This is a genomic window from Streptococcus pseudopneumoniae (assembly GCF_001073085.1).
GTDB lineage: Bacteria > Bacillota > Bacilli > Lactobacillales > Streptococcaceae > Streptococcus > Streptococcus pseudopneumoniae_M.
The window spans coordinates 1-57,671 of the sequence record NZ_JVFV01000008.1 but is presented as its reverse complement, the minus strand read 5'-3'; the positions used below and the strand labels follow the sequence as shown (position 1 = coordinate 57,671).

The 57,671-nt window shown below is 39.1% G+C and carries 50 protein-coding genes, 2 pseudogenes and 1 riboswitch (1 of these 53 running past the window's edge); of the genes and pseudogenes, 1 reads left to right on the top strand and 51 read right to left on the bottom strand.

What is annotated here, in order from left to right:
• The 24 genes and pseudogenes from ADH90_RS00880 to eno form a co-directional block, all read right to left on the bottom strand.
• Positions 1 to 1,024: the start of a pneumococcal-type histidine triad protein gene (locus ADH90_RS00880; RefSeq protein ID WP_049529560.1), read on the bottom strand. The gene continues 2,057 nt to the left of window position 1, outside the view; only the first 1,024 of its 3,081 coding nucleotides appear in the window; its start codon is at positions 1,022 to 1,024; its stop codon lies off the left edge, out of view.
• Between the two features lie 347 nt (positions 1,025 to 1,371).
• A complete protein-coding gene (gene lacG, locus ADH90_RS00875) occupies positions 1,372 to 2,778 on the bottom strand; it encodes a 6-phospho-beta-galactosidase (RefSeq protein WP_049529622.1) in 1,407 nt (468 codons plus the stop codon).
• Between the two features lie 281 nt (positions 2,779 to 3,059).
• The gene (locus tag ADH90_RS00870) at positions 3,060 to 4,751 is read right to left on the bottom strand and encodes a lactose-specific PTS transporter subunit EIIC (RefSeq protein WP_049529559.1); all 1,692 of its coding nucleotides are present in this window, start codon (positions 4,749 to 4,751) and stop codon (positions 3,060 to 3,062) included.
• Entirely contained in the window at positions 4,751 to 5,068 is a 318-nt protein-coding gene (locus tag ADH90_RS00865) for a PTS lactose/cellobiose transporter subunit IIA (RefSeq protein ID WP_049529558.1), read from the bottom strand. Before ADH90_RS00865 ends, ADH90_RS00870 begins: the two co-directional genes overlap by 1 nt.
• 35 nt (positions 5,069 to 5,103) lie before the next feature.
• Positions 5,104 to 5,940 (bottom strand): PRD domain-containing protein, encoded by an 837-nt coding sequence (locus tag ADH90_RS00860; RefSeq protein WP_006147554.1) that lies wholly within the window; start codon positions 5,938 to 5,940, stop codon positions 5,104 to 5,106.
• 233 nt (positions 5,941 to 6,173) lie between these two features.
• Positions 6,174 to 7,154, bottom strand: a complete 981-nt coding sequence (lacD, locus tag ADH90_RS00855) for a tagatose-bisphosphate aldolase (protein WP_049529557.1) — start codon at positions 7,152 to 7,154, stop codon at positions 6,174 to 6,176.
• A 1-nt stretch (position 7,155) separates the two neighbouring features.
• Complete coding sequence (locus tag ADH90_RS00850) at positions 7,156 to 8,085, bottom strand: tagatose-6-phosphate kinase (RefSeq protein ID WP_049529556.1); 930 nt, start codon at positions 8,083 to 8,085, stop codon at positions 7,156 to 7,158.
• Positions 8,086 to 8,095: 10 nt separating this feature from the next.
• A complete protein-coding gene (gene lacB, locus ADH90_RS00845; protein ID WP_001216925.1) occupies positions 8,096 to 8,611 on the bottom strand; it encodes a galactose-6-phosphate isomerase subunit LacB in 516 nt (171 codons plus the stop codon).
• A 148-nt stretch (positions 8,612 to 8,759) separates the two neighbouring features.
• Complete coding sequence (lacA, locus tag ADH90_RS00840; protein ID WP_000029280.1) at positions 8,760 to 9,185, bottom strand: galactose-6-phosphate isomerase subunit LacA; 426 nt, start codon at positions 9,183 to 9,185, stop codon at positions 8,760 to 8,762.
• 256 nt (positions 9,186 to 9,441) lie between these two features.
• Positions 9,442 to 10,335, bottom strand: a complete 894-nt coding sequence (locus ADH90_RS10675; protein WP_080982596.1) for an aldose 1-epimerase family protein — start codon at positions 10,333 to 10,335, stop codon at positions 9,442 to 9,444.
• 103 nt (positions 10,336 to 10,438) lie between these two features.
• The gene (locus tag ADH90_RS00830) at positions 10,439 to 11,914 is read right to left on the bottom strand and encodes a PTS galactitol transporter subunit IIC (RefSeq protein WP_049529555.1); all 1,476 of its coding nucleotides are present in this window, start codon (positions 11,912 to 11,914) and stop codon (positions 10,439 to 10,441) included.
• A 45-nt stretch (positions 11,915 to 11,959) separates the two neighbouring features.
• Complete coding sequence (locus ADH90_RS00825; protein WP_000590576.1) at positions 11,960 to 12,265, bottom strand: PTS sugar transporter subunit IIB; 306 nt, start codon at positions 12,263 to 12,265, stop codon at positions 11,960 to 11,962.
• Positions 12,266 to 12,304: 39 nt separating this feature from the next.
• Positions 12,305 to 12,781 carry a PTS sugar transporter subunit IIA gene (locus ADH90_RS00820; RefSeq protein ID WP_049529554.1) on the bottom strand — a complete coding sequence of 159 codons (477 nt, stop codon included), beginning with the start codon at positions 12,779 to 12,781 and terminating at the stop codon, positions 12,305 to 12,307.
• 198 nt (positions 12,782 to 12,979) lie between these two features.
• Positions 12,980 to 13,435 (bottom strand): annotated as a pseudogene (locus ADH90_RS00815) (hypothetical protein); the annotation flags it as partial.
• Positions 13,436 to 14,029: 594 nt separating this feature from the next.
• Positions 14,030 to 14,247, bottom strand: a pseudogene (locus ADH90_RS11500) (hypothetical protein); the annotation flags it as partial.
• Positions 14,248 to 14,545: 298 nt separating this feature from the next.
• Positions 14,546 to 16,369 (bottom strand): translation elongation factor 4, encoded by a 1,824-nt coding sequence (lepA, locus tag ADH90_RS00805; protein ID WP_049529552.1) that lies wholly within the window; start codon positions 16,367 to 16,369, stop codon positions 14,546 to 14,548.
• 78 nt (positions 16,370 to 16,447) lie between these two features.
• Positions 16,448 to 17,176, bottom strand: coding sequence for a metallophosphoesterase family protein (locus ADH90_RS00800; RefSeq protein ID WP_049529551.1), 729 nt, complete (start codon positions 17,174 to 17,176; stop codon positions 16,448 to 16,450).
• Positions 17,177 to 18,844 (bottom strand): DNA repair protein RecN, encoded by a 1,668-nt coding sequence (gene recN / locus ADH90_RS00795; RefSeq protein WP_049529550.1) that lies wholly within the window; start codon positions 18,842 to 18,844, stop codon positions 17,177 to 17,179.
• Between the two features lie 6 nt (positions 18,845 to 18,850).
• On the bottom strand, positions 18,851 to 19,282 hold the full coding sequence (locus ADH90_RS00790) for an arginine repressor (RefSeq protein WP_049529549.1): 432 nt from the start codon (positions 19,280 to 19,282) through the stop codon (positions 18,851 to 18,853).
• Positions 19,275 to 20,090, bottom strand: a complete 816-nt coding sequence (locus ADH90_RS00785; protein ID WP_049529548.1) for a TlyA family RNA methyltransferase — start codon at positions 20,088 to 20,090, stop codon at positions 19,275 to 19,277. The genes ADH90_RS00790 and ADH90_RS00785 overlap by 8 nt, the downstream gene beginning before the upstream one ends.
• Positions 20,083 to 20,958, bottom strand: coding sequence for a polyprenyl synthetase family protein (locus tag ADH90_RS00780; protein WP_049529547.1), 876 nt, complete (start codon positions 20,956 to 20,958; stop codon positions 20,083 to 20,085). The genes ADH90_RS00785 and ADH90_RS00780 overlap by 8 nt, the downstream gene beginning before the upstream one ends.
• The gene (locus tag ADH90_RS00775) at positions 20,955 to 21,167 is read right to left on the bottom strand and encodes an exodeoxyribonuclease VII small subunit (protein WP_000043228.1); all 213 of its coding nucleotides are present in this window, start codon (positions 21,165 to 21,167) and stop codon (positions 20,955 to 20,957) included. The genes ADH90_RS00780 and ADH90_RS00775 overlap by 4 nt, the downstream gene beginning before the upstream one ends.
• Positions 21,145 to 22,485, bottom strand: coding sequence for an exodeoxyribonuclease VII large subunit (gene xseA / locus ADH90_RS00770; RefSeq protein WP_049529546.1), 1,341 nt, complete (start codon positions 22,483 to 22,485; stop codon positions 21,145 to 21,147). Before xseA ends, ADH90_RS00775 begins: the two co-directional genes overlap by 23 nt.
• A gap of 245 nt (positions 22,486 to 22,730) precedes the next feature.
• Complete coding sequence (gene eno / locus ADH90_RS00765; protein WP_049529545.1) at positions 22,731 to 24,035, bottom strand: surface-displayed alpha-enolase; 1,305 nt, start codon at positions 24,033 to 24,035, stop codon at positions 22,731 to 22,733.
• A 164-nt stretch (positions 24,036 to 24,199) separates the two neighbouring features.
• On the opposite strand from eno, the gene ADH90_RS00760 reads away from it, so the two are divergent.
• Positions 24,200 to 24,643, top strand: a complete 444-nt coding sequence (locus ADH90_RS00760; RefSeq protein WP_049529544.1) for a DUF1694 domain-containing protein — start codon at positions 24,200 to 24,202, stop codon at positions 24,641 to 24,643.
• On the opposite strand, the gene ADH90_RS00755 is transcribed toward ADH90_RS00760, so the two are convergent.
• The 27 genes from ADH90_RS00755 to ADH90_RS00625 form a co-directional block, all read right to left on the bottom strand.
• Positions 24,640 to 25,755, bottom strand: coding sequence for a glycerate kinase (locus tag ADH90_RS00755; RefSeq protein WP_049529543.1), 1,116 nt, complete (start codon positions 25,753 to 25,755; stop codon positions 24,640 to 24,642). The genes ADH90_RS00760 and ADH90_RS00755 overlap by 4 nt on opposite strands.
• Before the next feature lie 16 nt (positions 25,756 to 25,771).
• Positions 25,772 to 26,413, bottom strand: coding sequence for a phosphoserine phosphatase SerB (gene serB / locus ADH90_RS00750; protein ID WP_049529542.1), 642 nt, complete (start codon positions 26,411 to 26,413; stop codon positions 25,772 to 25,774).
• A 62-nt stretch (positions 26,414 to 26,475) separates the two neighbouring features.
• On the bottom strand, positions 26,476 to 27,909 hold the full coding sequence (glgA, locus tag ADH90_RS00745; RefSeq protein WP_049529541.1) for a glycogen synthase GlgA: 1,434 nt from the start codon (positions 27,907 to 27,909) through the stop codon (positions 26,476 to 26,478).
• Positions 27,906 to 29,045, bottom strand: coding sequence for a glucose-1-phosphate adenylyltransferase subunit GlgD (gene glgD / locus ADH90_RS00740; protein WP_049529540.1), 1,140 nt, complete (start codon positions 29,043 to 29,045; stop codon positions 27,906 to 27,908). Before glgD ends, glgA begins: the two co-directional genes overlap by 4 nt.
• The gene (locus ADH90_RS00735) at positions 29,035 to 30,177 is read right to left on the bottom strand and encodes a glucose-1-phosphate adenylyltransferase (RefSeq protein WP_049529539.1); all 1,143 of its coding nucleotides are present in this window, start codon (positions 30,175 to 30,177) and stop codon (positions 29,035 to 29,037) included. The genes glgD and ADH90_RS00735 overlap by 11 nt, the downstream gene beginning before the upstream one ends.
• On the bottom strand, positions 30,167 to 32,095 hold the full coding sequence (gene glgB / locus ADH90_RS00730; protein WP_049529538.1) for a 1,4-alpha-glucan branching protein GlgB: 1,929 nt from the start codon (positions 32,093 to 32,095) through the stop codon (positions 30,167 to 30,169). Before glgB ends, ADH90_RS00735 begins: the two co-directional genes overlap by 11 nt.
• Before the next feature lie 397 nt (positions 32,096 to 32,492).
• Positions 32,493 to 34,775, bottom strand: a complete 2,283-nt coding sequence (gene pulA / locus ADH90_RS00725) for a type I pullulanase (RefSeq protein WP_049529537.1) — start codon at positions 34,773 to 34,775, stop codon at positions 32,493 to 32,495.
• A 50-nt stretch (positions 34,776 to 34,825) separates the two neighbouring features.
• Complete coding sequence (locus tag ADH90_RS00720; RefSeq protein ID WP_049529536.1) at positions 34,826 to 35,758, bottom strand: diacylglycerol kinase family lipid kinase; 933 nt, start codon at positions 35,756 to 35,758, stop codon at positions 34,826 to 34,828.
• Positions 35,759 to 35,761: 3 nt separating this feature from the next.
• Positions 35,762 to 37,720: an NAD-dependent DNA ligase LigA gene (gene ligA / locus ADH90_RS00715; protein WP_049529535.1), complete on the bottom strand. Its 1,959-nt coding sequence runs from the start codon at positions 37,718 to 37,720 to the stop codon at positions 35,762 to 35,764.
• 94 nt (positions 37,721 to 37,814) lie between these two features.
• Positions 37,815 to 39,074 (bottom strand): nucleobase:cation symporter-2 family protein, encoded by a 1,260-nt coding sequence (locus ADH90_RS00710; RefSeq protein WP_000813114.1) that lies wholly within the window; start codon positions 39,072 to 39,074, stop codon positions 37,815 to 37,817.
• Entirely contained in the window at positions 39,074 to 39,655 is a 582-nt protein-coding gene (locus tag ADH90_RS00705) for a xanthine phosphoribosyltransferase (protein WP_049529534.1), read from the bottom strand. The genes ADH90_RS00710 and ADH90_RS00705 overlap by 1 nt, the downstream gene beginning before the upstream one ends.
• A 76-nt stretch (positions 39,656 to 39,731) precedes the next feature.
• A riboswitch (purine riboswitch) is annotated at positions 39,732 to 39,828 on the bottom strand.
• Positions 39,821 to 40,804, bottom strand: coding sequence for a GMP reductase (gene guaC, locus ADH90_RS00700; RefSeq protein WP_049529533.1), 984 nt, complete (start codon positions 40,802 to 40,804; stop codon positions 39,821 to 39,823). (Overlaps the previous riboswitch by 8 nt.)
• A gap of 170 nt (positions 40,805 to 40,974) precedes the next feature.
• Positions 40,975 to 42,303 carry an McrC family protein gene (locus ADH90_RS00695; RefSeq protein ID WP_049529532.1) on the bottom strand — a complete coding sequence of 443 codons (1,329 nt, stop codon included), beginning with the start codon at positions 42,301 to 42,303 and terminating at the stop codon, positions 40,975 to 40,977.
• On the bottom strand, positions 42,290 to 44,230 hold the full coding sequence (locus ADH90_RS00690) for an McrB family protein (protein WP_049529531.1): 1,941 nt from the start codon (positions 44,228 to 44,230) through the stop codon (positions 42,290 to 42,292). The genes ADH90_RS00695 and ADH90_RS00690 overlap by 14 nt, the downstream gene beginning before the upstream one ends.
• A gap of 152 nt (positions 44,231 to 44,382) precedes the next feature.
• Positions 44,383 to 45,162: an L-threonylcarbamoyladenylate synthase gene (locus ADH90_RS00685; protein ID WP_000160512.1), complete on the bottom strand. Its 780-nt coding sequence runs from the start codon at positions 45,160 to 45,162 to the stop codon at positions 44,383 to 44,385.
• Between the two features lie 28 nt (positions 45,163 to 45,190).
• Positions 45,191 to 45,784 (bottom strand): 3-isopropylmalate dehydratase small subunit, encoded by a 594-nt coding sequence (gene leuD, locus ADH90_RS00680; protein WP_049529530.1) that lies wholly within the window; start codon positions 45,782 to 45,784, stop codon positions 45,191 to 45,193.
• 9 nt (positions 45,785 to 45,793) lie between these two features.
• The gene (leuC, locus tag ADH90_RS00675) at positions 45,794 to 47,176 is read right to left on the bottom strand and encodes a 3-isopropylmalate dehydratase large subunit (protein ID WP_049529529.1); all 1,383 of its coding nucleotides are present in this window, start codon (positions 47,174 to 47,176) and stop codon (positions 45,794 to 45,796) included.
• A gap of 3 nt (positions 47,177 to 47,179) precedes the next feature.
• Positions 47,180 to 47,449 carry a DUF1294 domain-containing protein gene (locus ADH90_RS00670; RefSeq protein WP_049529528.1) on the bottom strand — a complete coding sequence of 90 codons (270 nt, stop codon included), beginning with the start codon at positions 47,447 to 47,449 and terminating at the stop codon, positions 47,180 to 47,182.
• Entirely contained in the window at positions 47,446 to 48,483 is a 1,038-nt protein-coding gene (leuB, locus tag ADH90_RS00665) for a 3-isopropylmalate dehydrogenase (protein ID WP_049529527.1), read from the bottom strand. Before leuB ends, ADH90_RS00670 begins: the two co-directional genes overlap by 4 nt.
• 11 nt (positions 48,484 to 48,494) lie before the next feature.
• Positions 48,495 to 50,057, bottom strand: coding sequence for a 2-isopropylmalate synthase (locus ADH90_RS00660; RefSeq protein WP_049529526.1), 1,563 nt, complete (start codon positions 50,055 to 50,057; stop codon positions 48,495 to 48,497).
• A 313-nt stretch (positions 50,058 to 50,370) separates the two neighbouring features.
• Complete coding sequence (locus tag ADH90_RS00655) at positions 50,371 to 51,027, bottom strand: MmcQ/YjbR family DNA-binding protein (protein ID WP_049529525.1); 657 nt, start codon at positions 51,025 to 51,027, stop codon at positions 50,371 to 50,373.
• A gap of 43 nt (positions 51,028 to 51,070) precedes the next feature.
• Positions 51,071 to 51,703: a copper homeostasis protein CutC gene (locus ADH90_RS00650; RefSeq protein WP_049529524.1), complete on the bottom strand. Its 633-nt coding sequence runs from the start codon at positions 51,701 to 51,703 to the stop codon at positions 51,071 to 51,073.
• A gap of 93 nt (positions 51,704 to 51,796) precedes the next feature.
• On the bottom strand, positions 51,797 to 52,156 hold the full coding sequence (locus ADH90_RS00645; RefSeq protein WP_049529523.1) for a YbaN family protein: 360 nt from the start codon (positions 52,154 to 52,156) through the stop codon (positions 51,797 to 51,799).
• 107 nt (positions 52,157 to 52,263) lie between these two features.
• A complete protein-coding gene (gene topA / locus ADH90_RS00640) occupies positions 52,264 to 54,351 on the bottom strand; it encodes a type I DNA topoisomerase (protein WP_049529522.1) in 2,088 nt (695 codons plus the stop codon).
• 118 nt (positions 54,352 to 54,469) lie between these two features.
• Positions 54,470 to 55,327: a DNA-processing protein DprA gene (gene dprA / locus ADH90_RS00635; protein WP_349675269.1), complete on the bottom strand. Its 858-nt coding sequence runs from the start codon at positions 55,325 to 55,327 to the stop codon at positions 54,470 to 54,472.
• A 113-nt stretch (positions 55,328 to 55,440) separates the two neighbouring features.
• The gene (gene dapA / locus ADH90_RS00630) at positions 55,441 to 56,376 is read right to left on the bottom strand and encodes a 4-hydroxy-tetrahydrodipicolinate synthase (RefSeq protein ID WP_000121596.1); all 936 of its coding nucleotides are present in this window, start codon (positions 56,374 to 56,376) and stop codon (positions 55,441 to 55,443) included.
• Between the two features lie 50 nt (positions 56,377 to 56,426).
• A complete protein-coding gene (locus ADH90_RS00625; protein ID WP_049529520.1) occupies positions 56,427 to 57,503 on the bottom strand; it encodes an aspartate-semialdehyde dehydrogenase in 1,077 nt (358 codons plus the stop codon).
• Positions 57,504 to 57,671: the final 168 nt, after the last annotated feature.

The window sequence follows — 57,671 nt, the reverse complement described above, 5'->3', positions numbered from 1 at the left end:
TTGGCAGATTTCGAGCCAATTTTTCTTCCAAAGCAGACATTTGCGAATACGGAATGAAATGGAAATGATCCCCGTGAGGAACTGCCACACCATTTGCAGTACGTTTTGTAATCTGTGCTGGGTCAAATACTAATCCATCAGACTCCACATGACGTTGGCTAAGTGGCAAAGCGTACAATTCTTGAAGGAGACTAGCTAAATCCTCATTTTGGCTCTCCGGAGCTGTTGCAGGATTTTGAGGAGTTTCAGATGGACTAGTTCTCACACTAGATCTTGTTTCTCCTCTGCTTGAACGATATTCAACGGTACTTAATTGGCCACCTTTTCCAGATAAGAAGGCTTGGGCAGCAGCTAATTCACTGGCAGACAAATCACTCTTAGGAATATAGTGGAAGTGATTGCCATGTGGAACGATATAAGCATCACCTGTATCTTCTATGATATCAGAGGCATTAAAGATATACCCATCATCCGTTGTATAGCGTCCTTGAGCTCTGGCTGCAACTACTGCTTGATCGTTAGAACCACCCCCGTGATTACTACTATGTTCCTGCTTCTGACGTTTAATCTCTTCTTTTGTACGAATATTGTCCGCATGAGCCGCATCCTTAAGGTAAACATAGTATTTCCCGTCTACCTTAATCACATAACCACCCTTAACTTCGCTGACAATATCCTCATTACGAAGTTGATAATTCGGATCCTTCATCAAAAGTTCTTCGCTGAAAATAGCATCATAAGGAACCTTGCCATTAAAGTAATGATAATGGTCCCCATGTGAAGTCACGTAACCTTGATCGGTAATTTTAACAACAATTTGTTCAGCATTAATACCTTCTCGCTGACTAACTTCATCAGGCGTCAGATTTTCAGTCTTAGTACTAGCCTGATTCCCTTCTATATAAGCCACACGATTAGGCTCTTTGCTAGTCTGTACCGCTTGGAAACGCCCCAGTTCATAACTTGAAAGGCTTAATGCTAAAAGAGCTACCGAACCAAGAACATATTTTTTATTGATTTTCATCTAAACACACTTCCTATTTCATTTATTCGTTAAATAAAGGACTACACCTTTTTCTAAAGAATTTTCTTAACTGGTTAAGTATATAACTGAAAAACGAAATCACTTTTAAAACTCCTCCTTCTATTTTCTATTTATCAAACAAGATTTGAGCGAGTGAGTTAGTTCTCCATATAATTAACCGGTTATTTAACTAGTTAAGATTTTACTCCTATCACATAAATCTGTCAAGAATTTTTTTAACTTTCAGGTAAAATCTAGATAAAAAGGGTTTAGCTCTGCCATATGCAAAACTAACCCCCATATTGTTTATATCAGTAATAGTAAGCTATTTTTATTCTTCGATTAGCTTATTCAATAATCTGTGTCTCAGCTAGTTTTTTATACCAGTGAGCTGATTTCTTTGGATAGCGTTCTTGTGTTTCAAAGTCCACATAGAAGAGGCCATAGCGTTTTTCATAACCATTTGACCAAGAGAAGACGTCCATGAGTGACCAGATGAAGTAGCCTTTGACTACTGCACCATCTGCAATCGCATCAGACAATACTTCCAAGTGTTGTTTCACATAATCAATACGACCGTCATCGTAAACTGTGTTATCAACGAATTCATCTTTGTAACCAAGACCATTTTCTGTGATGTAGATCTTCTTGTAGTTTGGATAATCCTTTTTCACGCGCATGATTTGGTCATATAATCCTTGAGGATAGATAATCCAGTCCCAGTCAGTGCGAGGTACATAGTCAGGAGCTACACGACGTCCAACACCTTTGATTTGGTATTTAGAGCTTCCTTTCTCTCCTTTACCATTGTGGATGATCTCAGTTTCACCATCAAAGGCTTCCATCCAGTCACTCATATAGTAATTGATTCCAAGGAAATCATTCAGATCTTTAGCTGCTTCAAGTGCTGCAAAGTCTTCGTCACGAAGATCCAAGCTACCACCATTTACTGATAAGATGTGGTTTACACCTTCCATGGTTACATCTGAATAGTGTCCAAGGTATGTAGCATCCAAGATAAATTTGTTGTGGATGATATCTTCCAACTCAGCAGCACGAACGTCTGCAGGGTTTTTAGGATCTAATGGATACTTAGTTGGAAGGGCGTGAACAACACCGATTTCACCTTTATAGCCTTTGTCCTTGTACAATTTCACAGCGCGGGCATGAGAAACCATCATATTGTGGTGCGATTGGAATACTTTTGCTAAATCGTATTGAATTCCTGGTGGGAATTTACCGACCAAGTATTGACCGTCACCGATTGGACCAATTTCATTAAAGGTTGTCCAGTAGTTGACTTCTGGGAATTCTTCGAAACAGAATGCGGCATAGTCCACAAAGTGTTCGATGTTTTCACGATTTAAGAAGTCTCCATTTGAGTGAAGAGCTTCAGGTGTATCAAAATGGTGAAGAGTTACGAACGGTTCTACATGACGTTTATGACATTCTTCAAATAACTTATGATAAAACTCGACACCTTTAGGATTTACCTCACCGTATCCTGTCGGAAAAATCCGTGACCAGGCGATTGAAATACGGATACCGTTTACCCCATATTCTTCAGCCAACTTTAAGTCTACTGGATATTTATGGTAGAAATCACTCGCTGGTTCAGCAGTATACCAATAGTTATCTGCTAAATATTTATCCCACGCAACTGGTCCTTTACCATCTGTATGTGTAGCTCCTTCTGCTTGATAAGCAGCTGTTGCGCCACCGAAAATAAAATCTTTAGGAAGTGTTTTTGTCATTTTTTCACCTATTTCTTGATTGGATAAAATGAAAAGCGAGCGGAGAGGAGCTAGTGAGCTATCCATCTCCGTCTCACTTCTTGTACAAAGTCACCAAATAGTGACATAAAGAGGGAAAATAAATATATAATCGGAGACTCTTTTACAGTCCCCAAGGTAAGTCGAATTGTGACATGAGGAGGTAAAAACGATATTTTTTTACCGACGAATTAACAAGGCGATTAGGAAATTCGCCATAGCGATTTCCGTGATGATAGGAGACTGTTTTACAGTCCCTATCATCAATCGAATTGTGCCTGAACAAAAGCAAGGGCACCTTTCCCATCACGAGTCAATTTAATGTATTGAGCACCTTCTGTTTTTGCCAATTTGATTCCAAGTTTATCTGTTTCAGCCTTCATGTCCTCATAGTTTGATGCTACTTGAGGAGCAAGGATAACAAGGTCAAATTCTGGCAACATTTCACGGTGAGCACCGTAACCACCTGCAGCGGCCTTCACAGGAACATTGTATTCTGCAGCAGCTTTATTCAAAGCATTTGCAAGAAGTCCACTAGTTCCACCACCTGCACAAAGTACAAGTACGTTGGTTTCTTCTGTAATTGTATTTTTTGCTGATTCTACTCCAGCTTTTTCAAGGATGGCATCAGCTTTTGCTGTGTTAAAGTTTGCTGCTACTTTTTCTTTCAATTCATCGTTTGATTTACCAGAACGTTCTTCGTCAAGAATTTGTTCATCATAAACTTTAAGGAATGGATAGTAGATTGCAATATCCACTACAATTAACAATGCTGCAAGAGCAAATGACAAGAACTGGAAGTTTGTACCAAGAACAATACCTAGAGGCCCAGGCGTAGTCCATGGTAGGTTAGCAGTAAATGAGTTCATTCCAAGTGTTTCGATAAAGAATTTGAAAATCCAAACGTTTGCAATAGGTGCGAAGATAAATGGAATGAAGAAGATTGGATTCAAAACAAGTGGTGCACCAAACAAGATTGGTTCGTTAACACCGAAGAATGTTGGAACTACAGATGCACGTCCGATTGCACGGTTACGTTTAGATTTTGTTAACCACATGAACATAAATGGAACAACAAGAGTCGCACCAGTACCACCCATCGTAACGATAAACATTTGGGTACCTGAAGTAAGAATCTTATCAGCATGCATTCCTTGTTGAATCAAGTTCAAGTTTACTTCAGCATTTGCATAAGTAATAGCTGCGATAGCTGGTTCAACGATTGAAGGACCGTGGATCCCTACGAACCAGAAGAAGGCGAAGGCACCAAAGATGATTGTGATTCCAAGGTAACCATCAGCAGCAGAGAAGAGTGGTGCAAAGAATTTACCAATTGATTCTGCAACACTTGCACCAACAAAATGGCGTGCAAGTAAGTCTAGAGCATAAAGAGAAACAACTGAAAGTGTGAAAGGAATAACGTCTTTAAAGACTTGTGAAATATTCGGTGGAACTTCGTCAGGCATGCGAATTGTCACATTGTTTTTCACACAGACTTTATAGATGCTTACTGTTACAAATGCAGCAAGAAAGGCTGAGAGCAAACCTTTAGTTCCTAAGAATCCAGTAGCAAAACCGTTCTCAATAGGGTCAGCTGCTAACATCAACAAACCAACAATAGCTGCCAATAGTGTTGACATGTAGTTGATTTGATTTGTTTTTTCCATGCTACGGTTAACAGAGTCTGTTAACGATTTTGCAGTTGTACCAGCAACCAAGACAGCTAGAATCCCCATTGAATAGCTGTAAGGTTTCATAAGAAAGGCAACAGTTTCGTCAGACCATTTGAAACCCCATGAGTTTGGTACAAAAGCAATCAAGATAAAGATACTTGAGAAAAGGATAACTGGCATTCCAGCGATGAAACCATCACGAATAGCACGCAAATAGATGTTACGTGACAGTTTCTCAAAGAAAGGCTTCCCTTTCTCGATAAAAGCGATTAATTTATTCATTATTTAACTCCCCGTTTGTAAAGTTCGATTAAGTGATGCATTAAATCTTTTAGCAAGATTGTTGTCATCAAGTGATCTTGCCCATGTATCATAGTGATACTATAGGCAATATCCTCACCCGCAGCCTCTTTAGTCAATAGGCTTGTTTGAGCATGGTGAGCATCTGCAATGCAAGCATTAGCTTCTTCAACTAAAGCGTCTGCTTTATCAAAATCACCAGCTTCAGCAGCCTTCAAAGCTTCCAATAATTTTGAACGAGCATCACCTGCATAGGCAACGATTTCAAAACCTAACAATGTTACTTCTTCTCTATTCATGATAGAATTCTCCTTATATATTTTTTAGTAAAGCGTTATGACAATAAACGTTGGATGTGTAGAACAAGATAAACTCGTTCACTCTTGTAGAGGTCAAGACTAGTTTCCTGAGCAATGACCTCATAAATTTTACTACCAATCTCGAATGCTTCTGGATAGGTATTCTTTATATGTTCTTCCATATCAAGCAAGGATTGATTATCATCGCGACTACGATCCAGATAATCCAAAAAATAATTTAGATGAATCATAAAGCGGTCGTAGAAATTATTATTTTCAGGTGTTCGCTGGATTTTATAACTCTTCAAAACGCTTTCGACCCTCTTTAAAATTTCTTTTCTCTTATCAATCGACTCAACAACTTCGACTTCATTCTCACCTTCAGCGTTGATGAAATGATAAGCGATACGAATGATTTCGTCTTCAGGAAAATTTTCTGTCAGTTTTTGACGATAAATTTCAAAAGCTTCTTGTGCAATTTGAAAAGCGATAGGATATTTAGCTGAAATGTCAGGCAAGTTACTATCCTTATAGCGTCCTTGGCTAATAGCCTGATAAGAACAATAGATATGGTCTGTCAGAGTGACGTATAGATACTCTTGGACAGGATATTGATATTTTTTAGAAAGATTATCAATAATCTCATAAGTGACCGTAATAAAATCAAGCGGTACATCCTTGAGAAGAGCCATAAAATTTTCTCGCGACTCTTCTGTTTTCATCCGAAAAACTTTTTCAACCTGATCCTCAGAAATCAAATCTCCCTTCTTCTTACCGAACGAAATACCCTTACCAATTACGATCAACTCCTCTCCCTTGCTATTCCGCACGAGAGAAACATTGTTGTTCATTGGATTTAATATCCGATACATGGCAACCTCCTTGCCCTATTATTTAAGTTTTGTGAGCATAAAAAATGACCACAAATGAACTCAGAAAATATAGCTCTGAGTCATCTGTGATCATGCCTAATATTACTTAGTAACACTCACTTTGTATTAACTTGTGACTTAAGTATAGCACAAGATTTTTATTTTGTAAACCTTTACATACAACTTTTTTAAAAGTTTTTTAGCTAGGTTTTAGGACATAAAAGGGGGAAAATTTAGACACGTTCAGTCCATGAAGTAGCTGTTGTTTGAAGAACCTTGTTAAGTTCATCGATATTTTCAAAACCAGTTGTACGAAGCCATTCGCGAGCTGCTGCTTCACCTTCTTTGATGTAAGGCTCTACTGAACCAGCCCAAGTAGCACGTCCACAAAGTACGCCATTGAAACGAGCACCTGAATCATGAGCAAAGACAAGTGTTTCTTGGAAGAGTTTAGCGGATACACCTGCACTCAAGTAGATGTATGGAAGGTTAGTTGCTTCGTCTTGCGCTTTGAAGAAAGCAGCTGCTTCTTCACGACTGTAAACAACTTCGCCGTCACCAAATCCTTCAACGTATTTCACATTTACTGGAACTTCAACTTTCAATACATCGATGTTGAAACGTGGATCAGAGAATACTTTCATAGCTTCAATAACTTTACGAGGTTTTACTTTAGCGTATTCTACAGAACCTGCGTCCGCAATTTTTTCATCGTAAGCCAAGATTTCCAAGAAGAATGGGATATCTTCAGCAACACATTCAGAACCTACGCGTTCGATGTAAGCTTGTTTTTGTTGGTTCAATTCATCTGAACTATCTACATCATAGTAAAGCAAGAATTTAACTGCATCAGCACCTTGTTCTTTGATACGTTTTGCAGACCAAACATCCAAGCAGTCAGGCAAACGTTTTGTGCTTGAAGTATCATATCCTGTTTTTTCATAAGCAAGGAGAAGACCAGCTTCTTTATCCAAAGCTTTAGTTGCAGGTAGTCCGTATTCAGGGTCAAGAAGCATAGATGAAGCATATTTCGTCAATTCATCAGCTACCAAAACTTTCAATTCTTCCATTTGTGCAACTGTTGGTGCTTCATCTTGATATTGAGCCATCAAACGTTTCAAAGCTCCACGTTGGTCAAAAGCAAGAGCTGAAATAATACCGTTTTTGTCAGAAAGTTTTTCTAAATACGCACGTTTTTGTGTTGATAAAACCATTTTATACCTCTTTTACTGTTAATTGATTAAATAGTGTTTGATAATTGGACATATTTACATGACCAGTCATTTTTTCTTGAGCATTTAACATACCAAGAACATTGGCTTTTTTAAGCAAGTCTTGATCAGATTCTTTATGGGACAATCCTGAAGCAATACCTGCAACTGTTGAATCACCAGATCCAACTGGGTTTACAACCTGGATTCTTGGAATATTTACTTTATAGAAAGTGTCCCCGTGTTTTGCAAAGGCCCCATTGGCACCTAGGGAAACGATGATCCACTCGATTCCTTCAAATAGGGGCTCTTCAAGAACCTCTTTTAATTCATCCAAGTCTTTAGAAATTTCTCTTCCTAAAAGTTGAGACAATTCTTCATTATTTGGTTTGATGACTGTTGGTTTATGTGGAGATTCAAGAACCGCCTGAAGTGCAGCTCCTGAACAGTCCAAGACAACAGGTTTACCAGCTTGGTTAGCAAGTTCAACTAGACTAGCATAATAGTCAACAGGAAGTCCTGCTGGTAGACTACCTGAAATGGCTACTACCTCTACAGTTTCTAAAAGTTCCTTGAAATGAGCCAAGAAATCTTGTCCTTCTTTTTCTTGAACTTCAGGACCTTTTTCTAGGATTTCTGTTTGATTTTCTCCATGTAGAATTGCGATACAATTACGAGTTTCCCCTTGGATAGAAAAGAAACGTTTGCTTACTTTATCATCAATATTTTCTACTAAAAAATCACCTAGTTTACCACCGACAAGTCCTGTTGCGACTACAGAATCACCAAATTCTGATAGAACTCGTGTAACATTGAGACCTTTACCACCCGCTGTTTTCGTAACATCGACAACACGGTTGACAGTGTCAATTTTCAATTCATCCAAAGGATAGGAAATATCAATGGATGGGTTCATTGTGACTGTTAAAATCATAAGTCACCTCTTAGTCGTGGTATTCACCGCGATCCCATTTTTCAAGGAATTCTGTAAAGAAATTGGCATCAGTTTGATGGTCGTTATGAGTTTCAACGTGTTGGATTTTAGCGATCAATTTTTTGTTTTCTTCAGATGGTTTGTATTCAGCATTGATGAAAGCTTCAATGATATCACACATGAGCAACTCACCAGTGATTTTACCACCAAATCCGATAACGTTGGCATTCAATTGTTCTTTTGCATAAAGTGCTGTTGTCATATCACGAACCAAAGCAGAACGAACACCTGGAACCTTGTTAACAGCATTATTGATACCTACACCAGTACCACAGATACATACACCAAGATCAGCTTGGCCACTAACTACTGCTTCACCAACTTTTTTACCAAAAATTGGGTAGTGTGTACGAGCGTGATCATAAGTACCAAAGTCGATGACTTCATGTCCTTTTGATTTCAAAAATTCTGAAACCGCCATTTTTTCATTTGTTACGATGTGGTCACATCCAATTGCAATTCTCATTAGTTATTCCCTCCGATTAATTATATAAATCTAATATCATTTATCCTTACTCAAGAAAAATCAAGATTAGCTTAGGAAGCGAGCTGCGAGCATAACTGAGGTTAGCTAAAGTGAGCTGACGACAGATTATCTTGATTTTTGAAGAGTATTAGCACATTTTGTTCAACATGTCGACCCTGATTTGGTGACGACCGCCATCATACTTACCATTTACAAAGCCTTTAGCGATGTTCTTAGCCAATTCGTCACCAACAAGTTGAGCACCCATAGTAATCATACGTGAGTTGTTGTGACCACGAGTCATATAAGCTGAACGTTCGTCAGATACTTCTGCAGCAACCATTCCTTTGATTTTAGTTGCAACCATAAATGGACCTGCACCATAAGCATCAATGACAATACCAAGGTTTTGTTCTTCTTTTTTAACTTCTTCAGCAACTGCAAGAGTTACATCAACGAAGTCTTGACCTTCAGCTGTAACATCCACAACGTGGAAGTTTTCTTTTTCCAAGAAATCTTTAACGACTTCTTTCAATCTCAAACCTGCAGCATCTGCACCAATAACAATAGACATATTGTATACTCCTTTTTTATAATAGACCAGTAAATATTTTTGGTTCTGGAAAGAAAATGACCATCACCAAATAGTTACTAGTAGTTTTGTTGACTATTTTAGATTAAGAATGAATCATCTATTCACTCTTAGTAACTTCTCCTTGGAGAAATTGGAAGAATAACTTGTCAAAACAAACACAAATTGTTCTTTCTAAACATAATATACTACTATTGTTTAAAAAAGTCAACAGTTTATGTTTGTTTTTGTTTATTTTTTAGAAAACTTCTATATCAAAACCAATTTGATCACTTTGACCTGGATTTAAGATTCGAACATTTTTCTTATCTTCTAGATGATCTCCCTCTTCGAGTGAAGTTGACAAACCTGACCAAGGTTCCAGAGCAAGGAAAGGACCTTTATTAAGCGTTGACCAAACGATGAGGTTTGGAAACTCTTCAAAGTCCAGTTTTAATCCCTTATCATGCTTACGTGACCGTAAGGAAACAGAGCGAGAGGTTAATTCATCTAAAGTCACAGCATCATAGCTAAAGAAATCATAGTTTAGATCCAATTCTTTTTGGTCTTTTAACCAGCTACTTCTATTTTGAAAATCTAACATCCCTGTTTCTGGGAATGGTTTAGGAACTGTACAAGTTTCTGGCATTTCAAATTCAAGATAGTAGTCTTCATAAGCTTCATCATCAAATAAAGGACAGTTAAAGCCTGGATGTCCACCAATAAAATATGGCATTTTCTTATCTGTTTCCTTATTGGTAACTTGATACTGTGTTCGAATAGTCTTTCCAGTAACTGTATAAGTTATTTCTAGTCGAAAATGATAGGGATAATTCTCATACATGTCTTGGTCATCTTCGATAGCAAAGGTGACAGAATTCTCTGTTTGTTCTACTAATTCAAATTCTTTTTTTCGAACCAAGCCATGACGAGGAATTTTTCCTGCAACTTGACTACCATCTTCTTGCTCATACAAGACAGTATCATTTCTAACAGATCCACAAATTGGAAATAGAACCGGTGCTTGTCCACTCCAGTAAGTTGGATCTCCTTGCCACAAATACTCAATTCCATCTTTGTCTTTTATTGAAGAAAGTGCACCACCAAAAGTTTGAAACTGTACACTTAACTGTTCTGTTTTTAATTCAATCATTAGAATTACCTCCATTTATTTAAGGCCTAAAAAAACTAGACTGTCGACTCCAGATTTGGAAACTGACAACCTAGTTTTTACAATTTACATTTTTAGGAGCGAATTATTTTGCATTTGCTGCGTATTCTTCATTACGTTTGATCATTTGTTTTCTGTACCATGCAAAGATACCAACGTAGAATACTAGGAATACTAATGCGCCAAGGATAGCTTTGATATCACCAGTTGTAGCGTTACCAATTGCCCAACCAAATAGTTTTTCGATTGGTCCTTCAAGAGTTGAGTGAGTAATCAATTGAGTTTGGCTTACACCTTCTGGGAAGGCACCTACACCTTTAGCAAGTTCTGTTGCAAATGGTGCGATAAGTGTACCTGAAAGAAGGAAGAGTGGCAACAAGAGTGTTCCGAAGATAATCATACGGAGCAATTTACCACGAGTAACTACCAAGAGAGCTGGAGTTACACCCATTGCGATGATACCAGCAAGTGGCAAGATACCATTTCCGACATTTGAAAGAAGCACAGCTTCAACCAACATGATTGGTGCAAGTACGTTGGCACAAGCCCAGATTTCAGCACGACCAGCGATAAATGGCCAGTCAAGACCGATGTTGAATTTACGTCCTTGAAGACGTTTAGTAGCAACGTTTGTAATACCTTGTGAAAGTGGTTCTACGGCTGCGATGAACCATGAACCGATCAATGAGAAGAGCTCCAAGCAGACACCGGCAGTCAAACCAAGTGACAACCAACCTTTAATAACAAGTTCCCATGAAGATGCATCTTCTACTCCAGCAACTGGATGTGGAGTTCCCATCAAACCGATAACGATACCAAGGATGAATCCGATGAAGAATTTAGATCCCCAGAAACCGATTCTCTTGTTCAATTTAGCAGCGTCAAAGTCAAATTTATCAAGACCTGGGAAGAGTTTATCAAAAATCTTATCCAAAACCATGATAACTGGGTTCATCATGTAGTTCATGTGAGTTGAAGTCATTGGTGATGAACTTGGTGCGTTAAGAAGGTCATCAAATGTTGGTTTCATCAAGTCAGAGTTGATGATTTTAAGAACCCCAACAAGAACAACTGCTGCAGTCGCGATGAAGAGTGAAACTCCTTGGCTAACTCCATTGTTGTCAGCGTACCATTTAATCAAAAGACCAGTGATAGACAAGTGCCAGATATCAAAGATATCGACGTCAAGTGTATCAGTTTTCTTCATTGCAAGCATTACAATGTTGACAATCAACATCACAAGCAAGAAGTAAAGTGTCCAGGCAGAACCCCAAGTGATTGTAGCAAGTGGTGCCCAACCAACGTCGGTGATGTTCAATTGAATACCAGTATTTTCAACGAATTTTGCAAGAGAAGCTGAGAAAGCTCCATTAAGCATTCCGATGATCGCACCGATACCTGTAAGAGCGATGGCAAGTTTAATACCACCTTCAAGTGCTTTGGAGAATTTCACTCCGAAAAGCAAGGCCAATACTGTCAAAATGATCAGCATGATGATTGGGCCACCCATAGCCAAGATAGGTTTAAAGAAATCGTTGGCCAGATTGATAATGAAATCCATAATGTTCCTCCCTTTATTTTTTATGGAATATTTACAAATTAATAATTAACTTAGACCATGTTCTTTGATAGCTGCTTCAATATTGTCATAGACTGGAGCGCTCATAGCAGGAATACGGAACAAGATTGGTCCTGCTTCAACAACTGGAATACCTGGTTCAAAACCTAAATCTGTAGCAGCGATTGGTGTGAAGATATCATAACCTTTAATCAAGTCTTCATTGACATCTTTTACCATAACGGCATCACATTGAACATCGTACCCACGGTTAGAAAGTTCTTCTTCAAGAGCACTTTTAATTTGGTGGCTTGAGTTAACACCTGCACCACAAGCAGCAAGAATTTTAATCATTTGGATTTCCTCCGTTTTTATATAAAAATTATTAACAAATTAAGCAGTCGCTTCTGAGATATATTGGAACAAGGCTTCAGGTTCCGTAATCTTAGACAGCGCTTCAAGATGACCATTGCCTGTAAAGAAGTCCATCAACTGCGCAAGAATATTTGTTTGACTTGAACTTGAATTGTTGATGATAAAGAACAACAATGAAACTTCTACTTCCTTATCAGGAGCGATCATATTGTGGAATGTTACTGGTTTTTCTAGACGAACCACGACAACATTTTCAGTTAGATTATGAATTATATCAGTATGAGGGATAGCTACATTAGGCAAATCCTTCCCTAAAAACTCCATATCCAAACCAGTTGGGAACGATTTTTCACGTTCAATCAAGGCCGATCGATAGGTCTCTGTAACAACTTTCTTTTCTTCCAGTAGGGTTGCAACTTGATCGAAAAGTTGCTCTTGATTATCTGCTTCTAAGCAAAAGACTAAGTCTTTGTCAAAGAAATGATCTAATCCCATGACCTTCTCCCTTCATATTCAACTTTTATGGTACAAGTATAACACTATATGAAACCGTTGTCAATCTTTTTTGTTGTATTTTGTTTGATTTTTATTTTTTTTGTTTACGTTTTAAACATTTGCTAATTTCAAACATATTTTTTATAAATTTCTTGATAAGTAAAACAAAAAACAGGAATGAATCCTGTTTTCACAATTTTAACTCTTTTTATTGATCCAACTTTCTTCCACCATTGGAAGGAGATTTTTTAATACCTCTGGAACACCTTCAAGAGAAACATATCTAAACTTACCATCATCGGATTTAAAAACCCAGATAATTAAATATTTACCATTTTTAGCAATACAGTTTACTACGTAAGCCTCATAGCCACCGATAGTTGATTTTGACCCCCATACCTTGGAGAAATCTTGACTTTTCTGTTTAGATTCATAAATGCTAGTTGAAATTTGAACAGTTTCTAGCGCTGCGTATTCGCTTTCACTAATACCAAACTGCTCAGGTTTAAAGGTATTGAGAGTTACAATGTTGACATCCGTTCCATCACAGTACTGAATGTCATCTCCACCTTCAATTTCTTTGAAATGAACCCATGATTGAGGAATTTTCATATATCCATAATCATCAGATCCAGCTATTTGAGTTTCTTCCGTCTGGCTAGATAAGAAAGGCGATGATTAAGTGCCATTGGCCCGGACGTGATTCGCAACCACGTAAAAAAAGCCTCAGCATTCGCACTGCTTGGGCTTTTCCATTACTCCTGGCTTAGAAAACTATCACTTTTTCGCAAAATTCGTATAACACATTTACGGAGCAGGTGCAAGAAAATGCGTTTTTTGAGAGGTTCTGACTAATAATAAGCCTATTTATTTTTTATTTTTTTTATTGTAGAGCAGACCCAAGCGAATGAACATAGGTTGTAAAAAGCAAATGAAAAAACTGCGAGGATAATAGCTTCTGTGTCTAAATAACCCATTTCGAGACCTCTTTTCAACAACAACAAGCCTGTAGTTTCGATAACGATCAAACATAAAAATATATAAAAAATTTTCGCCTTAAACATAGTGTCACCGCTTTCCTTTTATATAATTTCATTGTAGAATAAAAATTGAAAAAAATCAAAAAATCTTAACCACCTGTCTAACGGGTGGTTTTTACTAGGGCTATAAGCCCAAATTACCAGCCAGCGCCTAAAGACGCTGGCTTCGTTCTTGACTCGTCACTTGCCTCTTAAAGACGCTTGAGTATTACTTACCACTTTCTCTAAAGAGATCCTCATATTCTTTTACACTTAATTTATCTAGTGCTATATCATCTTTACTCGTTCTCAAATTTTCATACTCGTGATGAAATCATCCACTGGATAATTTCTTTAATCTTGAATATATTTCTTAATTGTGGCTTCATTAAGTACATAATATCCTTCCGCCCAGAAATGTCGATTCCCAAACTTGTATAGTTGATTGAAATAAGATATGAACAAAGAGATTAGGAAAGTCAAATCAATTTCTAAAAATGTTTTAGAATCTGTAGTGTGCTATTCCAAGTTCAATCTGCTATACTTGAGGTTGGCGCGTTTGTCAAACATTAAGAAAAGAGGCTGGGCAAAAAATCTTTAAAATCAGAAAAAACCATAATATCAGGTGTTGAAAACCTTGATACTATGCGTTATATTTTTTCATTTTCGAAGAAAATTGACTTTTTACCCAGCCTCTTAAAAAATCATTATTTTATATTTATCTTATTTTTTCTTGAGATCTCAACTATTCTTCATCCATGCTCAATACGCTAAGGAAGGCTTCTTGTGGAACTTCTACTGATCCGATAGCTTTCATACGTTTCTTACCAGCTTTTTGTTTTTCAAGAAGTTTACGTTTACGTGAAACGTCACCACCATAACACTTGGCAAGAACGTTCTTACGAAGGGCTTTAATATCTGTACGCGCGACAATCTTGTGTCCAATAGCTGCCTGAATTGGAACCTCAAATTGTTGACGAGGAATGATTTTCTTAAGCTTATCAACAATGAGTTTCCCACGTTCGTAGGCAAAGTCTTTGTGAACGATAAAGCTGAGAGCATCCACCTTATCACCATTAAGAAGGATATCCATTTTAACCAACTTAGATGGACGATACTCTGACAATTCATAGTCAAAGCTTGCATAACCGCGTGTTGAAGATTTGAGCTTATCAAAGAAGTCAAAGACAATCTCAGCTAGTGGGATTTGATAGATAACATTGACACGACTGTCATCAATATAATCCATGGTCACAAAGTCACCACGTTTGCGCTGAGCTAGCTCCATAACTGCTCCAACGAATTCCTGCGGTACCATGATTTGCGCCTTGACATAAGGTTCTTCAATGGTCGCAATCTTTGTAGGATCTGGGAACTCGGATGGGTTAGACACATCCATAGACTCCCCATCAGTCTGATTAACCTTGTAGATAACAGACGGTGCAGTCATAATAAGGTCGATGTTGAACTCACGTTCCAAACGTTCCTGAATAACATCCATATGAAGAAGTCCAAGGAAACCACAACGGAAACCAAATCCAAGAGCCTGGGATGTTTCTGGTTCGAACTGCAAGCTAGCATCATTTAGTTGCAATTTTTCAAGAGCTTCACGAAGATCGTTGTATTTATTTGACTCGATTGGATAGAGACCTGCGAAAACCATCGGATTCATCTGCTTGTATCCTGAAAGAGGTTCAGTCGCTGGGTTTGCCGCCAAGGTAACGGTATCACCGACACGTGTGTCCTGAACTGTCTTGATAGATGCCGCGATATAACCAACATCACCTGTCGCAAGAAAATCACGTCCTACAGCTTTAGGTGTGAAGATTCCGACTTCAGTAACATCGAAGGTCTTACCATTGCTCATGAGCTGAATCTTGTCACCCGGTTTGACCACCCCATCCATGACACGAACTTGGAGGATAACCCCACGATAGGCGTCGTATACTGAGTCGAAAATCAAGGCTTTCAATGGTGCTGACACGTCACCAGTTGGGGCTGGTACTTTTTCGACAATTTGCTCGAGAATTTCTTCGATACCGATACCCGCCTTGGCTGAAGCCAATACTGCTTCGCTAGCGTCTAGACCAATGACATCTTCGATTTCTGTACGCACGCGCTCTGGATCCGCTGCTGGTAGGTCAATTTTATTGATAACTGGGAGGATTTCCAAATCATTATCCAAAGCAAGATAGACGTTTGCCAGGGTTTGAGCCTCAATCCCTTGGGCGGCATCGACTACTAAGATAGCACCCTCACAAGCAGCTAGAGAACGTGATACCTCATAAGTGAAGTCCACGTGTCCTGGTGTGTCAATCAAGTGGAAGATATAAGTCTCACCATCTTTAGCCGTATAATTAAGCTCGATAGCATTAAGCTTGATCGTAATTCCACGCTCACGCTCTAAATCCATACTATCAAGAAGTTGGGCTTGCATTTCACGACTGGAAACTGTCTCTGTCTTTTCCAAAATACGGTCTGCTAGTGTTGACTTTCCATGGTCAATATGGGCAATGATAGAGAAGTTACGAATCTTCTCCTGTCGTTTTTTCAATTCTTCTAAGTTCATCATTCTCTTCCTTTCAGGGTATCTATTAATTATAAATTGTTTTTAACATTTTGACAAGACCATACCCTGTTAGGAGTACTAATCTTCAGCAACAAAGCCATCATTTTCAATGAAGTAATGTTCTGTCATACCTTGGTCGGTAAAGACAATCCCATGAAGAACACCGCCGTAGACAGCCCCTCCATCCATTCCAATCTTACCGTCTTCTGTTATCCAGAGTTCAGATGTGCCAGGTTTTTGATCCAACAAACCATAGACTGGTGTATGACCAAAGACAATTGTTTTTCCAGTATGATTGGCTGCTTCGTGAAATGGTTTTCTGAGCCAAACTTTCTTGTAATCTGTCGTTTCATGCCAATCATCCAAAGTCAAATCAATACCAGCATGTACAAAGATATACTTATCTGTTTCAATGACAAAAGGCATTTGACGGATAAACTCCACTAAGTCCGCTGCTTCTGTCTCAACTCGTTTAGCATCTGCTACTCCATCTACTGGTGCATCTAGTGGACGGCCTAAAATGGAATTAATGGTTGTATCCCCACCATTTCTACGGTAGTGATCGTAACTCTCTTCTGGATTGTCTAACCATGTTAAAAACATATACTCGTGGTTCCCAGATAAGCAGATAGCTCCTTGGTTATCAACCAAATCCTTGACCATTTCAAGAACACGGCGGCTATCTTCTCCTCTATCAATCAAATCTCCAAGAAAGAGTAATTGAGTCTTGCCATCCCATGTTTTAAGTAAGTCTTCTAACATTCCAGCTTTTCCGTGGACATCACCAATTACATAATAGTCTGTCATTTATTTCTCCTTACTTTGTAATAATTCTCTCGCTTGAGTCAATGCTGCTTCTGTCACATTCTCTCCAGCCAACATCTTAGCGACTTCTTCAATCCTTTCTTCAACTGTTAACAAGCGAACAGTTGATACCGTTGAATGTTCATTGCTAATCTTTTCAATAAAGAACTGATAATCTGCGATAGCAATAACTTGAGGAAGGTGAGATATGGCCAACACTTGTCCATTTTGTCCAATTTTGTGAATTTTTTGCGCGATGGCTTGAGCTACACGACCTGAAACTCCCGTATCCACCTCATCAAAGACGATACTGGTCTTGCCTTCCTTACGAGAAAAAGCGGACTTGATAGCTAACATGAGACGAGACAACTCTCCACCAGAAGCTACTTTTACTAAAGGTTTAAAATCTTCTCCAGGATTGGTTGAAATGTAAAATTCAACACTCTCATTACCTTCACGACTGAATTTTCCCTTACTAAAACGAACTTGAAATTGTGCTTTCTCCATGTAAAGGTCTTGCAATTCTTGCTTGATTTCAGCTTCTAAGTCCTGCGCTATTTTATGGCGAGCTTGAGCAACTTGACCTGCTAGGTCCACAAGATTTTTTTCAAGTTTCTTGAGTTCGATTTCCATATCTTCAGAAGATAGATTATTTCCTGTTAGAAGATTGTATTCGTCTGTAATCTTGGCAAAGTATTCAAGGACATCATCTACACTACCACCATACTTACGGGTAATAGTATGAATCAAATCTAGTCGGCTTTCAACCTGCATCAGACGATTACCATCAAAATCTAAATCATCAATAATGGATTCCAAGCGCTTGGTGATATCTTCTAGAACATAATAGGATTCAGAAAGTGTTCCTGAAATCTCACGATACTCTGGATCAAACTCTTCAAGACTTTCCATATCATTCATGGCCGAACGAACATTTGCCAGACTAGAAAACTCTTCATTATCCAACATACTGTAAGCATTAGTCAAAGTATCAGCGATATGTTTATGGTTCAGTAGTCTGTCTCTTTCTTGATTGAGAGTAACATCTTCACCAGCTTTCAAATTAGCTGCTTCAATCTCAGCCATCTGAAATTCCAACATCTCAATTCGCGCCTTGTGCTCTTGCTGATTTTTTTTGATGTCAAGCACTTGCTTGCGCATACGACGATAGTTGTCAAAGCTCATCTGATAGGCTTCTTTTAATTCAAAGAAAGAAGTATCTCCAAACTCATCCAACATCTGGATGTGTCGATGAGGACGCATTAATTCTTCTTGGTCATGTTGACCATGAATATCAACTAGCTGTTGACCAATTGTCCTTAATACTGAAAGATTAACCATCTGTCCATTGACACGACTGATGCTACGGCCGTTTTGTAAAATTTCGCGACGAATAATGATTTCATCACTCAATTCTAATCCTTGTTCATCAAAAATATCTTCTAGCGCGCGATTACTTTCAATTGAAAAAAGACCTTCAATTTCTGCTTTTGGAGCCCCATGACGAATAACTTCTGTTGTAGCTCTGGCTCCTAACATCATATTCATAGCGTCGATGATGATTGACTTACCTGCACCTGTTTCACCAGTTAAAACTGTCATCCCTTTTTCAAAATTCAGAGAAATTGATTCGATGATAGCAAAATTTTTAATCGAAATTTCAAGTAACATATAATCCTACCAATTTTTAACTTGCTCAAAAATATCCTTGGCTGTTTCTTCACTTCTCAATACCATCAAGATGGAATCATCATCAGCAATACAGCTAAAAATTTGGTCAGAAAAAACAGTCATCAACTGACTCTTAACGAAAATAGTATTTCCTGGAATGACTTGCAAATTGATCATATATCCCATTCGTTCAGCATGAACAATATTATTTTCTGCCAATTGCAAGCTTCTAACGATTGATTTTGGCAATTCATAAATGTAAGTATTGTCTTTCAATGGAATTTTTACAATACCTAATTCTTTAATATCTCGGGAGACTGTTGCTTGAGTAGCAGAGATACCCGCTTCTCTCAAGTGTTCAACGATTTCTTCCTGCGTTCCGATTTGATAATCTGTAACAAATCTTCTAATCTTCTCAAGTCTCTCTTTTTTATTCATCTTTAAATTCTCTATGTGCTTTCTCCACTATTTTTTCTATTTCAGAACTAACCTGATTGATTGCGTAATCTTCTTTTCGCAAATAGGCTAAAAACTCGATATTCCCATGACCACCTTGAATAGGAGAATAGTCCAATCCTAAGACTGAAAATCCTTCATCAACTGCCATTTTAGTAACTGCTTCTAAAACACTTTGGTGAACCTTGGCATCTCTGATAATTCCATTTTTACCAATCTGTTCTCGACCAGCCTCAAATTGAGGCTTAACTAGAGCTACGACCTGACCTTGATCGGCTAAAACACGGTGTAAGGCTGGCAAAATAAGGCCTAAGGAAATAAAACTGACATCGATACTTGCGAAACTTGGTTCCTGATTAAAGTCGCTCTTTTCAGCATAACGGAAATTAAACTGCTCCATACTGACAACACGAGGATCTTGGCGTAATTTCCATGCCAGTTGATTAGTACCAACATCAACTGCAAAAACTTGTTTAGCACCATTTTGCAACATGACATCCGTAAAACCTCCAGTTGAAGCGCCGATATCAATGGTCGTTTGTCCCTCAACTGATAGATCAAAAATATCTAGCGCCTTCTCAAGTTTCAAGCCACCACGACTGACATACTTAAGTTTCTCGCCCTTGAGTTTCAACTCTGTATCGTCAGGAATTTTTTCTCCTGGTTTATCAAATCGTTCGCCATTTATAACAGCGACTACCAAACCAGCCATAACACCTCGTTTGGCTTGTTCTCTCGTTTCAAATAAACCTTGTTTGTAAGCTAATACATCTACTCTTTCCTTATCCATTGATTCTCAAACTTTCTACTATTTTCACAATTGGTTCCTTATCAAAGCTCACAACTCGGCTAATCTCTTCTAGTTTCGCATTAGCTTGATCCAAGGTTTGATTGCAAAACGCTATCGCCTGATCTAATCCCAACAAAGCAGGATAGGTTGACTTTTCGGCTTGCAAATCTTTCTGAGGTGTCTTGCCGATTTCCTCAAAACTTGCTGTAACATCAAGCACATCATCTCTCACTTGGAAAGCCAGGCCAATCAACTCGCCAACTGTTTTAAGCTGCTTCTGATGATTTTCATCCAATCCAGCAATGATACCAGCCGCTTGGAAAGGAAAAGCTAAAAGTTTACCAGTCTTATTAGCATGGATAGTCTGAAGTTCCTCTAAATTCAAGTGTTTTCCTTCGCCTTCCATATCTAAAACTTGTCCAGCCACCATTCCCATACTTCCAGAAGCAAGTGATAAATTAGCTATTAAATCAACCTTTGTTTGACTCGGCAAATCAGCTTGAGCAATTAAAGCATAGGGATCCAAAAAAAGCGCATCCCCTGCTAAAATAGCTAGAGCTTCACCATACACCTTATGGTTGGTCAAACGCCCCCGACGAAAATCATCATTATCCATAGCAGGAAGATCATCATGGATCAAACTTCCTGTATGAATCATTTCTAGTGCCGCTGCAACTTGAGCATGTTCCTGAGTGATAGGCACTTGTAAGGAGTCCAAAACTTCTAAAAGTAAATATGGACGAATCCGTTTACCACCAGCATGGACGGAATAGAGAATAGATTCTCTTAAACTGGACGCAAATTGTTGGTCGCCATAAAAGTCTTCAAGAGCTGACTCGACCAAAGCTAGTTTTTCCTGCTTGTTCATACCAGTTCACTTTCTGTTCCATCTTCTTGCATAACCTTGACCAAGGTCTTTTCAGCCTTATCAAGTGTTGCCTGCAATTCTTTGGATAAGAGCATTCCTTTTTGAAATGCAGAAATAGCATCTTCCAAAGCAATTTCACCATTTTCTAAGCTTTGAACAATAGTCTCAAGCTCTGCTAGATTTTCCTCAAATTTCTTTTGTTTTGACATCTCTTACCTCTAATTCTACTTGACCGTCCCGCATCAACAGTGATACTTGGTCATTTTCTTTCAAATCTTTCGCAGAAGCCACTACAACTTCTCCTTTTTTGACAATTGCATAACCTCTGGCTACAATTCGACTAGTATCTAGCATAAGGAGAGCTTCTGATAGGCGTTTTACTTCTGCTACTTTTGCATCATAGGTCACAGCCATCTGGCTTCGCAGCAGTTTCTTTAATTGCTGGATACGATCCTGATAACGCTGGATTTTGATGATTGGTGATAATTGTTCCAAACGGTGGATTTGTTCTTGAACCTTTTGTTGATTTCGAACCAATTCAGCATTCAGTCCTTGCTTCAGTCGTAGCTGTAACTGATCCAAGCGTTGTAGATAACCGTCATATAAACGCTCTGGTTGTCTGAAGATGACCGATTGACTGAGGATTCTCAAAGCTTCTTGTTTCTTTGACAAACTATGCTTAACCGCTGTAGTCATGCGTTTTTCTTGATTCTGAAGATAGGTTAAAAAATCTAACTTAGTTACTGGTGTAGCGAGTTCAGCAGCAGCTGTCGGCGTTGCCGCTCTCTTATCAGCCACAAAATCAGCCAGAGTGACATCCGTTTCATGACCTACACTCGAAATAATCGGTAAACGAGATTCAAAAATAGCTCGAACTACAATTTCTTCGTTAAAGGCCCAAAGATCTTCAATGGATCCACCACCACGGCCGATAATCAGAACATCTAAGTCATCTCGTTCATTGGCTCTCGCAATGTTACGAGCAATCTCCTCTGCAGCACCCTCACCTTGAACTTTAGTAGGATATAGGACAATTTCCACACCAGGGAAACGTCTACTGACTGTAGTGATGATATCTTGGATAACAGCTCCACTACGGCTGGTCACTACACCGATTTTCTTTGAAAATTGTGGTAAAGCTTGTTTAAATCGCTCTTGAAACAAACCTTCTTCTGCCAGTTTCTTCTTAAGTTGTTCAAATTGGATTGCCAAGGCACCAACACCATCTGGTTCAGCTTTTTCAATAATAATCGAATAACTCCCGCTCGGTTCATAAACTTGGACACGACCAACTACATTGATCTTCATTCCTTCTTCCAAGTCAAAACCTAGTTTCTGATAAATACCTGACCAAATGGTTGCCTGAATAACTGCTCGATCATCCTTAAGAGAAAAATACTGATGCGTTGGACGCTTCCGGAAGTTAGAGACTTGACCAGTTAAATAGACCCGTTCCAAATAGGGGTCTTTATCAAATTTCATTTTTAAATACTTGGTCAATGTTGTAACTGATAAATACTTTTCCATCTCTACCTCCTTCTTTCTCTAGTTTTTCCTGGGTATTATTATACCAAAAATATGCTTAAAAATCTTTATTTCCCACTTAGAATGGCAAAAATACAGTTTGTTTCTACAAAAGTTTTGCCCCTTTTTTGCCCCCTGAACAGAAAAAAAGCCCTTCGGATAAAATCCAAGGGGCTTAAAACGTTGTTAAATCAACGGCCGAACTTTTGAGTTTCAAGGTTCGGGATAAAATAGTTCACTGAACTATTTTATTTTTTCAAGTTGTAGAATGATTTCAATCCACGATATTCAGCTACTTCACCAAGTTGGTCTTCGATACGAAGCAATTGGTTGTATTTAGCGATACGGTCTGTACGTGAAAGTGAACCAGTCTTGATTTGTCCTGCGTTAGTTGCAACTGCGATGTCAGCGATTGTTGAATCTTCAGTTTCACCTGAACGGTGTGATACAACAGCAGTATAACCAGCTTCTTTTGCCATTTCGATAGCGTCGAATGTTTCAGTAAGAGTACCGATTTGGTTAACTTTGATAAGGATTGAGTTAGCAGCGCCTTCAGCGATACCTCTTTCAAGGTAAGAAGTGTTTGTTACGAAGAAGTCGTCACCAACCAATTGAACTTTACCACCAAGACGTTCAGTAAGAGCTTTCCAACCGTCCCAGTCGTTTTCATCCATACCATCTTCGATAGTGATGATTGGGTATTTGTTTACCAATTCTTCAAGGTAGTCGATTTGTTCTGCAGCAGTACGTACAGCAGCGCCTTCACCTTCAAATTTAGTGTAGTCGTAAACTTTACGTTCTTCATCATAGAATTCTGATGAAGCACAGTCAAATCCGATAAATACGTCTTTACCAGGAACATATCCAGCAGCTTCGATTGCGGCAAGGATAGTTTCAACACCGTCTTCAGTTCCTTCGAAACGAGGAGCGAATCCACCTTCGTCACCTACGGCTGTTTCCAAACCACGAGATTTAAGGATTTTCTTAAGAGCGTGGAAGATTTCAGCACCCCAACGAAGAGCTTCTTTGAATGTTGGTGCACCAGCAGGTACGATCATGAATTCTTGGAAAGCGATTGGAGCATCTGAGTGAGATCCACCGTTGATGATGTTCATCATTGGAGTTGGAAGAACTTTAGTGTTGAATCCACCAAGGTAGCTGTAAAGTGGGATTTCAAGGTAGTCAGCAGCAGCACGAGCTACAGCGATAGACACACCAAGGATTGCGTTAGCTCCCAATTTACCTTTGTTAGGAGTACCGTCAAGTGCGATCATAGCACGGTCGATAGCTTGTTGGTCACGTACATCGTAGCCGATGATTGCTTCAGCGATGATGTTGTTTACGTTGTCAACAGCTTTTTGTGTACCAAGACCACCGTAACGAGATTTGTCACCATCACGAAGTTCAACTGCTTCGTGTTCACCAGTAGAAGCTCCTGATGGAACCATACCACGTCCGAAAGCACCTGATTCAGTGTAAACTTCTACTTCAAGTGTTGGGTTACCGCGTGAGTCTAGGACTTCGCGAGCGTAAACATCAGTAATAATTGACATTTTTTACTCTCCTTATTGAGTTAAATTTTTTACACCTCTATGATACCTTAAAAAGACACCTTTTTCAAGGAAAAACGTTATCTTTGTGCAAATTTTCCTTAAGTTTATAAAGTAATCGCTTTCTTTTATCTGTTTTCTCCTTTATTTTATGATATACTATTTTTATGACTGATGTATCAAAACAAATCCTAGAAAAGGCTCATGGCGGTCTTAAACTAAATCCAGATGAACAGAGACGTTTTCTCGGAACTTTCGAGGAAAGGGTCCTTGGCTATGCAGACCTTGAAACAGCTAATGATGATAAATTTCAAAAGGGTTATGTATCTATTTTAGTGAGTCTAAAAAAAGAAACTGAACCACTTTTTGTCAAAATTTCTCCTCAGGTAGTATTTGAAAAGCAGGTCTATTATCTAAAACAAGCCAAAGATGCTGACTTCCAAGCGACTATCGTTTCAGAAGATCACAATTCATCCCCTTTTGGCTTGATTATTCATAGTGATTCCCCTGTTCAAATAAATGAAAAAGACCTTAAAAAGGCCTTTCCAGACTTGTGGCAAAAGAAAGAGAACAAAGCTCCTACTTCTATTTGGAAAAAGTGGTTTGGTTAATTCTTCTTCAAAGCTAAGATTTGACCAATGTTTGTAGCTGTATATTCTAAATAGATAGCGGCATTTTTTAGACTGTCTTCCAGTGGTTCACTTTTTTCTAGTATAGAAAAGGCTGCAACGATATTCTCAAATGGTAAGGGTGGTAAATCCTCTGACAGACTACCGCAAATAGAAATGACAGGAACACCATTAGGTGTTCTTTTTGCTACTCCAATTGGAGCCTTACCAGATAAACTTTGAGAATCTAACCTACCTTCACCAACGATGACAAGATCTGCATTCGCAACCTTCTGATCAAAACCGATTAGGTCTAAACAAGTTTGAATACCAGACACAATTGTTGCTCCAGCAAAAGCACATAAGCCAGCTGCAATACCACCACCTGCTCCAGCTCCTTCCAGTTTTAAGATTTCAGGGGCAACTTTTCGATAGAAGTTTTCAATAGCAGAATCAACTTCATGAAATTGAGCTGGATTTAAACCTTTTTGCTTCCCAAATGTATATGTAGCTCCTTGTAGGCCACAGAGAGGATTGGTCACATCTGCTAAGATTTTAATTCGCACATCAGAAGGAATAGATATAACTTTCTCCTTTGAGATATCAGCAATTTCAAACAAAGACTGACCAATATCTAAAAGTTCATCTCCATTTTTGTCATAGAACTGGTAACCAAGTCCTGAAGCAATACCAATCCCACCATCGTTACTGGATGTCCCACCGACTCCGATATAGATTTCTTTCATTCCATGCTCTATTAAATGCAGAATCAGTTGACCAATCCCCTTTGTTTGAATCTTCAGGGGATTTCGTTTTTCAATGGGAATTTTAGCAAGACCTATCAAATCCGCAACTTCAAATAAAGCGAGAGTTTCTTTATAAACATAAGGCATTTGTACCTCATCACCAAATGGACCTGTTACCTGAGTTGTATGTTCTTCAAGACCTAAAGCACTTTTTATAGCGTCTACTGTTCCTTCTCCTCCATCGCCAACAGGTAAGAGCAAACATTCCGATTCAGGTAAAGCCTTTTGAAGGCCTCGTTTAATAGCTTTAGCTACTTCACTTGCAGGGAGACTCTCCTTAAAAGAGTCAGGTGCTATAACAATTTTCATACACTCTTCTTTCTAATCAAAATAAATCTATCAGCTTCAATACTCTTGAGAAGTCTCTTTCTTCAATTTGAAGGGGAATTTCCTCTTTCACGATTTCTTTTGCACAGAAGCCAATGCCGATTCCAGCTCTCTTCAACATTGCTAAATCATTAGCTCCATCTCCAATAGCAATTGTCCTCTCGATTGGTACCTCCAATTCATCAGCCCATCTGATAAAAGTCTCTTCTTTAACTTTTCTGTTTATAAGGGGACCAATAAGATTTCCAGTTAAATGACCACCTCTGATTTCCAGTTGATTAGCAGCAAATAATGAAATCTCTAAATCCTTTGCCAATCTTTCTACAATAGGTGTAAATCCACCCGAAACTAAACCTACTTCTATCCGATTTTCTTGAAGAATGTTAATAAACTGTGCAGTATTTTTACTAAGGTGTAGTTCACGATAAATCTTATCAAAAATATCTACAGATAGTCCTTGTAATAAAGAAACACGTTTTCTCAGGCTTTCTTCAAAATCTAGTTCTCCCCTCATAGCTTGGGCAGTCAGTAGAGCTACTTCATTTTCACACTCTGCTTCTTTCCCCAACAAATCAATAACTTCCTCTTCTATTAGTGTCCCATCAACATCCAGTACACAGAGTCCTTTAATTTTTTTCATATAATTGTCTTACTTTCAGAATCTCAAAAAATCGTATGAAGGTATCATACGATTTTAACTATTTAGTTTGCTAAACTGTGGTACAAATCAAGATATGACTTGCAGGCTGTATCCCAAGAGAAATCACATTCCATAGCTTGAACTTGCATATTCTTCCAAACATCAGGATGGTTATGATAAACATCCAGAGCTGTTTGCAAGGCCCAGTTGAGCCAATATGGAGTTAGGTTATTAAAGCTAAATCCTGTACCTGTTCCATCAATTGGATTAAAGGCTTGAACAGTATCTCTAAGACCACCAACCTCATTTACCAAAGGAAGCGTACCATATCTCATAGCCATCATTTGTGAAAGCCCACAAGGTTCAAATCTACTTGGCATAAGGAACAAATCACAAGCAGCGTAGATTTCTTGAGCCAATTTCACGTCGAAAGTAATATTGGCAGAAAGTTTTTCTGGGAATACTTGACTAAACCAAGAGAAGGCTTGTTCAAATCCTGGATCTCCAGTTCCCAAGAGAACGATTTGAATATCCTCTTGAAGCATACGATGCAGGCTTTCAACCACCACATCAAAGCCCTTCTGACGAGTCAAACGTGACACGATACCAATCATTGGCACATCAGGACGTACTGGAAGACCAACTCTTTCTTGAAGTTTCGCTTTATTTTGAGCTTTCCCTGACAAATCAGTTTTATTAAAATGATACTCAAGTAAAGCATCCGTCTCTGGGTTGTACAAATCTGTATCTATACCATTAACAATACCAGAAAGCTTGCCAGATTCCATACGGAGAATCTGATCAATACCGCAACCAAACTCTGTAGTCATTATCTCATAAGCATAACTCGGTGACACGGTTGATACACGATCTGCATAGAGAATACCAGCCTTCATCCAGTTAAGACAATCATTCCAACGAACTGTTCCATCAGCGTAGCGCTCAAATCCAACCCTGAACAAGTCCCAAAGCATACTCTCAGAAAATTGACCCTGAAATTCCAAGTTATGAATGGTCAAAACAGTCTTGATTCCTTGGTAAGCTTGAATCCATCTGTATTTTTCCTTCAGCAAGAAAGGAATCATTGCTGTATGGTAATCATGAGCATGGAGGACGTCAGGTATGAATCCAATACGCTCCATAGCTTCAAGGGCAGCAAGTTGGAAGAAGGCAAAACGTTCACCATCATCGAAATCTCCATAAACATGCCCACGGAAGAAATAATATTGATTGTCGATAAAGTAGAAGGTAACACCGTTTAAAACAGTTTTCTTAATTCCACAAAATTGTCTGCGCCAACCAACATAGACTTCGAATTGAAGGACATCTTCAATCTGATCACCAAACTTGGCTTCTACCATGTCATAGTAAGGTAAGATAACAGCAACTTCATGCCCAGCTTTTACTAATGATTTTGGAAGTGCTCCGATAACGTCTCCCAATCCACCTGTTTTTGAAAAGGGAGCGCCCTCTGCTGCTACAAATAAAATTTTCATGAAAGGACATCCTCTGTTACTTTTTCGCCTTTTTTGATGACAACAGGGTTTTCTGCTGTACCTCGAATAACAACTCCCTCAGCTATTTCAGCACCCTTATCTACAATTGCATACTCAACTTGTGCACCTTTTCCAACGACAACTCGAGGGAAGATAATAGACTCTTTAACCAAGCTGTCTTTATTGATACGAACATTACGCGAAATAACAGATTTATCCACTTCACCCTCAATGATACTACCAGAAGCAAATTGAGATGTGTTTACTTTAGAACCAGGTGCATAGTAGGTAGGTTCTTCGTTTTTAACTTTAGTATGAATCTTTTGATTTGGTGAGAACAAAGAGTAGAATTTTTGCTGATCAAGCATATCTAGATTCGCTTGGAAGTATGTTTCTACTGAATGAATATTTGCTAGGTAACCTGTATATTCATATGCAAAAGCACCTTCTTTGGCTGCCAAATCACGAAGAACATAGCGTAATTTTTCTGGATATTCTTTTTGGGCTTCTTCTTCCAAACGTTTAATCAACCATTGAGTATCTACAACAAAGATATCTGTTGACATGTTGTAGTATTCTTGGTTTGATTTTTTATCAAAGAGTTTGTGAGAGAGCACGTGGTCAGTTTCATCGATATCAAGGATTGCATTTACTTCTGAAATGTCCTTCTTAGGCAATTTCTTATAAACTACCGTGATTGGTGATTTTGTAGTATTATGCAAATGGAAAACTTGAGCAAGATCAATATTTACCAAAACATCACAGTTCAAGGAAACTGTTTGGTCTGAACCTGAACGTTTTAAGTAAGTTAAGAGTTGTTGATAATACTCTTTACCGACTGTGCTACTTTCTACACGTGTATTGTAAATACCTAAATAGTAGTGACTAAGTAGTGTATTCAAGCCCCACTCACGACCTGAACGAATGTGGTCGAAAACTGAGCTGATATTATCTTGTTGGAAGATTCCAAAAACACTACGAACACCAGCATTTGCTAAACTTGAAAGCGGGAAGTCAATCAAACGATACTTTCCTCCAAATGGTAAAGTTGCCACTGGACGGTTACTTGTCAAGGTTGACATATCATGGAAACCAACGGTATTTCCTAAAATCGCTGAATATTTATCAATCTTCATCTGTTGCTACCCCCACTACTTCATTATATCCGACTACTTCTACTTCTTCTGTACCATCAATTTCTACACCATCGGCAATGACTGCTCCTTCACCGATGATTGCACGTGTAATTTTAGCACCTCTACCGATAACTGCTCCACTCATGATGACAGAATCAACGACTTCTGCTCCCTTACGAACTTGAGCAGCTGTAGAAAGAATAGAATGTTTCACAGTACCATTTACGTAACATCCATCTACTACTAGAGAATCTTCTACATGAGCATGTTCTCCAATAAAGTTTGGTGGAGCGATAAGGTTACGAGAATAGATTTTCCATTGACGGTTACGGCTATCTAGAGCATTTTCTGGAGAGATGTATTCCATATTTGCTTCCCAGAGTGATTCAATAGTACCCACGTCCTTCCAGTATCCATTGAATTCATAAGCATAGACACTTTCACCAGTTTCAAGATAGTTTGGAATAACATTTTTACCGAAGTCTGACATGTCTAGGTTGGCCTTCTCAGCTGCAACTAGCATATTGCGAAGTCGTTTCCAGTCAAAGATATAAATCCCCATTGATGCCTTAGTTGATTTTGGTTCAGCTGGTTTTTCTTCAAACTCAACAATACGATTATTAGCATCTGTATTCATGATACCAAAACGGCTAGCTTCTTTAAGTGGCACATCCAAGACAGCAACTGTCAAGCTGGCATTATTATCCTTGTGTGATTGGAGCATATCATCATAGTCCATCTTGTAGATATGGTCACCTGAAAGAATCAAAACATACTCAGGATTGATGCTGTCGATATAGTCGATGTTTTGGTAAATGGCATGACTTGTACCTTCAAACCAACGGTTTCCTTCACTTGCAGAGTAGGGTTGAAGGATAGAAACTCCGGTGTCAATACCATCTAGACCCCAACTAGAACCATTACCAATGTGGCTGTTGAGAGCTAGTGGTTGATACTGTGTAATAACCCCAACATTATGGATACCAGAGTTGGCACAGTTTGAAAGAGCGAAGTCAATGATACGGTAGCGCCCACCAAATTGCACGGCAGGTTTAGCAATGCTTTGAGTGAGTTTACCAAGACGAGTTCCTTGCCCACCAGCAAGGATTAAAGCTAGCATTTCATTCTTCATTTTCTACTCCTTTTTGAGTTTTATTAGCGACTTTTTTAGTAGGTTTTATGCGACGTTTGATTTTCCAAATACTTGCTCCCATAGCTGGCAAGGTAAATGTCAAAGTCTGCTCATAATCCTTCCACAATCCTTCTTGAGTTTGAACTGTTTGGTTATGCTCTTTCCACACACCACCCCATTGTTCTAACTCTGTATTCCAGATTTCTTCATAAATGCCTGCAACTGGAAGACCAATTGTGAAGTCAGGGCGTTCAACTGGTGCCATATTGAAGACACAGACTAGCATCTCGCCTTTCTTGCCTTTTCGGATAAAGGAAAGAACACTCTGATCTCTGTTATCCGCATCAATAATTTCAATACCGTCATAGCTTGTATCAATTTCCCAAAGACAACGGTGGTCTTTATAAAGCTGATTCAACTGTGATGTAAAGTATTTCATCTTAGCATTCATCGGATCTTCTAGGTTAGACCATTCTAATTGCTCTTCTGATTTCCACTCTAAGAATTGACCAAATTCGCTACCCATGAAGAGTAATTTCTTACCAGGGTGACAAATTTGATAAGTGTAGAGGTTTCTCAAACCAGCAAATTGATTGTAACGATCACCCCACATCTTATGCATCATACTCTTCTTACCGTGGACAACCTCATCATGTGAGAATGGTAGGAGATAATTTTCATTAAAGACATACATAAAGCTGAAAGTCACAAGGTTAAAGTCATACTTGCGGTAAATTGGATCTTCTTCGTAGAAACGTAGGATATCATTCATCCACCCCATGTTCCACTTGTAGTCAAATCCAAGTCCACCCATTTCCTTCATACCGGTAATCTTGGTACCTGAAGAAGACTCCTCTGCAATCATCATAACATCAGGATGAGCTAGCTTAATAACATCGTTCAAACGTTGTAGGAAATAATAGCCTTCATAGTTGAGATTGCCGCCGTCTTTATTTGGTGTCCATGGAGCATTGTCATAATCTAGATAGAGAATATTACTTACGGCATCTACACGAATACCATCTAGGTGATAGAAATCAATCCAGAACTTAATACTAGAAATCAAGAAAGATTGGACTTCATTTTTGCCTAAATCAAAGTTCAATGCACCCCAACCGTAGTTGTGTGCTTTGTTATGGTCTTGATATTCAAAAGTTGGTGTTCCGTCATAATAAGCTAAAGCATCATCATTGATTGTAAAGTGACCTGGCACCCAATCCACAATTACACCGATATTGTTGATATGACATTCCTCAACGAAGTCTTGAAACTCTTCAGGACGACCATAGGCATGCTCTAAAGCGAAGTAGCCCATGAGCTGATAACCCCAACTCAAACCAAGTGGGTGAGCCATCAAAGGCATAAACTCGATATGAGTATAGTTCATCTCAACAAGATAGGGGATGAGCTCTTCTTTGAGTTGAGCAAAGCTATAAGGTGTTCCATCAGGATTTCTCTTCCAAGATCCTGCATGCGCCTCATAGATATTGACCGGTCTTTCGAAAAATCCCCAACGTTTTCTCCGAGCTAACCAGAGACCATCCTTCCATTTTTTCTCAGGAATTTCTATTAAAACTGCCCCTGTTCCTGGACGAGCTTCATAGCGTACTGCCAAGGGATCAATCTTCATAAGCTGATGACCATTAGCACGAGTAATATGATATTTATAAATATGCCCCTCTTGAGCTAAAGTTGTAAAAACTTCCCAAACTCCAGATTCATTACGAACCATGGGGATTTGATTTTCAACCCAGTTAGTAAAATCACCAACTAGATGGACAGCCTGCGCATTTGGCGCCCAGACACGGAATGTATAACCATACTCACCGTCTCTTTCTTCACGATGCGCTCCTAAATAGTGTTGAAGATGGAAATTTTCACCACTAGTAAAAGTTCTTAAAGCCTCAAATTTATCCATTGAATCCCCCTTTATTTGTAAGCGTTTTCTATGTCTCTATTATACTATCTTTTAGGAAAACTTTCAACTAATTTCCGAATTCTACTAAAATTTTTTTCGAAAATCTTCATATATTTATCTTAACATTTCTAAAATTTTCATAAATGATGATAAGCAGTGGAATTTTCTATCAGCTACTGTTACAAGAATAACTTTCATTATCTATATATAAAATAACTCACTTAAAAACTGAACGTTTTTATTTTTTGATAATATAATATTCGTAGATAACTCTTTTAATATAATTTTACCAAATTTTCTGAAATTTTCAATCATTTTTAGTAATAGTTCCATTTTTATTTTTAGGTCTAGGAATATAAAAAAACTCAAGAGTAAATCCTGAGTTTTTGGTTGATTTTTAAGATAAGATATTCATAACTGCGACACTGACATCGTCAATGGCATTTTCTTGGTTAGAACGGCTATTAGTTACTAACATTTCTAGGTTTCCTGCATTTTCATAGTAATAGGAAGCCCCTTTGGCATTGAATACAACCAAGAAGTGCTCTTCAATTCCCTGAATCTCGTAGACAATCCAACCACTATTTTCAATGGCTGTGTGAACAAAGACATGACGGTAGACTTCTTCATAGGTAGGGTATGAAAAGGCACTGTTTTGTGTTTTAAGTCGGATAATCTGACGAACAAACTCGATACTATCTTGACGCTCATTGATCAAATCCCAGTTGACTTGGTTGACGCTATCAGGAGCATTGTAACTATTCATAGCTCTCTCACGATCTGCGTGAGTCAACTCGCCATTTTCTCCTGTAGCTACAAGCTTGGTACGGCCAAACTCTTGCCCCAACTCCATGAAGGCCATCCCTTGCATGAGAAGGTTCATGGCTGTCGCTGTTTCTACTTTCTTCATGATACGTTTTTCACTCTCCGTTGGATGAAGGGTTTTAAGCAAATCATGCAAATTGTAGTTATCGTGGGCTTCTACATAGTTAAGAACCTGATTGGGGCTGAGGTAAGAACCCAGCTCTCGGCTTCCAAGGATAGCCTTTGCGACGATCGGCTCAGTTCCAGCACCACTGACGAAACCAGATTTGATAGAACCATAGACTTCACAACCTTTAACCGCATCACGTTGATTATCATTAAAGAATCCAATGTTTGGCAATTGATAGGCATTATCTTTCTTAGCCTTATCATAAGGAGCAAGACCAGTTCCCATATCCCATCCTTCTCCATAAAGGATGATTTTAGGATCGACTTCGTCCATAGCCCAACGGATCATCTGCATGGTTTTAATGTCATGAATTCCCATCAAGTCAAAGCGGAAACCGTCAATATTGAATTCTTTTACCCAGTAGAGAAGAGAATCAATCATATATTTACGGAACATTTCATGCTCACTGGCAGTTTCGTTACCGACTCCTGTTCCATTTTGGTAGGTTCCATCATGGTTCATTCGATAGTAATAATCAGGAACCGTTGTTTGGAATGGTGCATCAACGGTTGAGAAGGTATGATTGTAAACAACGTCCATAATAACACCGATACCAGCATTGTGATAAGCTTGGACCATGGCTTTCAAATCACGGATAGCTTGACCTGGATCATTTGGATTTGTAGACATGCTAATTTCTGGAGCATTGTAGTTTTGTGGATCATATCCCCAGTTATAAGTTACATTTCCATCAGCATCGTATTCTTTATGACGATCAGCAATTGGTTGCAACTGAACATAGTTGACACCAAGTTCTTTGATGTAATCAAACGCAGTCGATTGACCATATTGGTTAACTGTTCCAGTTTGCGCTGCACCTAAGAAGGTTCCTCTTAATTCTGGCGCAACACCAGATGTTTCAGACTTAGTTAAATCACGGATATGCATTTCATACACAACTGCCTGGCAAGGATTTTCCAAACGCCAAGTTGCTTCTGTACCATGCTTAACCTCAAAACCTTCGACCTGACGATCTTGGTTTGAGACAATGGCTGAACGTTTTCCATCAGGACTTGTCGCTATTGTATATGGATCACGAGTTAATGACTGGTGATGAGGAAAGTCAATTTGGTAGTGGTAAGCACGACCTGCTAAGCTTTCTGGAACTGATAAACTCCAAACACCAATTGTATTATACTTGTGACTATAGGAGTAACTATTTCCTCGCTCCATTTCAAAGGTTTTAAGGATAGGTGCGTCGTTACTTGCAGATTCATAGACTACTACTTGGACAGATGTAGCGGTTGGTGCCCATAGGCTAAATCTTGTTTCAGTTTCAGAAACTTGACATCCCAACTCTCCTTGATAACCCCAGTGGTGGTCAAAACTAGCACTATTGATTGCTTTGTCGAAGGCAAAAGGATTTTGGTCTTTATAATGAGTACTTGCAATAGCTGGATTTTCAGAATAATAAACTGTATCATCTCCATCCAAAATCCAAACTTCTGTCAAAAGTGGATAGTAATTGAAGCGAATAGGATATTCTTTGCTGACACCATCTTTTTCAACAGTAAAAGTCATGGTCTCAAGAGCTACTTCACTCGATTGAGTCAGTGAGAATTTTGCTCCAAAATATTCTTCCTCTTTGATAAGTTCTGCTGAATCTAGAGGCTTTATGCTGAAACTGCAAGCCTCGTAAGCCTCATCTTTACGATGATAATGAATAAGTACAGGATAATTGTACATGGTTCTCCCTAATTTCTAAATTAAATTTGATTTTATATGTGACTAATAATTTATTGATTAAGTGCCTCACGATTCACAAAAAATTCAATGTGATTATGGCACACTTCCAAATCTACTGGTGTTTCGCCACCGTGTTCTCCATCAAGATTGAGCATAAAAGGCTCTTCATGATCCAAAGTTTCAATTCGGAGTTTACTCGTTTTAAGGTATTCAACATTGATATCTGAAACGTGTTGGCCTCCGTTCATGGCCTGAACTAGCAGACTCAACATATCTAGTATTTTATCCGTCTTTACGAGAATTAGCGTGAAATTGCCATCATCCAGTTTGGTATCAGGTGCGAATTGCTCAAATCCACCAATAGAATTGGTCAAGGCAACAAAGACAAGAGAAACTTCTCCTGTAAAAATTCCCCAATCATGGTAAATACGAACAGGACGGACTTTGGATTTTGGAAACATCTCGAAGCCTTTAGCAACGTAGGCCAGATAACCCAAACGCGTCTTTAGTTCACTCGGAACACTAAAAGTTAACTCCGTAAGAGTTCCTGCCGCAGCAATATTGATGAAATACTTATCACCAAAGGCACGACCAATATCGATTTGCTTGGTTTCATTTTTAGCAATAATCTTCGCTGCAGCAACTGGATCCCCCATAGGGATTTTCAATGCTCTTGCATAGTCATTAGTAGTTCCAGTAGGAATGATGGCTGTCTTTGGACGATGTTCCAGAGGTGCAATTCCATTAACCACTTCATTGATAGTACCATCGCCACCAGCTACCAAAACCAAATCAAAGCCAGCTTTTGCAGCTCTTTCTGCTTCTTTCTGGGCTGATAAGTGTACAGGTTTGGTCTGAAAAGCACTAGTTTCATAGCCTAGTCCTTCTAACACTTCTAAAACTTCTGCGATATTTTGCTTGATAATTTCCTGGCCTGAGGTCGGATTATAAATGAGACGTGCGCGTTTTTTTACTTCTTTCATAGCTTACAAACTCTCAAGCCAAGCTTCATCACGAATCTCTATTCCCAGTTCTTGTGCTTTTTGGAGCTTGCTTCCTGCATCTGCTCCTGCTACAACAAGGTCTGTTTTTTTCGACACACTACCAGTAACCTTGGCTCCTAGACTTTCTAATTTATTTTTAGCTTCTGAGCGATTCAAACGCTCTAGCTTTCCTGTCAATACGACAGTTAAACCAGACAAGGCTGCATTTGCTGCAACTGTCTGTCCTTTGTAGTCTAGATTAACACCTGATTCTTTCAATTCCCTTAAAAGGATTGCAGAACCCTCTGTAGCAAAATAGGTCTGTAGGCTTTGAGCAATGACACTCCCCAAACTTTCAATATTTGCAATTTCTTCAGGATTGGCTTGTGCTAGCGATTCGATTGAGTGGAAGTTTTGTAAAAGCAACTGACTTGCCTTACTTCCTACATGACGAATCCCCAAACCAAACAAGAGTTTTTCAGCAGAATTTTCTTTGGATGCTTGAATAGCCTGGTAGAGCTTTTGAGCAGATTTTTCCTTGATACCATCTAGCAAAAGCAAATCTTCCACAGTCAAGCGATAAATATCTGCAACATCCTTAACCAAATTGGCAGCAAATAATTTTTCTACGATTGATGGGCCAAGGCCAGAGATATTCATAGCATCACGCGATGCGAAATGCGTCAAACCTTCCTTGATTTGAGCAGGGCATCGTGGATTGATACAACGAAGAGCCACCTCATCTTCAAAGTGTAATAGCTTACTCTCACAACTTGGACAGTTTGGTGGAATATCTAGTTTTTCCTCCGACACACGTTTAGACTCCACCACTCGTAGAACAGCTGGTATGATATCACCCGCTTTGTAGACAATGACTGTGTCATCCTTACGGATATCCTTTTCAGCGATATAGTCGACATTATGAAGAGTTGCACGACTTACAGTTGTACCTGCAAGTTGCACTGGAGTAAGATTAGCAGTCGGAGTCACAACTCCTGTACGCCCTACTGTCCAGTCAACAGAAAGAAGTTTCGCTTCTTTTTCTTCTGCTGGGAATTTATATGCTACTGCCCATTTAGGTGCTTTGACTGTAAATCCTAGTTGCTCCTGACCAGCTAGATCATTGACCTTAATCACAACTCCATCGATATCATAAGGCAACTGATCTCTTTCTTGACCAATTTCTTGAATAAACGCCCAAACCTCATCCATACAATGAGCTAATAGACGTCTTTGATTAACTACAAAGCCTAATTGTTCTAAATGTTTCAAAACCTTCTCTTGACTATCCCGAGTTGAAGGACTAGCTTCCTGATAAAGGAAGGTTGCAAGATTACGTTTGGCTACTACTGCTGTATCTAACTGGCGAAGTGTTCCTGCAGCAGCATTTCTTGGATTGGCAAATTCTGGCTCCCCGTTTTCTTGACGAGATTGATTGACCTGGTCAAAAGAAGCTCTCGGCATATAACATTCACCACGAACTGTTATATCTATTTTTTCAGATAATGATAAAGGAATGTCTTTCACTCGTTTAAGATTTTCAGTGATGTTTTCACCAATGGAGCCATCACCTCGAGTTGCTCCAGCAACAAAAATTCCCTGCTCATAAGTCAAGGAAATCGATAAACCATCAATCTTCAACTCACAAATATAAGTGACATCATCCAATTCTTTACGAATACGCACATCAAAGGAGTCGAGTTCTTCACGTGAAAAAGCATCCTGCAAACTATAAAGAGGATACTGATGACTATATTTCTCAAATCCATCAAGAATCTTTCCACCAACACGATGTGTCGGACTTTCTGGCAAGACTTGGTCAGGATGAGCTTTTTCTAACTCTACCAGTTCACGATAAAGACAGTCATACTCACTATCAGATACAGATGGATTATCACTTGTATAATACTCTGTCGCATAGCGATTGAGCAGTTCAACGAGCTCTTTCATTCTTTCATTCATAGAACCATTTTACCATAAAAAGGACTCTATAAACAATACTCAAGCTCTAAAAAAAGAAAATGAGAAGGATATTTCTATCACTTCTCATTTATTTTTATTTTTTACGATTCAAAATAGCATTCAAGACGATGGCTACTGTACTTGCAATGACAATACCATTTGAAAAGAACATTTGTAATTCAGTCGGTAAAGTATTGAAGAGATTGCTTCCGTTCAATCCTACCCCAGCAGAAATAGAAACTGCTGCAATGAGGAAGTTGTGTTCATTGTGCTCAAAGTCTACACGCGCCAAGATTTGCATCCCTTGAAGAGATACAAAACCAAACATGACGAGCATTGCTCCACCAAGAACAGGGCTAGGAATAATCTGAGCCAAGGCACCAAACTTAGGCAAGAGACCAAGTAAGATAAGGAAACCAGCTGCGTAGTAGATTGGCAAACGAGTACGAATACCTGAAAGTTTCACCAAACCAACGTTTTGTGAAAATCCTGTATATGGGAAGGTGTTGAAAAGTCCACCAAGCAGAACTGCGAGACCTTCAGCACGATAACCATTGCGAAGACGAGTGCTATCGATTGGATCTTTAGTAATATCAGAAAGGGCAAGATAAACACCAGTTGATTCTACCATAGATACAGTAGCGATAATACACATCATGACAATAGAAGAAATCTCAAATTGCGGAGCACCGAAGTAAAATGGAGTTGGGATATGAACGAGTGGAGCTTCTGCTACTGGTGAGAAATCAACCAAGCCCATTGTTGCAGCGATAATGGTACCTGCAATCAAACCAATCAAAATTGAAATAGATTTGATAAATCCTTTTGTAAAGATATTGACCAAAAGAATAATGAGGACTGTAATCATGGCCAAGGCTAAACTTTGTCCAGTTGGTTTTTCAACGTTATTTCCCATATTTCCGATGGCAACAGGAATCAAGGTCAAACCAATCGTCGTAATGACAGATCCAGTTACGATTGCAGGGAAAAGATTGGCAACCTTAGAGAAGATACCTGAAATCAGGATAACATAAATCCCTGAAGCAATCAAAGCTCCGAACATAGCACCGCTACCATGACTCTGACCGATCATGATAAGAGGAGCAACAGACTGGAAGGCTACCCCAAGAACAATAGGTAAACCAACACCAAAATGTTTATTGAGTTGCAATTGTAAGAGAGTTGCAACCCCACACATAAAGATATCTGTTGAAATAAGGTAGGTCAACTGTTGAGCTGAATACCCTAAAGCACTTGCAATCATGATTGGTACCAGGATTGAACCTGAGTACATGGCTAGCAAGTGTTGCAAACCAAGAACGGCTGCCTGTGAGTGGTTTTCCTGTTGTTTCATTAGATGTCTGCCTCCTTAAATATAACTTTTCCATTTTCAAAACGCTCTAATCGCGCGAGTGATACTACTTGATGGCCTGATTTTTCTAGCAGTCCACGACCATCTTGGAAAGATTTTTCAATCACAATTCCGATAGCTTCAACTGTAGCACCAGCCTGTTCAATAATCTGAATCAAACCATTAGCTGCTTGACCATTAGCCAAGAAATCATCAATAATTAATACTTTATCTTGAGGAGATAAGAACTTACCTGCAATAGATACGGTACTAGTTACTTGTTTAGTAAAAGAATAAACTTCAGCAATCAAAATTCCTTCATTCATAGTAATATTTTTTGCCTTCTTAGCAAAAATCATGGGTACATCTAACTGTTCAGCCACATAAAGGGCTGGGGCAATTCCAGATGCCTCAATGGTTACGACTTTGGTAATACCAGCATTTTTAAAATGCTCTGCAAAAGTACGACCAACCTCGCGCATCAAGGAATAATCAACTTGGTGGGTTAAGAAGGAATCCACCTTAAGAATATTCTCACCAAGAACGTTTCCGTCCTTTAAAATTCGTTCTTCTAATAATTTCACAATAACCTCCGAAATAAAAAGAGACTTACCAAGTAAGCCTCTAGGAAATAAAGAAATAGATTTAACACTTATCCTTATATCTCTGCAGCTTACTCATTGTTAGGTATTTACGGTACCTTGTAGAAACGCCACGCCAATTCGCGGCATAAATAAGTAATCATATTTTTAGTGAGCATCACCATTCCAGATAGAGTTCTTCACAATGACATAGTCAACGTGACGAAGATCAGCAACCTTACGACCTCCAGCATAAGAAATCGAACTTTGCAAATCCTGTTCCATCTCAGTTAAGGTATCCTGTAAATGCCCTTTGGCAGGAAGAAGGATTTTTTTACCTTCGACATTCTTATAGGCACCTTTTTGGTATTCTGAAGCCGAACCATAGTATTCTTTGAATTGTTTACCATCAACTTCAACTGTTTTACCAGGACTTTCGATATGACCTGCAAATAGTGAACCAATCATAACCATACTTGCACCAAAGCGAATTGATTTGGCGATATCACCATGTGTACGGATACCACCATCGGCAATAATCGGTTTACGCGCAGCTTTCGCACACCAGCGAAGGGCCGCTAACTGCCAACCACCAGTACCAAAACCAGTTTTTACCTTAGTAATACAAACCTTACCTGGACCGATTCCGACCTTAGTAGCATCTGCACCAGCATTTTCAAGTTCACGCACGGCTTCTGGAGTTCCAACGTTTCCAGCAATGACAAAGGTATCTGGCAATTCTTTCTTGATGTGCTGAATCATTGAAATAACGCTATCAGCATGACCATGAGCGATATCAATAGTGATGTACTCTGGTGCATCATCCTTTAATTGACTAACAAAGTCATACTCGTAGTCTTTAACACCTACTGAGATTGAAGCAATCAAGCCCTGATCGTGCATACGTTTGACAAAAGGAATGCGTCCCGCTTCATCAAAACGGTGCATGATGTAAAAATAGCCACCCTTGGCAAGCTGTTCAGCAACATCTTCATCCAAGATAGTCTGCATATTAGAAGGAACAACTGGCAACTTAAAGGTATGTTTCCCCAAGGTCACATGTGTGTCAGCTTCTGCTCGACTTTGAAGGACACACTTATTTGGGATTAGCTGAATATCTTCATAGTCAAAGATTGGAAATTCGTTTAACATATTTCTCTCATTTCTCTTCTTTAGACTTTCCTAAAGTTAGGAATAGTCTCGTCTTTTCCAGACAATTACTCTAACAAGTTTACAGTAATGTCCGTTTTTTGTCAATTATTATGACTGAAAACAAATAATGTTCGTGTTTTTTGTTTTCAATCAAGGAGATAACTAGACATTTACCCTGAATTTGTCTTACCTTTTAAATTTCTAACTAGATTTTCGATAAAGATTTTTTCAAAGGACTCCATCTTCCTGACAAAATCTTGATAGCTTTCAGCTTGTCCAGGGACTTGGATAGACCATTTCTTCAACAGGGCTCCATAACCTGCTAGCTTACCTATCTCATTATCAACTACCTTTTCCTTGCTGGGAAAAACAAGTCCAGCCTGCTCAGCTTTTAAAATATAAGAATAAGAAATCAACTGGAACAAGTCTTCACGATTGATTCCCTTTTCAGTCAATTCCAGTTTTTTATATTTAGCATCTAGTACGATTTTATGGTTTTGATGATAGAAATCTGGAAATACTTTTCGTTCACGGTCAGAAAATACTGAAATACCGTCTGTCTTATCCTTATTTCGTGGATGGGTGAAATCTTTTGGCAACAAGGTATAAACATACTCTTCCCAAAGCCAGGCAACATCAAAAAGAATACCATGGATTTTTTTCTCTTGGTATCCTAAACCATGCTTTTCTCTATTTAGGATCATCAGGCAAAGCTCTTGCAACTTTCTGTACTCTCGAAAATAGGCATGACGAAGAGGTTTGGTTTGATTTAGTCTGATAATCTTAGCTCGATTAGCTAGTTTATAAGTGGGTGTTACTCGCACGATTTCTGCCACATTCTCACGACTAGTTGAGAGATTTTCAAGAACTTCTCTCCCTATACTTTTCTGATTCTTCATATACTCGATTGTGTGACGGATCAGCTGCATGAGGGGATTATCATAGGTGAACTCTCTCGTTGTGTAGGCAACATTTCCCGTGAAAGAAAGATTTTTCTTGAGATGATTTCCTACATCAATCCCTCCCTTAACATGACAGTCGTTATGTGAAAATCTCTGGTATTCCTTATAAAGACCTTTTCGGAGAGCAGCTTGCAAATACTTGGGAAAGAGATACATCAAAAGTTGATAGAGTCTATCTTCACGCGATAAAGCAATATCTAAACTAGTGAGATTGATATGAAGAACCTTTTGCAAAAGATAATGTAAAAAATAGTCATCACTTTCGTTTGAAAAGCGAGAAGAAATGGTTAATCTCTCCTGGCCATAACCCAGAAAACCAATCACATTTCCCGTCTTAATTTTCTGATTGACTGTTTCCAAAATCTTTTGATCCTTATCCAAATCTGGAGAATATTGTAGGTCATTTGGAAAAATAAAGATATTATCTTCTTGAGAAAGATTATCTAGTGTTCTATCTAAGAGAAGTTGGCTTATTTTGGGATATTCTGCAACAAAGTCTTCTTTAATAATCTTATGCTGATTATCAGTGATCCGCATTTTCATTTCCATCGCCTTCATTGTTATCAGTAACTACCTGATCTTTTTGTTCATTGCTTGTCTTGTCAAAGGCCTTTTTCAAATTTGCTAGAGTTTCAACTTCCTCGTAAGAACCGCGCAAGTAATCTTCCAAGAGTGGTTTCAGATAATCAGACCAGAGTAATTCATAGTCAAAATTCACTTCCTCCAATTTAAGGAAATAACTTGGTCCGATATGATAATGACTGTTTAATTCCTGAACCTTTTCGATGGCAGTATTCAAATTTCTTAGGCGGGTTTTAGCTTCTTCCGCTTTATCGCCAAGAGTATTATCGAGCATTCCTAGTTGGCTTTCAGCAGTAACTTCAACAAAACGGAAACGACGGCGCATTGCAAAATCAAAAGTATCCACCGAACGGTCAATATCATTCATAGTTCCAATGATGTAAACATTCTCAGGAATATAAAATTTGTCATTAGTCTCATGTAAATTAGAGTACTGGGTAGAAACACTTCCCTTTTCACCACGATAGCCAGGATCAATAGAGAAAAATAGTTCACCAAAAATCTTAGAAATCTCACCACGATTGATCTCATCGATGATGAAGACGAATTTTTTGTCTGTATCAACCTCTGTTGGGGAAAGGTAGTCTTTCAGACCAAATCTCTTTCTCAATGTTTCTAGGACAGTTCTTCCACCACTTTTGTAGTATTCTTGCTTATTATAATTTTTATCTTTATACAACTCGTAAACATATTTGCGAGGTAGTGACCATCCTGGAACACCACTATCATAATTTACTGACAAATTTTGTCTACTATTAACAGATAAGTAAGATGTTTTTGTTATATATTCTTTTTCTTCAGCAACATTTATATATTCTAAGTAAGAATCCCAAGCATGGTCAAAATTGTCTTGTCCTCCAATCAATTGGGCTTCTTTTGCTTTCTGACAAAAATCTTTAAAAATACCATCCTGTAGCTTAAACTCAATAGCTCCATCCCCATTTGATACTGGTCTTAAACCCTCCACAAAGTCTGTATAATCATAAGAAGGATGAAACTGTACAAATCCGATTTGGTCTTCGTTGCCATCCGTTAATTCTTTGGCAATTTCTTTAGCAAGATAGGTTTTACCTGTACCAGGAGCACCACGGAGGATGAGGTTTTTGGATTGTAGTAGAGTTTGACTCAATGGATGATAAACCTTATATTCTAGAGACATTTTTTCTTCTTTCTTTTCATTTTCGTCTAAAAATTGTGTTGAATATTCAAATAAGATACTTCCCAACAATGATGGTTCCAGCTCAGGATACTTTTGCAATACGAGTTGACAAATCTCATGATTCTGAAGATAAGGGCCCCCTTGATTTTTTTGAGGAAGTAGCTTGTCCCAGAATCTCTTTTGACTATTAAGATTTATACCTAAGAAAGAATATCCCTCAGAATAGATACAAAGAAGTTTTGTAACAACTGCAGAACGCCCAATAAATTCATTCTTTGAATTTTTCATGTCAAAGATAGGATTATTGAAATCTAATTTTCTACCAGCTTGAATGATCTCATACAAATCCGATTTTAATTTGTTAAATCGGTCTTCTAGTTCTGATTCTGGAATGATTTTATTTGCTTGATTCTTATAGCTTTTAGTATCCTCATTCCAATAAATACCAAATTTTGAAGAACCTCCTCCACCAATTCCCATAAATAAGGATTTGTATTTTCCCCTCTCAAGACCGTAGCAAAAAGAATTGCTTTGAGCTCCTTTCCCAATGACATATTCATCGATAGACATGTTTAAAATTCTATCAAGAGACCACTCTTTAAGAAATTCTTCACGTAATTGTTCATTGTAAATACTATATTTAGATGCATCTTCTCTTAATCTTATTTTATTTTCTTGGTACCAAGCATAAAAATCTTCCAAACTGACTTTTCTTTTCAGCATCAATCTTACTCCTTTTATAATAATGTTCGAATAAAAAACTATATATTTCATATATAGAATATCATATCTATTAAAAAAAGAAAAGAAATTCTAAAGAAAAAGCCCAGTGTTAGGAGCTTCAATATCTCTTAACACTAGACTTCTTTTCAATCTTAATAATACTCACCCTGACGGTAGTCCCATGAGTTAAAGGTATCTGATAAATGCATCATGATTTTATCAATGTCAAGCCCTTTACGGATAACGACTGGTGCTGGTGAGGTTGATCGTGCTCCTCCTTGTTCTGGGATTAGTTTGCCGTCTTTATCAACCATAGACACCATCACACCTTGCTCGTAGCGCGTTTCAATCGTTTTGTCAGGTTGGATTGAAGCAACGTAGTCATCTGCCTCGATGACAAGATCTACTGCTCCTTCGATGCGTTCCCCGATACCTTCTACCTTACCACGATTTCCTTTTCCAGAAGGATTTGCAGATGAAGCGTAGACCATTTTTCCTTCTTCCCACAGTTTAGCAGCCAACTGTTCACCAGCTTTACCAAACTTGATGACAAAACAGCTAGTACCACGAACGTCTGTCATGAGTTCTTCACGGCCATCACCGTATCCTTTCAATTTCTCAAAGGCTTCTGGTTTCCATGGAAGGATACAACCTAGAAGAATATCTTCGTCCCAATGTTTTTGGTAGAAGGCTTCAATTTCTGGATTGAGTTGTGCTAAAGCGCGAAGCTCATCCATGCTACCACAAAGTACAACACCTGGTTTGTTACGGTTACGTTCTTTAGCTTCAAATTTGCGTTCAAGACCTGCCTTATCGCTAGTCATGATAATGTAACCAACTTTTGTAGGGCATACAATGCACCCTCCCTCACCTTTTAAAATGTCATAGCCTTCTTGTGAAAGTGTTCCGTTCCATTGAATGTGTTTTGTCATAATTCTATAGTTCCTTTTCTATTTTTTTCTAATCCTGCCAGTAGACTGGTCGTTGTTTTTCATAAGCAGCAATCAAGTCTTCATACTGCAAAGTAATACCGATATCATCCAAACCATTTAAAAGCTTGTGTTTCCACTCGCTATCGATTTCGAAAGTGAATTCTCCGACTGGTGAGATGATTTTCTGTTGTTCCAAGTCCACAGTTACCTGATCGGTCGGTTTGAGTTGGGCTAACTTTTCTCTAACCTCCCTAGGCTGAACAATAGGCAACATGCCATTATTGAGTTCATTATTGTAATGAATGTCCCCGAAAGATCCTGCAATCACGACCTTAAAACCATAGTCTGCTAGAGCCCAAGCTGCGTGTTCTCTCGAAGAACCTGCCCCAAAGTTATCCCCTGAGATGAGGATACTGGCTTTTCGGTATTCAGGTCTGTTAAAGGCAAAGTCTGGATCCTCAGTGTAGTTATCGTCCAGATAACGCCAAGCATACATGAGGTACTTACCAAAGCCTTTTTTATCAATTAACTTGAGAAACTGCTTGGGAAGGATTTGGTCGGTGTCAATGTTATCATTCATGAGAGGAACAGTCGTTCCCGTATAAACTGTAAATTTCTCCATATCCTCTCCTTACTGGGCTTCTGGCATCTGCCGAACATCTACGAAACGCCCTGCTATAGCTGCCGCAGCTGCCATGGCTGGACTGCAGAGATGGGTCTTAGCACCAAATCCCTGTCTATCTTCAAAGTTTCGGTTACTGGTTGAAGCACAGTGCACGCCATCAGGTACCTTGTCTGGATTCATCCCTAGACACATGGAGCACCCTGGGTCTCTCCACTCAAAGCCAGCATCCAGAAAGACCTTGTCCAAGCCCAACTTCTCAGCCGCTCGTTTAACAGGACGAGAGCCTGGCACTACGATTGCTGTTAGATTGGGAGCAATCTTCTTCCCTTTGACAAATCGCGCAGCCAGTTGCAAGTCACTGAGACGAGCATTGGTACAAGATCCAATAAAGATATAGCCTAGTTCAATGTCCGCTGGCTTTTGACCAGGTTCCAAGTCCATGTAATGATAAGCTCGTTCATCATTCATATCCTTAATTTCTGGAAAACTACTGTCAAAGTCAACGCCCATAGCAGGATTGGTTCCCCAGGTCACCATAGGTGCCAAGTCAGAGACATCCATCTGGATAACCTTATCATAAACAGCATCACTATCACTGACAAGGGTCTTCCAGTCGGCAACTGCCTCCTCGAAATCCTCTGGAACACATTCTCGTCCTTTGAGATAATCATAGGTAGTTTGATCTGGATTCATGATGCCCATCTTAGAGCCAAACTCGATGGACATATTGCAGATGGTCATTCGCTCTTCCATGGTCAGAGCATCAATCGCTTGCCCACGATATTCCACCACATAGCCTACACCACAAGCAACGCCGTACTTGGCAATCAAGGCGAGAATGTAATCCTTGGAATAGACTCCTTTTTGAGGAACACCAGTGAATTCTACCAACATTTTCTTGGGTTTGACTTGCCAGAGAGTCTGGGTAGCGAAGACATGCTCGACTTCACTGGTCCCAATCCCAAAGGCGATGGCTCCGAAAGCTCCGTGAGTAGCTGTGTGGCTATCTCCACAGACGATGAATTTTCCTGGTTGCGTCCGTCCTGTTTCTGGACCTACCATGTGAACAATCCCCTGCTTTTCAGAACCGTGGGCCGCATGTTCAATCCCAAACTCCTCAACATTTTCAGCAAGCTTATCAATTTGAGCCTTAGAAATCACATCTCGAATATCGTAGATATTGACCGTTGGTACATTGTGGTCAAAGGTCCCAAATGTCAAGTCTGGTCGTCTCAGTCTGCGACCTGCATCTCGTAATCCTTGAAAAGCTTGGGGACTAGTCACTTCATGAATATAGTGCTGGTCCACATACATGAGTTGGGGCTGCCCCTCTTCTCCTGTGATGACATGGCGGTCCCATAATTTATCAAAAATTGATTTTCCTGCCATCCATTACCTCCAAATAAAATATAAGGCTACTAGTGTGGTCACCATCCCAAGAAACCAAACTGTTTTAAAATACCATTTTCTCGTCTTGTGGTGAAAGGTGATTCCTGCCAACCAGGCACCAAAACCACCACAAGTAAGAGCCAAAATGAGTAAGATTTTCTCTGGGATGCGCCAAGCACCTCTTCTTGCCTTGGATTTGTCAATGCCATAAATCAAGAAAATCAGCAAATTCCAAAGCAAGAGGGCAAGAGTTATTCCTTCATTTATTTTCATAGTCTTGCGATTATGGCTTCTGTCATTTCCTTGGTCGAAGCCTGTCCTCCAATATCTCTCGTTAAAATTCCTGCTGCCAAACTGTTCTCAACAGCATGTTCGATACGCTCCGCATCCTCATAACGTCCAAAGCTATCTCTCAACATCATAGCAACTGACAAAATCATGGAGATAGGGTTGGCAATTCCTTGACCTGCAATATCAGGTGCCGAACCATGAATAGGTTCATAAAGACTTGGACCTTTTTCAGAATGACTAGCTGATGGCATAACCCCGAGTGTACCTGATAGAACACTTGATTCATCAGATAAGATATCTCCGAAAAGATTCTCTGTCACAATAACATCAAATTTGGATGGATTTGTAATCATGAGCATGGCAGCCGAGTCGACCAGCTGGTGCTCCAGAGTTACATCGGGGAAATCTTTAGCGACTTCTTCAGCCACTTTCCTCCAGAGTTTTGATGTTGCCAAAACATTTTGCTTATCGATACTAGTAACGATTTTTCTGCGATTTCTTGCGATTTCAAAGGCTTTGCGAATAATCCGCTCCACTTCCTCATAGCTATAGTCGTTGATATCACGCGCTTTGCGCTCTTTAAGGATATGATCTCCAAAGTAAATCCCGCCTGTCAACTCACGCACCACGACAAAGTCTACACCAGTTATTCGTTCAGGTTTGAGAGGCGATAAGTGCTTAAGACTATCAAAAATTTTAACTGGACGAATATTGGCATAAAGATTAAGTTCCTTGCGGAGTGCCAAAAGCCCTTGTTCGGGTCGAACTGTAGCATTATCATACTGAGGACTACCTATTGCAGCAAGGAGAATAGCGTCCGCTTCTCTAGTAGCCTTGAGTGTTTCGTCTGGCAAGGGGTGTCCTGTAACATCAATACCTGCACCTCCAAAAGGTCGTCTATCTATCTCATAGTCAAAGCCTGTTTTTTCGGATATAGATGCTAGAACTTCTAAACCAGCTTCCATGATTTCTGGGCCGATACCATCACCTGCTAGGGCAACTATTTTTCTTGTCATAGCTTTCTCCTTTACACGCTAGGCATGTCGCGATAGGAAACTGTTGTTCCCATTTCACCAGCATTCTCTTTTTGAACAAAGGTATTGGCATTGATGTAGGCAATAGCTGAAGCTTTCAGCACATCGAAATCAAGTCCAGCTGCGTTAAAGATAGTCTCTGTATCTCTGTTTTCAACAGTGACCAATACACGTGCCTGGGCATCAATCCCATCAGTTACCGCATCAATCGTATAGGATACTAAGCGAACCGATTGATTAAAGAATTTATCAATAGCGTTGAAAATAGCTTCAACAGAACCTTGACCTGTCGCATTAAATTCAACTTCCTCACCATCAAAATTGGCTAATCTAACTGTCGCTTCAATTTCATTTTCCGCATGAGTTTGAAGTTGTAAATCATCAAAGTGGAAACCTTCTGGATTTTCAACCATGGTTCCAGCTACTAGAGCACGAATATCCGCGTCTGTGACTTCTCGTTTCTTATCTGCAAGTGATTTGAATTTGTCAAAGAGTGGCTTGATATCCTCTTCTGTGAAGTCTAAGGCCAGTTCTCTCAGTTTCTCTACAAAGGCATGGCGACCAGATAATTTTCCAAGCGGAAGACTATTACTCTTTACACCCACCAATTCTGGTGTGATGATTTCATAGGTAAGTGGGTTTTTAAGAACTCCGTCTTGGTGAATACCTGATTCGTGAGAGAAGGCATTGCCTCCAATAACCGCCTTATTTTTTGGAACTGGAATTCCTGAGAAGCGAGAGACCATTTCGGACATATTAATCGTTTCGTTTAGGACGATACTTGTCTCTGATTGATAATAATCTTGTCGAATATTGAGAGCCACTGCTATTTCTTCTAGAGCAGCATTCCCAGCTCGTTCTCCAATACCGTTAATGGTTCCTTCAACTCGTCCTGCCCCATTTTTAACAGCAGCAAGGCTATTTGCAACTGCCATTCCAAGGTCATCGTGACAGTGAGGCGAATAGATAATCTGACGGTCGGTTTTAACATTGTCAATCAGATACTTGAAGATATTCCCATATTCCTCTGGTGTGGTAAAGCCAACCGTGTCAGGAATATTGATATAGGTTGCCCCTGCGTCTACCGCTGTTTGAACGACTTGTAGGAGAAAATCTAGCTCAGTTCTAGTCGCATCTTCAGGAGAGAATTCTACCACTTCAAATTTACAACGTGCATAGGAAACATGCTCTTTAATAGCTTCCAAGATTTCCTCTTTGCTTTTATTCAACTTAAATTCGCGATGGATAGGACTAGTAGCGATAAAAACATGGATTTGTGGATACTTAGCATCCTTAAGTGCTTCATAACAAGCGTCAATATCTGATTTAACAGAGCGAGCTAAACCAGTCACCGCTGTTTTCTTCAAGACTTTTGCAATTTCCTGAACTGCAGTAAATGAGTCAGGACTAGCTGCTGGAAAACCAGCTTCAATTGCCGAAATTCCCCATTTTTCCAGTTGTCTTGCAATGGCAATCTTTTCCTTAATAGAAAAATTAACACCTGGTGTCTGCTCACCATCTCGAAGGCTAGTATCTAGAAATTCAACTATTCTCATAAGATTTCCCCTTTTCTAAATTTGGTTTAAAAAAACATCTCGCTCGGAGTTCCAAGCGAGATGTTGATTTACTCCCGCTTGGTAAGCCAAACAGGACTAATGCTTCTGCACTAGCCCGAGTACCTCAACAACAAAGCAAATTGATTAAACTTAGCTGTTTTCATGTTTGACTTTCTCCTTCGTTTGATATCTTGTTTAGTATTTTAGCATAGGAAAAAACACATGTCAAGAAAAAATCCAATATTTTCTGAAAATTTCTTCAGTAAAGAATATTTTGCTAATTGAAAGTATTTGAAAAATCAAGTAAATATAATTACTTTTTCAAGGTCAAGTTCCAGCTTTTTTCGATCAATTCTAGCATCTCTTCATCTGATAAACTATCATCCAGTGGCACACTAATCCAGTAGCGCTTGTTCATATGAAAGGCTGGATAAATCCCTTTTTTTACCAACAAATCAGATACTTGATCATGTTTGAGATTGACTGCTTCCACTAATCCTTCTCTGCCCTTTTCAAGCTTATCCCAAGAAATCTTCATAAGAACCGCATACCACTTCTGATTATTTTCATGGCGTAAAATCGCAGTATCAGGAGATTTCTCCCATAAGTATTCTAATTGATTTTCATACTTTTCTTGAACACGAGTCATGATTCTCTTGGTCTGAGGATAGATAAAATCCTGCACATCAAAACAAGACTTTCGAATGTCATAAAGTACTTCTAAACAAGCCTCTCGAACAGTTCCAACAAACGTACCTCTCATACTTGCCATATGAACTTGAGGATAAAGATCGCCAGTTTCTTGGTCATAAACTTGAAAACTTAAGTCTCCACCCTCAACTGTAACCATCATGAGAAAATCTCCATGCAAGATAGTCGAACTATTGTTCCATACGCCTTGATTTTCTACAAAGCCATACTCTTTAGCCTTTTTACTATTAAACTGATAAGCTTTAAAAATTTCAAACATAAGCGAAAACTGCTACCAAAAGCTAGCAGTTCCTTTCTATTTTTTAAAAGACAACCTTAGTTCCATGTAATTGTGTTACACCCAGTTGGTCGATAAAGGTTTGACGGTTGTCCATGTCAATCCCTCCACCAGGTAAAATTTCAATTTTTTCTGCAGCGTGTTCCAGAATTCTGTGATAGTTCGCAAAACGTTTCTCTAGAGAATCGCCAGATACACCAGCACGAGTCAGAATGCGTGTCACTCCAGCTTGGCTGAGCCAATCAATGGCTTCTAACTGATCCTGTTCGCTCAATTCATCAAAAGCCATATGGAAAACAATTTCCATACCTTTAGATGCAGCAATCAATTTTTCAAGATTAGCCTTGTCCAACTTCTTATCAGCTGTTAAAACTCCAAAGACAACCCCCTGACTTCCTGCTTGAGCAGTTAGACGAATATCCTCAAGCATGATGGCAACTTCTAAATCATTGTAGACAAAATTACCACCACGTGGACGAATCATAGTCATGATGGTCGTATCGTAGTCGGCCGCCAGCTCCACAGCTGCCTTGGTCACTCCGTAGCTCGGTGTTGTTCCACCAACTGCTAGATTATCACAAAGCTCAATGCGACGAGCTCCTGCCTGCATCGCTTTTTCAAGCAAGGTTACATTTTCAGCACAAAATTCGTAAATCATTTGATTCTCCTTGAAGATTACTTTAAATTTATTATATCATACTATTTCGAATATGTTTTTATTTTTATCAAGGAAAATCGTTACTTATTAAAGCTATTCTTTATCAGGAATCACCTTAAAAAGATAGTAGGTAATAAAGATGGTTAAACATCCCAAACCGATTTTGACTGGTAAAAGAGGCGCAAAATAAATAGAAATTCCCATCAGGATATAAATCGATACAATAATTTTTTTCTTACGTTCACGCGCAATAGACTTGGTCTCACGAAAGTCCGCTACGTAAGTCTGATAAAGTTTGGTATGATAAAGCCAATCTTCAAAACGCTTAGAAGATTTGGAAAAGCAAGCAATGGACAACAAGAGAAAGGGTGTTGTTGGCAAAAGTGGTAAAACTACACCTACGAGAGCTAGAGCTAACGAGATAAAACCAATACTGAGATAAATGAAACGCATATCTTCTCCTAGTTTAGAATAATCATTTACTAGTTTCCCACATTTTAATGAATTTTGTCAAGCCTTTTCTAAAAAGAGCCTGAAATTTATTTTCAGGACTCATTTTTTTATTTGATTTTTTCTTCTTCGTAATCACCATTGCTACAAACGATTTGCTTACCGCCACCACGTACTTTTTTCTCCATGAGGAAGTTGCCACATTTTGGACAATCTCGTCCAACAGGCTTATCCCAGGAAGTAAATTCACATTCTGGGTAACGATTGCAACCATAAAAGATACGATTACGCTTGGTTTTGCGTTCGATGATTTGTCCTTGATGACAGCTTGGACACTCGACACCAATCTCCTTAACAATCGCTTGTGTATGACGGCAATCTGGGAAATTGCTGCAAGCATAAAACTTACCAAAACGACCTAACTTAATCACCATCGGACTACCACACTCTTCACAATCAAATCCTGCTGGCTCATCCTTGATTTGGATTTTTTCCATTTCCTCTTCGGCTTTGGCAACCTCTTTAGAGAAGGGTTTGTAAAATTCATCAATGACTCGTTGCCATTGTTCTTTACCGACTTCGACATCATCTAGTTTACCTTCCATTTCAGCTGTAAAGGTCACGTTGACGATATCTGGGAAGTATTCAACAATCAGTTTATTGACAATTTCTCCCAACTCTGTCGGTTCAAAACGCTTAGCTGCCAAACGCACATAATAGCGCTTTTGAATTGTTTCAATAGTGGGTGCATAAGTTGATGGGCGACCAACACCATTTTCTTCCAAGGTCTTAATCAGTGTCGCTTCCGAATAACGGGCTGGTGGTTGAGTGAAGTGCTGCTCAGGTTTACTATTGACCTGTTTGACAACATCACCAACTACCATGTCCGGCAACATCTTATTCTTATCTGAATCATTGTGAATGGCCAAGTAACCATCAAATTTAACCTGACTGCCATTTGCTGCAAATTGAACTCCATTTTGAGAGAGCTTAACAGCCATGGTATCAAAGATGGCACCAGTCATCTGACTCGCTACAAAACGGTTCCAGATAAGGGTATAGAGTTTGAGTTGGTCTTTGTCTAAGTATGTAGCAATTTTTTCTGGCGTGTTAAAGACACTTGATGGGCGAATAGCCTCATGGGCATCTTGGGCACCAGAAGCATTCTTAATCTTGCTTCCATGCTTAGAATATTTACTACCAAAACGTTCATTGATATAGCTTGCAGCTTCATTTTGTGCAACTGGACTGATACGAGTTGAGTCTGTACGCATATAGGTGATCAAACCTTGGACGCCCGTACCAATATTAATCCCTTCATAGAGTTGCTGGGCAACCATCATGGTCTTTCGAGTACGGAAATTGATCTTGTTAGCTGCATCCATCTGCATAGTTGAGGTAGTATAAGGGAGTGGAGCGTTACGCCTGCGCTCTTTTTTATCTACCTGATCCACTGTAAAGTCTTTGCTAGATAGGTGAGACAAGACTTCTTTGACCTCTTCATTACTAGTCAATTTCATCTTCTTGCCATTCATTCCATAGAAGGATGCTTGAAATTGCTTAGTCCCCTTTTTGAAGACTCCATCAATAGTCCAATATTCTTCTGGTTGAAAAGCATTGATCTCATTTTCACGGTCAATGATTAACTTGAGAGCAACAGACTGAACACGGCCAGCTGACAATCCCTTTTTGACCTTCTTCCAAAGAATTGGTGAAATGGAATAACCTACCAAGCGGTCCAAGACACGACGAGCCTGTTGGGCATCCACCAAATCCATGTCAATCTTACGAGGTTCTTTAAAAGCATTTTTAACCGCATCTTTTGTAATCTCGTTGAAAACAACACGGTTAGCATCATTTTCATCTAGATCGAGAATATGAGCTAAATGCCAAGAAATTGCTTCTCCTTCGCGGTCCGGGTCACTTGCGAGAAAGACTTTACTGGCTTTTTTAGCTTCTTTTTTCAAGTCATTGATCAGAGGACCTTTCCCACGAATATTAATATATTGGGGTTCATAATTATTTTCTACATCGACTGACATACTGGATTTTTTCAAATCACGAATATGACCAACACTGGCTAAAACCTTATAATTTCTACCCAGGTATTTCTCAATCGTTTTAGCCTTTGCAGGCGACTCCACGATTACTAGATTTTTTTTAACTGTTGATTTTTTTTTCTTTGTTGCCGTAGCCACAGTATCACACCTTTTCAAAGTAATAAACTTTATAAAGTGTAAACCATTTTTAAAAACCTGTCAAGACTTAACTCTTATATATAGAAGAAAAGTTTAACCGATAGAACCTTACTAGTTCTTAAAATTCAAATTCTGCTAGCACATCCTGACCACTCGAAACAAGTTTTGCACCTTCTTGAACCAAGTGATGACAACCATCTGAACGACCATCTAAAATGCTACCTGGAATAGCAAAAACATCTCTTCCTTCTTCCATAGCTCGCTCACAGGTAATCAAACTACCGGATCTCATCTTTGCCTCAGCAACGATAACACCCATACATAGGCCAGCAATAATCCGATTTCGTGCTGGAAAGTGATATTTCAAGGGTTCTTCACCAGGTCCATATTCACTCAGTAGCAAATGATATTCACCGATGTAGTCCTGCAGTCGTTTATTAGATCGAGGATAATAGACATCCAAGCCAGTCCCTATAACTGCAATAGTTTTTCCACCACCTTGAAGAATAGACATATGCGCTGCAGTATCAATCCCTCTAGCAAGGCCACTGACAATGACTAGTTCATTCTCCAGTTCTTCAATAACCTTGCGGACCGATTTTGTCCCTGTTTGACTACAAGAGCGACTGCCTACAACTGCAATCTTAGGCAACTTTAAGAGATTTAAATCGCCCTTATAAAATAACAATACTGGAGCATCATAGATTTCACTGAGAGCAAAGGGATAGACATCGTCTAGGATGGAAAATGAGGGAAATTTTTCAAAGTCACTTCTTAATCTCTCCATACTTTCAAAGGTGAGTTTATGGTAACGTTCGATAAAAACCACTGGATTTCTACACTCAGATGCTTCTGCGATGGTCTCTAAAGTCAATTCCTGATCATAAATTTCTCCATATTGAAGAACCTTTAGAACTTGTTGATTACTTAGACCTGCTTGTTTTAACTTATAAATCTCAAAATTATCAATCTTAATTTCCATGATAGACTCCTTATTTTTCTCTCTATCTATTTATTCGTAAAAAAAAGAAAAAAACTTCCCAACAAATTGACTTGTTTAGGAAGTTTCTATTATTAATAATGAAAATTTTAGTAATCAGGACGAAGAACTCCGGTGACAGTTGCCTTGGTTGCTTCGTAATCCCCATCAATAACAACCTTGATAATGCGTTTAGCATCCTCTTCAGGCGCAGGAACCAAAGGTAGACGAGTTGGCCCTGCTTCGAATCCCATATAGTTGAGTACTGCCTTAACAGGTGCTGGACTCGGGTAAGAGAATAGAGCATTAACTTTAGGAATAAATTTACGTTGAATAGCTGCCGCTTTCTTCATATCACTTTCTTCGATTGCAGTGAACATTTCATGCATCTCATCCCCATTTGTGTGGGAAGCAACAGATATAACTCCGTCTGCACCAAGGTTCATAGCATGGAAGGCATCTCCATCCTCACCAGTGTATACCAAGAATTCTTCTGGCTTATGCTCAATCAAGTAAGCCATATTGGCAAGGCTGGTACATTCCTTAACACCAATGATATTTGGATGTTCCGCCAAACGAAGTAAGGTATCTGGAGTCATTTCTACAACTACACGACCTGGAATGTTATAGATTATAATAGGTAAATCAGAAGCATCTGCAATAGCTTTAAAGTGTTGGTACATACCTTCTTGGGATGGTTTATTGTAGTAAGGAACAATCGCAAGACCAGCCGCAAAACCACCAAACTCTGCTACCTCTTTGACAAACTCAATAGAGTCACGTGTATCATTGGTACCAACACCAGCGATTAAAGGAACACGGCCATTGACAACCTTTTGAACAGCCGCAAACAACTGCAACTCCTCATCGTGAGTCAGAGTCGGACTCTCAGCAGTTGTTCCTGCTAGGAGAATTCCGTCTGTATGATGTGCTAATAAATGTTCAATCAACTTTGGAATGGCATCGAAATTGATTGACCCATCTTCATGAAAAGGAGTAATAAAGGCCGTGATAATTTTACAATCTTTTAAATCTTGATAAGACATACAAAACACCTCTCTATTTTAAAGAAGGAGTTCAAACGAACTCCTACACATTATTTCAATTCAAATTTTAATTCAGTTGTTGGGCGTACTAGACCACGTTCGTGAAGTGTTTCTGCGATTTGAACTGAGTTCCAAGCAGCACCTTTTAGAAGATTGTCTGAAACTACCCACATATGAATACCTTTTTCTGCATCCAAGTCTTTACGGATACGTCCAACGAATGTATCACGTGAACCAACAGCATTTACTGCTTGAGGATAGATTTGGTGAGCAACGTCGTCTTCAAGGACCGCACCTGGGAAGGCAGCAATTGCAGATTTCACTTCGTCAATTGGTGCCACTTCTTTAGTTTCAATGTAGACTGACTCAGAGTGAGCTGACAAGACTGGAATCCGTACACATGTTGCTGATACGGCAATGTTATCATCTTCCATGATTTTCTTGGTTTCGTTTGTCATCTTCATCTCTTCATAGGTGTAGTCATTGTCAGTGAAGACGTCGATTTGTGGAAGAGCATTAAAGGCGATTGGATAGTGTTTCTTATCTCCACCTGAAGGCAAGATTTCCGCATGCAAATCACGTGGATTCACGCCATCATTCAAGACTTCACGCAACTCACGTTGGGTTTCTAAAATTGCTCCCATACCAGCACCTGAAACTGCTTGATAAGTTGATACGATGATACGATCCAAGCCCCATTTTTGACGTACTGGCTCAAGAGCTACCATCATTTGAATTGTTGAACAGTTAGGACAAGAGATGATTCCGTTGTGAGCATCAAGGGCGTGAGCATTCACTTCAGGAACAACCAATGGTACATCTGGATTTTGACGGAAGTAAGAAGTGTTATCTACGACGACTGCTCCTGCTTTTACAGCATAAGGTGCGTATTTTGCAGAAGTTGATCCACCAGCTGAGAAGAGAGCTATATCAACCCCTTCAAAAGCATCTTCTGTTGTTTCTTCGATGGTCACATCTTGACCCTTGAATTGTAAGACCTTTCCTGCAGAACGTACAGACGCAAGGTAACGAATCTTATCGATCGGAAGAGTTGATTCTTCCAACATTTTGATCATTTGAGCACCAACTGCACCCGTAGCGCCGACAACAGCAACTGTGTATCCCATAACAAACCTCTTTCGGAATTTTCTAAAAATTTCTATAATAGAAACATTATACTACTTTTTACCAAAATTGAAAAGTCTTTTTCCTATCTATTTTCTGAAATTGTCAAGAAAAGGCGGTGGGACAGAAATCGATAGACAAAGTCTCGATTTCGTAGTCCCAGCCCCGCG

Coding starts and splice junctions, on each gene's coding strand:
- lacG (WP_049529622.1), bottom strand. CDS start 2,778: ATGACAAAAACACTTCCTAAAGATTTTATTTTCGGTGGCGCAACAGCT.
- ADH90_RS00870 (WP_049529559.1), bottom strand. CDS start 4,751: ATGAATAAATTAATCGCTTTTATCGAGAAAGGGAAGCCTTTCTTTGAG.
- ADH90_RS00865 (WP_049529558.1), bottom strand. CDS start 5,068: ATGAATAGAGAAGAAGTAACATTGTTAGGTTTTGAAATCGTTGCCTAT.
- ADH90_RS00860 (WP_006147554.1), bottom strand. CDS start 5,940: ATGTATCGGATATTAAATCCAATGAACAACAATGTTTCTCTCGTGCGG.
- lacD (WP_049529557.1), bottom strand. CDS start 7,154: ATGGTTTTATCAACACAAAAACGTGCGTATTTAGAAAAACTTTCTGAC.
- ADH90_RS00850 (WP_049529556.1), bottom strand. CDS start 8,085: ATGATTTTAACAGTCACAATGAACCCATCCATTGATATTTCCTATCCT.
- lacB (WP_001216925.1), bottom strand. CDS start 8,611: ATGAGAATTGCAATTGGATGTGACCACATCGTAACAAATGAAAAAATG.
- lacA (WP_000029280.1), bottom strand. CDS start 9,185: ATGTCTATTGTTATTGGTGCAGATGCTGCAGGTTTGAGATTGAAAGAA.
- ADH90_RS10675 (WP_080982596.1), bottom strand. CDS start 10,335: ATGATTGAATTAAAAACAGAACAGTTAAGTGTACAGTTTCAAACTTTT.
- ADH90_RS00830 (WP_049529555.1), bottom strand. CDS start 11,914: ATGGATTTCATTATCAATCTGGCCAACGATTTCTTTAAACCTATCTTG.
- ADH90_RS00825 (WP_000590576.1), bottom strand. CDS start 12,265: ATGATTAAAATTCTTGCTGCTTGTGGTGCAGGTGTTAACTCAAGCCAC.
- ADH90_RS00820 (WP_049529554.1), bottom strand. CDS start 12,781: ATGGGATTAGATCATTTCTTTGACAAAGACTTAGTCTTTTGCTTAGAA.
- lepA (WP_049529552.1), bottom strand. CDS start 16,369: ATGAACTTAGAAGAATTGAAAAAACGACAGGAGAAGATTCGTAACTTC.
- ADH90_RS00800 (WP_049529551.1), bottom strand. CDS start 17,176: ATGACAGACTATTATGTAATTGGTGATGTCCACGGAAAAGCTGGAATG.
- recN (WP_049529550.1), bottom strand. CDS start 18,844: ATGTTACTTGAAATTTCGATTAAAAATTTTGCTATCATCGAATCAATT.
- ADH90_RS00790 (WP_049529549.1), bottom strand. CDS start 19,282: ATGAATAAAAAAGAGAGACTTGAGAAGATTAGAAGATTTGTTACAGAT.
- ADH90_RS00785 (WP_049529548.1), bottom strand. CDS start 20,090: ATGGATAAGGAAAGAGTAGATGTATTAGCTTACAAACAAGGTTTATTT.
- ADH90_RS00780 (WP_049529547.1), bottom strand. CDS start 20,958: ATGAACAAGCAGGAAAAACTAGCTTTGGTCGAGTCAGCTCTTGAAGAC.
- ADH90_RS00775 (WP_000043228.1), bottom strand. CDS start 21,167: ATGTCAAAACAAAAGAAATTTGAGGAAAATCTAGCAGAGCTTGAGACT.
- xseA (WP_049529546.1), bottom strand. CDS start 22,485: ATGGAAAAGTATTTATCAGTTACAACATTGACCAAGTATTTAAAAATG.
- eno (WP_049529545.1), bottom strand. CDS start 24,035: ATGTCAATTATTACTGATGTTTACGCTCGCGAAGTCCTAGACTCACGC.
- ADH90_RS00760 (WP_049529544.1), top strand. CDS start 24,200: ATGACTGATGTATCAAAACAAATCCTAGAAAAGGCTCATGGCGGTCTT.
- ADH90_RS00755 (WP_049529543.1), bottom strand. CDS start 25,755: ATGAAAATTGTTATAGCACCTGACTCTTTTAAGGAGAGTCTCCCTGCA.
- serB (WP_049529542.1), bottom strand. CDS start 26,413: ATGAAAAAAATTAAAGGACTCTGTGTACTGGATGTTGATGGGACACTA.
- glgA (WP_049529541.1), bottom strand. CDS start 27,909: ATGAAAATTTTATTTGTAGCAGCAGAGGGCGCTCCCTTTTCAAAAACA.
- glgD (WP_049529540.1), bottom strand. CDS start 29,045: ATGAAGATTGATAAATATTCAGCGATTTTAGGAAATACCGTTGGTTTC.
- ADH90_RS00735 (WP_049529539.1), bottom strand. CDS start 30,177: ATGAAGAATGAAATGCTAGCTTTAATCCTTGCTGGTGGGCAAGGAACT.
- glgB (WP_049529538.1), bottom strand. CDS start 32,095: ATGGATAAATTTGAGGCTTTAAGAACTTTTACTAGTGGTGAAAATTTC.
- pulA (WP_049529537.1), bottom strand. CDS start 34,775: ATGTACAATTATCCTGTACTTATTCATTATCATCGTAAAGATGAGGCT.
- ADH90_RS00720 (WP_049529536.1), bottom strand. CDS start 35,758: ATGAAAGAAGTAAAAAAACGCGCACGTCTCATTTATAATCCGACCTCA.
- ligA (WP_049529535.1), bottom strand. CDS start 37,720: ATGAATGAAAGAATGAAAGAGCTCGTTGAACTGCTCAATCGCTATGCG.
- ADH90_RS00710 (WP_000813114.1), bottom strand. CDS start 39,074: ATGAAACAACAGGAAAACCACTCACAGGCAGCCGTTCTTGGTTTGCAA.
- guaC (WP_049529533.1), bottom strand. CDS start 40,804: ATGTTAAACGAATTTCCAATCTTTGACTATGAAGATATTCAGCTAATC.
- ADH90_RS00695 (WP_049529532.1), bottom strand. CDS start 42,303: ATGCGGATCACTGATAATCAGCATAAGATTATTAAAGAAGACTTTGTT.
- ADH90_RS00690 (WP_049529531.1), bottom strand. CDS start 44,230: ATGCTGAAAAGAAAAGTCAGTTTGGAAGATTTTTATGCTTGGTACCAA.
- ADH90_RS00685 (WP_000160512.1), bottom strand. CDS start 45,162: ATGACAAAACACATTCAATGGAACGGAACACTTTCACAAGAAGGCTAT.
- leuD (WP_049529530.1), bottom strand. CDS start 45,784: ATGGAGAAATTTACAGTTTATACGGGAACGACTGTTCCTCTCATGAAT.
- leuC (WP_049529529.1), bottom strand. CDS start 47,176: ATGGCAGGAAAATCAATTTTTGATAAATTATGGGACCGCCATGTCATC.
- ADH90_RS00670 (WP_049529528.1), bottom strand. CDS start 47,449: ATGAAAATAAATGAAGGAATAACTCTTGCCCTCTTGCTTTGGAATTTG.
- leuB (WP_049529527.1), bottom strand. CDS start 48,483: ATGACAAGAAAAATAGTTGCCCTAGCAGGTGATGGTATCGGCCCAGAA.
- ADH90_RS00660 (WP_049529526.1), bottom strand. CDS start 50,057: ATGAGAATAGTTGAATTTCTAGATACTAGCCTTCGAGATGGTGAGCAG.
- ADH90_RS00655 (WP_049529525.1), bottom strand. CDS start 51,027: ATGTTTGAAATTTTTAAAGCTTATCAGTTTAATAGTAAAAAGGCTAAA.
- ADH90_RS00650 (WP_049529524.1), bottom strand. CDS start 51,703: ATGATTTACGAATTTTGTGCTGAAAATGTAACCTTGCTTGAAAAAGCG.
- ADH90_RS00645 (WP_049529523.1), bottom strand. CDS start 52,156: ATGCGTTTCATTTATCTCAGTATTGGTTTTATCTCGTTAGCTCTAGCT.
- dapA (WP_000121596.1), bottom strand. CDS start 56,376: ATGTCTTATCAAGATTTAAAAGATTGTAAAATTATCACGGCCTTTATT.
- ADH90_RS00625 (WP_049529520.1), bottom strand. CDS start 57,503: ATGGGATACACAGTTGCTGTTGTCGGCGCTACGGGTGCAGTTGGTGCT.